At 62.5% G+C, this 56,578-nt stretch carries 51 protein-coding genes and 1 tRNA gene (2 of these 52 cut by a window edge); 25 read left to right on the forward strand and 27 right to left on the reverse strand.

The window, feature by feature from the left end; genetic code table 11:
• Positions 1–245, forward strand: partial view of a glutathione binding-like protein gene (locus AC1ECK_RS17650; protein WP_480321247.1) — the 3' portion only. Its footprint begins 460 nt before the window's first position; 245 of the gene's 705 nt are visible here — the last part of the coding sequence; the start codon falls outside the window, past its left edge; it ends in the stop codon at positions 243–245.
• A 123-nt stretch (positions 246–368) separates the two neighbouring features.
• On the opposite strand, the gene AC1ECK_RS17655 is transcribed toward AC1ECK_RS17650, so the two are convergent.
• Positions 369–2,108 (reverse strand): tetratricopeptide repeat protein, encoded by a 1,740-nt coding sequence (locus AC1ECK_RS17655; RefSeq protein WP_480321248.1) that lies wholly within the window; start codon positions 2,106–2,108, stop codon positions 369–371.
• Between the two features lie 258 nt (positions 2,109–2,366).
• Between AC1ECK_RS17655 and AC1ECK_RS17660 the strand changes: the two genes are divergently transcribed.
• A complete protein-coding gene (locus AC1ECK_RS17660; RefSeq protein ID WP_480321249.1) occupies positions 2,367–2,702 on the forward strand; it encodes a hypothetical protein in 336 nt (111 codons plus the stop codon).
• Positions 2,703–2,926: 224 nt separating this feature from the next.
• Here the strand turns inward: AC1ECK_RS17660 and AC1ECK_RS17665 are convergent, their stop codons facing one another.
• Positions 2,927–3,178 carry a hypothetical protein gene (locus AC1ECK_RS17665; RefSeq protein ID WP_480321250.1) on the reverse strand — a complete coding sequence of 84 codons (252 nt, stop codon included), beginning with the start codon at positions 3,176–3,178 and terminating at the stop codon, positions 2,927–2,929.
• A 408-nt stretch (positions 3,179–3,586) separates the two neighbouring features.
• On the opposite strand from AC1ECK_RS17665, the gene AC1ECK_RS17670 reads away from it, so the two are divergent.
• Both AC1ECK_RS17670 and AC1ECK_RS17675 read left to right on the forward strand, forming a co-directional pair.
• Positions 3,587–3,916, forward strand: a complete 330-nt coding sequence (locus AC1ECK_RS17670) for a DUF4148 domain-containing protein (protein ID WP_480321251.1) — start codon at positions 3,587–3,589, stop codon at positions 3,914–3,916.
• 233 nt (positions 3,917–4,149) lie between these two features.
• A complete protein-coding gene (locus AC1ECK_RS17675; protein ID WP_480321252.1) occupies positions 4,150–5,130 on the forward strand; it encodes an alpha/beta hydrolase in 981 nt (326 codons plus the stop codon).
• Here AC1ECK_RS17675 and AC1ECK_RS17680 read toward each other — a convergent pair.
• The 5 genes from AC1ECK_RS17680 to AC1ECK_RS17700 form a co-directional block, all read right to left on the reverse strand.
• On the reverse strand, positions 5,127–5,348 hold the full coding sequence (locus AC1ECK_RS17680; RefSeq protein ID WP_480321253.1) for a hypothetical protein: 222 nt from the start codon (positions 5,346–5,348) through the stop codon (positions 5,127–5,129). The genes AC1ECK_RS17675 and AC1ECK_RS17680 overlap by 4 nt on opposite strands.
• Positions 5,349–5,549: 201 nt before the next feature.
• Positions 5,550–5,624 (reverse strand) — tRNA-Arg (locus tag AC1ECK_RS17685).
• A 496-nt stretch (positions 5,625–6,120) separates the two neighbouring features.
• Positions 6,121–6,243 (reverse strand): hypothetical protein, encoded by a 123-nt coding sequence (locus AC1ECK_RS17690; RefSeq protein WP_480321254.1) that lies wholly within the window; start codon positions 6,241–6,243, stop codon positions 6,121–6,123.
• Positions 6,244–6,454: 211 nt separating this feature from the next.
• A complete protein-coding gene (locus tag AC1ECK_RS17695; protein ID WP_480321255.1) occupies positions 6,455–7,540 on the reverse strand; it encodes a porin in 1,086 nt (361 codons plus the stop codon).
• A gap of 520 nt (positions 7,541–8,060) precedes the next feature.
• Positions 8,061–9,722, reverse strand: coding sequence for an extracellular solute-binding protein (locus AC1ECK_RS17700; RefSeq protein WP_480321256.1), 1,662 nt, complete (start codon positions 9,720–9,722; stop codon positions 8,061–8,063).
• Between the two features lie 271 nt (positions 9,723–9,993).
• On the opposite strand from AC1ECK_RS17700, the gene AC1ECK_RS17705 reads away from it, so the two are divergent.
• The 3 genes from AC1ECK_RS17705 (at position 9,994) to iolG (ending at position 13,027) form a co-directional block, all read left to right on the forward strand.
• On the forward strand, positions 9,994–11,013 hold the full coding sequence (locus AC1ECK_RS17705) for a sugar ABC transporter substrate-binding protein (protein ID WP_480321257.1): 1,020 nt from the start codon (positions 9,994–9,996) through the stop codon (positions 11,011–11,013).
• A gap of 78 nt (positions 11,014–11,091) precedes the next feature.
• The gene (locus tag AC1ECK_RS17710; protein ID WP_480321258.1) at positions 11,092–11,865 is read left to right on the forward strand and encodes a TIM barrel protein; all 774 of its coding nucleotides are present in this window, start codon (positions 11,092–11,094) and stop codon (positions 11,863–11,865) included.
• Positions 11,866–12,016: 151 nt separating this feature from the next.
• Positions 12,017–13,027 carry an inositol 2-dehydrogenase gene (iolG, locus tag AC1ECK_RS17715; RefSeq protein WP_480321259.1) on the forward strand — a complete coding sequence of 337 codons (1,011 nt, stop codon included), beginning with the start codon at positions 12,017–12,019 and terminating at the stop codon, positions 13,025–13,027.
• 207 nt (positions 13,028–13,234) lie between these two features.
• Here iolG and AC1ECK_RS17720 read toward each other — a convergent pair whose 3' ends face one another.
• The gene (locus AC1ECK_RS17720) at positions 13,235–13,408 is read right to left on the reverse strand and encodes a rubredoxin (RefSeq protein WP_480321317.1); all 174 of its coding nucleotides are present in this window, start codon (positions 13,406–13,408) and stop codon (positions 13,235–13,237) included.
• Positions 13,409–13,725: 317 nt separating this feature from the next.
• Between AC1ECK_RS17720 and AC1ECK_RS17725 the strand changes: the two genes are divergently transcribed.
• From AC1ECK_RS17725 to AC1ECK_RS17750, 6 genes are all read left to right on the forward strand, one after another.
• Positions 13,726–14,127, forward strand: a complete 402-nt coding sequence (locus AC1ECK_RS17725) for a DUF4399 domain-containing protein (RefSeq protein WP_480321260.1) — start codon at positions 13,726–13,728, stop codon at positions 14,125–14,127.
• Between the two features lie 145 nt (positions 14,128–14,272).
• Positions 14,273–16,204 (forward strand): ATP-binding cassette domain-containing protein, encoded by a 1,932-nt coding sequence (locus AC1ECK_RS17730; RefSeq protein WP_480321261.1) that lies wholly within the window; start codon positions 14,273–14,275, stop codon positions 16,202–16,204.
• Between the two features lie 290 nt (positions 16,205–16,494).
• Positions 16,495–18,480, forward strand: a complete 1,986-nt coding sequence (locus AC1ECK_RS17735; RefSeq protein WP_480321262.1) for a DNA topoisomerase IV subunit B — start codon at positions 16,495–16,497, stop codon at positions 18,478–18,480.
• A 62-nt stretch (positions 18,481–18,542) separates the two neighbouring features.
• A complete protein-coding gene (gene parC / locus AC1ECK_RS17740; RefSeq protein WP_480321263.1) occupies positions 18,543–20,861 on the forward strand; it encodes a DNA topoisomerase IV subunit A in 2,319 nt (772 codons plus the stop codon).
• A gap of 286 nt (positions 20,862–21,147) precedes the next feature.
• Positions 21,148–21,606, forward strand: a complete 459-nt coding sequence (locus AC1ECK_RS17745; RefSeq protein WP_480321264.1) for a CopD family protein — start codon at positions 21,148–21,150, stop codon at positions 21,604–21,606.
• A 168-nt stretch (positions 21,607–21,774) separates the two neighbouring features.
• Positions 21,775–22,803, forward strand: a complete 1,029-nt coding sequence (locus AC1ECK_RS17750) for a histone deacetylase family protein (RefSeq protein WP_480321265.1) — start codon at positions 21,775–21,777, stop codon at positions 22,801–22,803.
• A gap of 105 nt (positions 22,804–22,908) precedes the next feature.
• On the opposite strand, the gene AC1ECK_RS17755 is transcribed toward AC1ECK_RS17750, so the two are convergent.
• From AC1ECK_RS17755 to AC1ECK_RS17780, 6 genes are all read right to left on the reverse strand, one after another.
• Entirely contained in the window at positions 22,909–24,129 is a 1,221-nt protein-coding gene (locus AC1ECK_RS17755; protein WP_480321266.1) for a chromate transporter, read from the reverse strand.
• Between the two features lie 154 nt (positions 24,130–24,283).
• Positions 24,284–26,650, reverse strand: a complete 2,367-nt coding sequence (locus AC1ECK_RS17760; RefSeq protein ID WP_480321267.1) for a bifunctional diguanylate cyclase/phosphodiesterase — start codon at positions 26,648–26,650, stop codon at positions 24,284–24,286.
• Between the two features lie 480 nt (positions 26,651–27,130).
• Positions 27,131–28,015, reverse strand: coding sequence for a PhzF family phenazine biosynthesis protein (locus AC1ECK_RS17765; protein WP_480321268.1), 885 nt, complete (start codon positions 28,013–28,015; stop codon positions 27,131–27,133).
• Positions 28,016–28,317: 302 nt separating this feature from the next.
• Positions 28,318–28,782 (reverse strand): RidA family protein, encoded by a 465-nt coding sequence (locus tag AC1ECK_RS17770; RefSeq protein WP_480321269.1) that lies wholly within the window; start codon positions 28,780–28,782, stop codon positions 28,318–28,320.
• 41 nt (positions 28,783–28,823) lie between these two features.
• A complete protein-coding gene (locus AC1ECK_RS17775) occupies positions 28,824–30,020 on the reverse strand; it encodes an aminotransferase-like domain-containing protein (RefSeq protein WP_480321270.1) in 1,197 nt (398 codons plus the stop codon).
• Between the two features lie 131 nt (positions 30,021–30,151).
• A complete protein-coding gene (locus tag AC1ECK_RS17780; protein WP_480321271.1) occupies positions 30,152–30,859 on the reverse strand; it encodes a VOC family protein in 708 nt (235 codons plus the stop codon).
• 243 nt (positions 30,860–31,102) lie between these two features.
• On the opposite strand from AC1ECK_RS17780, the gene AC1ECK_RS17785 reads away from it, so the two are divergent.
• Together AC1ECK_RS17785 and htpG are read left to right on the forward strand one after the other, a co-directional pair.
• Complete coding sequence (locus AC1ECK_RS17785) at positions 31,103–32,557, forward strand: aminotransferase-like domain-containing protein (protein ID WP_480321272.1); 1,455 nt, start codon at positions 31,103–31,105, stop codon at positions 32,555–32,557.
• A 133-nt stretch (positions 32,558–32,690) separates the two neighbouring features.
• Positions 32,691–34,589, forward strand: a complete 1,899-nt coding sequence (gene htpG, locus AC1ECK_RS17790; protein WP_480321273.1) for a molecular chaperone HtpG — start codon at positions 32,691–32,693, stop codon at positions 34,587–34,589.
• A 196-nt stretch (positions 34,590–34,785) separates the two neighbouring features.
• On the opposite strand, the gene AC1ECK_RS17795 is transcribed toward htpG, so the two are convergent.
• Complete coding sequence (locus AC1ECK_RS17795) at positions 34,786–35,049, reverse strand: hypothetical protein (protein ID WP_480321274.1); 264 nt, start codon at positions 35,047–35,049, stop codon at positions 34,786–34,788.
• 253 nt (positions 35,050–35,302) lie between these two features.
• Here AC1ECK_RS17795 and AC1ECK_RS17800 point away from each other — a divergent pair, with 253 nt between their 5' ends.
• From AC1ECK_RS17800 to AC1ECK_RS17810, 3 genes are all read left to right on the forward strand, one after another.
• Positions 35,303–37,105, forward strand: a complete 1,803-nt coding sequence (locus tag AC1ECK_RS17800; protein ID WP_480321275.1) for a glycosyltransferase family 9 protein — start codon at positions 35,303–35,305, stop codon at positions 37,103–37,105.
• A gap of 132 nt (positions 37,106–37,237) precedes the next feature.
• Positions 37,238–37,924 carry a chorismate--pyruvate lyase family protein gene (locus tag AC1ECK_RS17805; protein WP_480321276.1) on the forward strand — a complete coding sequence of 229 codons (687 nt, stop codon included), beginning with the start codon at positions 37,238–37,240 and terminating at the stop codon, positions 37,922–37,924.
• Positions 37,921–38,421, forward strand: a complete 501-nt coding sequence (locus AC1ECK_RS17810; RefSeq protein WP_480321277.1) for a DNA-deoxyinosine glycosylase — start codon at positions 37,921–37,923, stop codon at positions 38,419–38,421. The genes AC1ECK_RS17805 and AC1ECK_RS17810 overlap by 4 nt, the downstream gene beginning before the upstream one ends.
• 219 nt (positions 38,422–38,640) lie before the next feature.
• On the opposite strand, the gene AC1ECK_RS17815 is transcribed toward AC1ECK_RS17810, so the two are convergent.
• The 4 genes from AC1ECK_RS17815 to AC1ECK_RS17830 form a co-directional block, all read right to left on the reverse strand.
• Positions 38,641–39,699, reverse strand: coding sequence for a hypothetical protein (locus AC1ECK_RS17815; protein ID WP_480321278.1), 1,059 nt, complete (start codon positions 39,697–39,699; stop codon positions 38,641–38,643).
• Positions 39,700–39,802: 103 nt separating this feature from the next.
• Positions 39,803–40,744, reverse strand: a complete 942-nt coding sequence (locus AC1ECK_RS17820) for a hypothetical protein (protein WP_480321279.1) — start codon at positions 40,742–40,744, stop codon at positions 39,803–39,805.
• A 559-nt stretch (positions 40,745–41,303) separates the two neighbouring features.
• Complete coding sequence (locus tag AC1ECK_RS17825; RefSeq protein ID WP_480321280.1) at positions 41,304–41,639, reverse strand: hypothetical protein; 336 nt, start codon at positions 41,637–41,639, stop codon at positions 41,304–41,306.
• 302 nt (positions 41,640–41,941) lie between these two features.
• A complete protein-coding gene (locus AC1ECK_RS17830) occupies positions 41,942–42,637 on the reverse strand; it encodes a P-loop NTPase family protein (RefSeq protein ID WP_480321281.1) in 696 nt (231 codons plus the stop codon).
• Between the two features lie 236 nt (positions 42,638–42,873).
• Here AC1ECK_RS17830 and AC1ECK_RS17835 point away from each other — a divergent pair, with 236 nt between their 5' ends.
• The 4 genes from AC1ECK_RS17835 to AC1ECK_RS17850 all read left to right on the forward strand — a co-directional run bounded on the left by AC1ECK_RS17835 (position 42,874) and on the right by AC1ECK_RS17850 (position 47,130).
• Positions 42,874–43,788, forward strand: coding sequence for a class I SAM-dependent methyltransferase (locus AC1ECK_RS17835; protein WP_480321282.1), 915 nt, complete (start codon positions 42,874–42,876; stop codon positions 43,786–43,788).
• A gap of 322 nt (positions 43,789–44,110) precedes the next feature.
• Positions 44,111–44,350, forward strand: coding sequence for a DUF3311 domain-containing protein (locus AC1ECK_RS17840; protein WP_480321283.1), 240 nt, complete (start codon positions 44,111–44,113; stop codon positions 44,348–44,350).
• Complete coding sequence (mctP, locus tag AC1ECK_RS17845; RefSeq protein ID WP_480321284.1) at positions 44,347–45,897, forward strand: monocarboxylate uptake permease MctP; 1,551 nt, start codon at positions 44,347–44,349, stop codon at positions 45,895–45,897. The genes AC1ECK_RS17840 and mctP overlap by 4 nt, the downstream gene beginning before the upstream one ends.
• 105 nt (positions 45,898–46,002) lie before the next feature.
• Positions 46,003–47,130: an FUSC family protein gene (locus AC1ECK_RS17850; protein ID WP_480321285.1), complete on the forward strand. Its 1,128-nt coding sequence runs from the start codon at positions 46,003–46,005 to the stop codon at positions 47,128–47,130.
• Positions 47,131–47,196: 66 nt separating this feature from the next.
• Here AC1ECK_RS17850 and AC1ECK_RS17855 read toward each other — a convergent pair whose 3' ends face one another.
• The 5 genes from AC1ECK_RS17855 to AC1ECK_RS17875 form a co-directional block, all read right to left on the reverse strand.
• Positions 47,197–47,613, reverse strand: coding sequence for a VOC family protein (locus AC1ECK_RS17855; RefSeq protein WP_480321286.1), 417 nt, complete (start codon positions 47,611–47,613; stop codon positions 47,197–47,199).
• A 190-nt stretch (positions 47,614–47,803) separates the two neighbouring features.
• Positions 47,804–48,757, reverse strand: a complete 954-nt coding sequence (gene tal / locus AC1ECK_RS17860; RefSeq protein WP_480321287.1) for a transaldolase — start codon at positions 48,755–48,757, stop codon at positions 47,804–47,806.
• A 240-nt stretch (positions 48,758–48,997) separates the two neighbouring features.
• Positions 48,998–50,218 carry a benzoate/H(+) symporter BenE family transporter gene (locus tag AC1ECK_RS17865; protein WP_480321288.1) on the reverse strand — a complete coding sequence of 407 codons (1,221 nt, stop codon included), beginning with the start codon at positions 50,216–50,218 and terminating at the stop codon, positions 48,998–49,000.
• Between the two features lie 75 nt (positions 50,219–50,293).
• Positions 50,294–51,469 carry a vWA domain-containing protein gene (locus tag AC1ECK_RS17870; protein WP_480321289.1) on the reverse strand — a complete coding sequence of 392 codons (1,176 nt, stop codon included), beginning with the start codon at positions 51,467–51,469 and terminating at the stop codon, positions 50,294–50,296.
• Positions 51,470–51,531: 62 nt separating this feature from the next.
• Entirely contained in the window at positions 51,532–52,374 is an 843-nt protein-coding gene (locus AC1ECK_RS17875; protein ID WP_480321290.1) for an AAA family ATPase, read from the reverse strand.
• 432 nt (positions 52,375–52,806) lie between these two features.
• On the opposite strand from AC1ECK_RS17875, the gene AC1ECK_RS17880 reads away from it, so the two are divergent.
• Positions 52,807–53,175, forward strand: coding sequence for a c-type cytochrome (locus AC1ECK_RS17880; RefSeq protein ID WP_480321291.1), 369 nt, complete (start codon positions 52,807–52,809; stop codon positions 53,173–53,175).
• 59 nt (positions 53,176–53,234) lie between these two features.
• On the forward strand, positions 53,235–53,618 hold the full coding sequence (locus AC1ECK_RS17885; RefSeq protein WP_480321292.1) for a c-type cytochrome: 384 nt from the start codon (positions 53,235–53,237) through the stop codon (positions 53,616–53,618).
• A gap of 73 nt (positions 53,619–53,691) precedes the next feature.
• Here the strand turns inward: AC1ECK_RS17885 and AC1ECK_RS17890 are convergent, their stop codons facing one another.
• From AC1ECK_RS17890 to rsxB, 3 genes are all read right to left on the reverse strand, one after another.
• Complete coding sequence (locus tag AC1ECK_RS17890) at positions 53,692–54,126, reverse strand: DUF1841 family protein (RefSeq protein ID WP_480321293.1); 435 nt, start codon at positions 54,124–54,126, stop codon at positions 53,692–53,694.
• 135 nt (positions 54,127–54,261) lie between these two features.
• On the reverse strand, positions 54,262–54,906 hold the full coding sequence (gene nth, locus AC1ECK_RS17895; protein ID WP_480321294.1) for an endonuclease III: 645 nt from the start codon (positions 54,904–54,906) through the stop codon (positions 54,262–54,264).
• A gap of 15 nt (positions 54,907–54,921) precedes the next feature.
• The gene (gene rsxB / locus AC1ECK_RS17900; protein WP_480321295.1) at positions 54,922–55,890 is read right to left on the reverse strand and encodes an electron transport complex subunit RsxB; all 969 of its coding nucleotides are present in this window, start codon (positions 55,888–55,890) and stop codon (positions 54,922–54,924) included.
• Between the two features lie 269 nt (positions 55,891–56,159).
• On the opposite strand from rsxB, the gene AC1ECK_RS17905 reads away from it, so the two are divergent.
• Positions 56,160–56,578 carry the 5' portion of a TetR/AcrR family transcriptional regulator gene (locus AC1ECK_RS17905; protein WP_480321296.1) on the forward strand. The gene runs 214 nt beyond the window's last position, so 419 of the gene's 633 nt are visible here — the first part of the coding sequence; it begins with the start codon at positions 56,160–56,162; its stop codon lies off the right edge, out of view.

The raw sequence follows: 56,578 nt of genomic DNA on the forward strand, positions 1-56,578 counted from the left end.
TCGCGGAGTCGCGGCGTCTGCTTGGCGTGCTGGAGGGACGCCTCGCCGGCCGCGCGTGGATCATGGGCGACACGTACACGATCGCCGATATTGCGACCTTCCCGTGGGTGCGCAATCTGATCGGCTTTTACGAGGCCGGCGAGCTGGTGGGGATTGCGGATTTTCCGAACGTCAGGCGGGTGCTCGCGGCATTCGTTGCGCGCCCGGCGGTGGCGCGCGGGCTGGAGATTCCGAAGCGGAATTGATGTCGCTCGGCGCACGGGCCGCCGCCCGGCGCCGGCGATGCTAGCGGTGTCGGGCTATGCGGGCGAGCGTGCCGGTCTGCTGATGTGCGGGTCCGATGCTCGGGTCTAATGCGCAGGATCGAATTAATGCGCAGGGTCTAATGCGGCGCGCTCGGCGCGTGTTGCGAGCGCCTCGCGGACCGAGGCGATGGTGCTGTCCCAATCGCCCAGCGCCGGCTGGCGAAACAGCCGCGCGCTCGAGTACCACGGGCTGTCCTGGCGCTCGAGCATCCAGCGCCAGCAGGTGTCGAAGCGATTGAGTATCCACACCGGTTTGCCGAGCGCGCCGGCCAGGTGCGCCACCGCCGTATCGACGGTGATCACCAGGTCGAGGTTCGCCACGAGCGCTGCGGTGTCCGCGAAGTCGGCGAGTTCTTCCGTGTAGTCGACGATCCGTTCGCCGAGTTCCGGCCACTGCGCCAGTTGTTGTGCCGCAGGCCCTTTCTGCAAGCTGTAGAAGCGCACTTGCGGCACCTCGAGGATCGGGCGCAGTGCGTCAAGGGTGATCGAGCGGCGGGCGTCGTTCTTTCTGAGCTCCGCCACGTGCGGCCGGTTTCCGCCGGCCCAGACCAAGCCGGCCTTCAGGCTGCGGTCGTTACCCGTATCGAGTGCGAGACGTTCGGCCCAGCGTTGCGACGCCTGCGCGTCGGCGAACAGATAGGGTACGGCGGCAGGAATGCTGGCTAGCTCTGTCTTGAACGCGAGAGGCAGACTGAGCATGGGCGTATGGCAATCGAACGGCGGCAGCGGCTGGCCTTGTTCGATCACTTCCGCGACGCCGTCCAGATTCGCCAGCAGCCGCATCAGTTCAGGCGGCACTTCGAGCAGCACCCGTGCGCCCAGCGCAGACACCATCGATGCGTAGCGGCAGAACTGCAGCGTATCGCCCAGCCCTTGCTCGGCATGCAGCAGGATGGTCTTGCCGTCGATGGGGAAGTCCCCCAGCCATAGCGGTTGCGCGAAGCCGCGTTGGCTTGCCTTGATCCGGTTGCGTTGCCAGCGCCATTCGTATTTCGGCCAGCCTTCTGCGAGCTTGCCCATCTGCAGCAGGCAGAGCGACTCGTTCCAGTGCGCCTCGGCGAAGCCGGGGGCCAACGTCAGCGCGCGTTGGTAACTTTGCAGCGCTTGCTCGTGCTGACCCAGGTCGACGAGCGTGAGGCCGAGATTGTTCCAGGCATCGGCGAGCGCTGGCGCGAATTCGATCGCGCGCTGGTAGCTCTGTTGTGCGTCCTGTGGCCGGTTCAGATCGCTCAGGGCATTCGCGCGATTGCTCCACGCCTCCGCATAGTTCGCCTGCAACGCGATCGCCTGGTCGCAACTGATGAGCGCGTCTGCGGGGCGGCCGAGATCGCGCAGCACACAGGCGCGATTGCTCCACGCTTGCGCAAATTCCGGGCGCAGCTTCAGCGCACGCTCGAAGCTCGCCAGCGCTTCGGCGGGCAAATCCAGACCGGCCAGCGCGTTGCCGCGATTATTCAGCGCATCGGCGAAATCAGCTTGCAGTGCGAGCGCCCGGTTTGCGCTGGCGAGCCCTTCCTTGAAGCGCCGCAACGCGTTATAGGCGAAGGCGAGATTGGAGTGAATCGGCGCCTGCATGCCGTTGATGGCGACCGCTTTCTTCAGCAGTTCGATCCCTTCGTCGAGGCGGCCCGACTGCAGCGCCAGGGCGCCGAGTAACTGGATTGCATCGAAGTGCCTGGGCCGCAGCGCGAGAATCTCGCGGTACAGGTCCTCGGCTTCGGCGTAGGCCGCGTTTTGCTGCAGGGCAACCGCCTGGCGAAGCAGGTTGTCGATCTGGCGCTGCGGGTTCGCTGTCTTGCTCATAGAGTGCGTAAGGCTGGGTGCGGGTCGGAATGAATGGCTTTGCCTGGCCCGGCCGGATGGTCTTCGATCGCGGTGTTTGGCTAGTCTGCCACGTCCCCGGCGGCGCACGGGCGGCACTGGGGGCGGGCAGGCGGATGGCGGCGATTATCGCCGAAAAGAAGGCGGTTGGCGTGGGCCGCAGCGATCCGGCGAGCTTCCCGCGCCGCTTCGGGGCGGCGGCGTATGATGTTCGCGGTTGCTGCAATCGGAGATAAGACGATGAAATTTTGCGCTTCACTTCTGCTGACTAGCGCGATGGCGGCAGCCGCGTTGCTCACGGGATGCGCCCAGGGCGGTCCGGTGGAGTTTTCGGCGACGGGCGCCGATGCCCCCGATCTGTCGCGTGCGGACGACCTGGATTTCGGACCGATGGACCATTCCATTGCCGTATGCAAGGCTGCTGCGCAAAGCGCAGGGCAGGGACGCTGCGTGAAGGTACGGGCGTATGAGGCCTGCATGAAGACGCGTGGCTATCTGACCGTGCTCGGGCCGGAGAATCCTGCCGGATGCGGACAGCCTACCTGGGAGCAGGATGTGCGTAAGCTGCTTCAGTGATGAGCGGGTTGGTTTGCTTCGGTTTATGAGCGGTGTGCTTCGGATCAGCGAATTTCTTTTGTGTGGTTGGTCATCCTGATTAATTGGATGCGTCGGTTTTAATGTGTCGTGAACCGGGATCCCGTCACGGGCATGAGCGTCGATTTCAATTGGTGTCTTGCCGGCGATGCAAACAACAGACTGGTCGCCGCTCGCCCGGTTCGAGTATCGCAGCCGCCCGGCTGCTACGAGGCAAGTTCAACCTGTGTGTGTCCGGAAGAGGGCAGTTTCGTGCAAAGGTCGAACTCGTCCAGTTCCAGCAGCAGGCTATCGACGGTACGAAGCTGCGCGTTCGTCAGGTGCGCGGTGTCAAGTATGTGGTAAAGGCGCTGGCGCCAGTAGGTGGACGGCAGATACGAGCCGCCGAGATCCCCGTGCAAGGCGGGCCTCATGACGCGAGCGATATGGGCGATGCCTTCGTCGATAAAGGTATTCATGTCTATCCCCGTAAATCTGCCGGCTGGTCTGGCCGTTTGCGTTACGTCTGATGAATGGCGCGCCGGTCGTTGCGCGCTTGACGGCGGTGCGCATGAATCAGGTAGGAATCCGTTCAATTCCACGCGCCCCATGAATTGAAGAATACGCGTGCGTCACGCTGCGCAATCGGACGAATACCGCTGGTTTATCGCTTCAATTCATGTGCTGCGAATCGGCCGTGCGATGGGCTCGCCAAAGAGTCCGTACCGTGCCAGTTCCGAGACTTGGCGATTATGTTGCATGCGACAACAATGAATTCGAAATTTCGGTCTTCACCATAGGTTGGGTGCCTTCTAGACTGTAGTTACCGGCTGCAGACAAGCTTGTTTGTGGCGCTACACAAGACAATCTTTGGAGGTTCCACCATCATGAAATCGCTTATCAAGGCTGTTGCCATTGCTGCCCTTCTCGCCGCTCCGGTGGTGTCGTTTGCTCAGACGAATCAACCCGTGACGCGCGCCCAGGTGCGCAACGAACTGATCCAGTTGGAGAAAGCCGGCTATAACCCGTCGGTCTCGAACGACGATAACTACCCGGCCGATATCCAGGCCGCCGAAGCACGGGTCGCCGCTGAAAAAGGCGCTGCACAATCTGACCAAACCGGTTATGGCACGAATGCAAGCGGTTCGACGCAAACCGGGCAACGGACTGAAACCGTTGTGAGCCCGTACTCGCCGCCGGTTTATAACGTGCGCTGATTGACGGCGTTACCGGCGTGTGAATGCTGGTAGCGTAGTGCGCCCTTGAGCGGCGCTGGTCGATAGGAAACAGGCCCGCATCTCGAACGAGATGCGGGCCTGTTTGCATGGGTCACATGCGTTTCATCGGCTTGAGGCAGCGCCGTGGCAGCGAGTTGGGTTTTGCAGTATTTTTCAGAGGCCTTGTTCGGAGCCGTCGGATTCCCGTGAGCGCAAAGCGGAAGGACCTGTTTATGAAAGAACGTAAGCCGTTTGATGCTGCAGTACGCCGTTTGCTCGATGAGCAAGCCGCCGCCGCGGGTGCGCCGCCTGCCGTCGCCAACAACGAGGAGCGTGTGCGCCTGGCGCGCGGCTTCATGATGCGTGCGCTGGAAAGCCGGGTGTCGATTGCGGGGCTGCCGAACCGGGTCGAGACCCGTGATGTCGAGATAGCAGCGGGTTTGACCGCGCGTCTTTATCTGCCGCCTGCGCAGGCGTCGCCGCGACCGGTGATGGTGTACCTGCATGGCGGCGGCTGGGTGGTGGGCGCGGTGGCGACCGTCGATCCGTTCTGCCGACTGTTGAGCGAGGCGGCGGGGGTGATTATCGTCTCGGTCGAGTATCGGCTCGCGCCGGAGCATCCATATCCTGCCGCGTTGGAGGACACGCTTGCGGCCGTCGAATGGGCTGCACGGCACGCGCATGAGTTTGGCGGCGATCGGTCGCGGCTTGCTTTGGGTGGCGATAGCGCGGGTGCGAACCTGGCCGCGGTGGCCGCGAACCGGATTTGCGGCGAGGCGCAGGCTCATGCGAATGCGCTGCGCGCGCTGCTGTTGCTGTATCCCGTTACGGATCATCCGAGCGTGGGTTACCCGTCCTATGCGGAGAACGCGGTCGGTTACGGACTTGAAGCGAATCTGATGCGCTGGTTCTGGGAGCAATATGCGCCGGGTACTTCACCGGACGATCCGAATGTGGCGCCGCTGCGCTTGCGCGAAGTGCCGGCGTTGCCGCCCACACTAGTGACGACCGCCGAATACGATGTGCTGCGCGATGAAGGCCTCGCTTATGCAGAGAAACTGCAGGCGGCGGGCGTGCCGCTCACGCACCTGCATGCGCCGGATATGGGCCATAACTTCCCGGTGACGCCGGCTCAGGTTGCGCGGTTTCCGCAGTGTGTCGAAACCTTGGGCGAGATTGCCGGGTGGTTGAGGGCGAGCCTGAGTGTCGGCTAGTTGGTGACAAAAATGACCACGGGTTTCGGCTCAGTTAACTCGAAGCTGCGAACCCGGCCGGCGCGCACATCGAGGATGAGCCGCTCGAGCAACTCGATCTGGCGTGACTCCATTTCGACGTTGCCGCTTGGCGCGGCCGCGATGGCGGCGAACCACGCGCGGCGACGCTCCAGCAAGTACATCACGGCGCTCCCGCGCCCCATGAAAAACCGCTCCATTTACTTTTGGCTGTCTGTTGCAACGGCGTCTGCGTGAATGCGGAGGCGCAACTTAACATGGGGATGGCTTGGGGAGGGGGCGGGTGAAGGGAGGGGAAGGTTGGGGATTGGCGCGGGGTGGATGCGGTGGTGTGGGAACGCCGCCGGTGCAACGCTATGCAAGGATTTCCGGCATAGGTTGGGGGATGCTTGGAGTCTGGTTGGTCCCCCCGACAGGAATCGAACCTGTATCTAGCGCTTAGGAGGCACTTGTTCTATCCATTGAACTACGGGGAGAGGATAGTTTTAACGGGGTGGATCGGAGCCTTGCTGCTGTTGGCCTCCGCCTTGTCCCGTGGGCGTTTCCGGCATTTTTTGCTTCGTCCTAAGTGAAGCGCCGTGATACCACCTTGTGAACCCTTATTTATACCCGTCTCTACTACAGTTTTGCTACCAATTGACCCTGTAGCAGCGGAACGTGGCCCGGCGCTGCTACGGTCCCTGAGACGGGAAACCTTGGCTTCAATTCTGCCAGTAGGCAGTCGCTGGCGTGCCTAGGTGCGCCAGCGAGGGCAGAGTATAGCAAAAACGTTCAAAACCAAAGGGACTGCCGAGGCTGGAGCGCGGGCGAAGGAAGTCGAGACCGACAAGGGCCAGAACGCCGTCAATGCTGCGACTGTGACGGTGGGCGATCTCGTCTCACGAAGTACCGCGAGGCGCGGGCCGCATCGGACCGGGCAGTCAAGCTCAAATCGAATGAAGACTACAAGCGGTTGCAGGACGCGTTCGAAAGTCACTTTGCATCGCGCTGACGACGCAACAGATCGTCAAGTTTGCGCAGGATCGCAAGAAAGCCAATGTGGGCGGATACACCGTCGATATGGATATCTCCAAACTCGGCACGGTGTTGCGCCATACCGCGTCGCTGCTGAGTCTGACGCTGTCGGATGCGGTCGGCGCCGCCCGGCCGACGCTTCACCATCTACGCTTGATCGACGCCGGCAACAAACGCGACCGCCGGCCGACAGCGGAAGAAATCGAAAACGTGTCGTACGGTACGCAAGGCTGGGGTGTGTCGGCGTCGATGTCCAACGCGTACGGTGACCCAAGGGGTCCCTATCGCCGCCTCAAAACTTGTGTACCAGACCGACCCCGATGCCGCGCGTGTCGGTGCCGGGAGTGACCGTAAGGCCCGAATAAGCGGTGCCGGAAAGTGTGTATTGAGCCTGATGCCTGTTCTGGATAAAGCCGGCCGCTGTATAGAGCTCGGTCGATTTGGACAGGAAATACTCGAAAAGCAGGCCCAATTGCTGCGCATTGTTGCCCGCTCCCGTGCGATCGTACAGATAACCGTACATCAGGGAAATTAAAGCAAATGGCGAGAGTTGATACGAGTCCGATATCTGGTAGACGTCGTGCTGCATGTATTTCGGCGTATTGGTCAGGTTCTCCGTGTGATAGGCCAGCCAGATGCGGTCGGCGCCGATCGCATACGAGGCCCCCGCGTTGAACACGTTAAATACCGCGCCAGGACCCGCGGCAGCACCACCCGCAATCGTATAGCTGCCTCCCGCTCCGACGCCAGGTTCGTCTCCCCGTTCGTAGCCGGCCGCCACATTCAACGGCCCGTTGATGTACTGGATGACAACGTTGTAGAACCCTATGCCGTTGCCCGACCCGGTCGTCGAATCGCGCAATGCCACCATGAATTTCGCATTCAGCCCATCGACCGTGGGCGTGTAGTAGGAAATGCCATTGTTCGCGCGGATGATCAGGCCGTTGAAATTATTCATGGGCGAGGCGATGCTTTTAACCCAGGACGGGTCCATTGCCGTCTGGAGGACGTCGTATTGCGGCGAGTTCTGCAAGCCGAAGCGGACTTCTCCGAAGCCGCCGGAGAGACCGACATACGCCAGACGATTAAAGGCTTCGGCCGGGTTGGTTGCTGCACCCGTCTGACCGGAGAAGGCTTGCTCCAACTGGAAATTGACGTGCAGGCCGCCGCCGATATCCTCGCTGCCCTTGAAGCCGTAGCGTGTCGCGAAGAGTCCACCGGGTACCGCGCGGATCGCCGAACTGTTGCCGCCCGAACTCTGATAGACGAAGCCATTGTCGAGCACGCCATAGAGTGTGACCGACGACTGCGCGAACGCAGCGGAGGCGAACGCGCAAGACACGACTGCGCCGGATGCAAGTGTGATAAACCTTTTCATGCGAGAACTCCATTTTTATCCGCATCGGAATGTCGATGCTTTTATGAATTTATTTCATTCGCAGAGCTAATATAAATGCCATGCAATGAGCGATCGATCGTGCCGATACGATCGGATACACCACGGTCTTGCAGATGGAGGGTCGGTCTCGGGGCGGCCCGTCGGACTGTTGCCTGTCGGGTCGGAGGCCGTTAACGGCGGGGCAGGCTAACGGCCTGCGGTAGTTTCGCTGCTCAAGTTTATCTCCTTTGGCTGATTGTATTTTTTGCGTGGTCGATGCCGATTCCGGCGAAAAGCGTATCGAACATCATGTGGCAAGGTTAATCGGCCGGAAGGTGATGGGTCCATGTATAAAACTTAGATTGGGTGGCATTTTTCTACTTGCAACCGGGCCGGGTAAACCAGTATCGAACGGGCGAGCCGTGCGCAGACCGCGCAGCCTGGCGGACGGTCCATGCTTGGCAGACGAACTTGCGAAGGACCGGAGCGCCTCACGATGTACGATTGGATCGCGCCCGCTTCATTGCGCTCCTCGCTTGCGCCCCCGATGCGCCCGTGCCAAGGCACTCTGAAGTTTGCCAATCCGCTTGCGGATGTCCTGATCTCCATCGAACAACAAGGATTCGAGATGGTCACTCAGGAGTTGGGTCAGGTCGTGATAGCCGGAGACCACCGGGAACGGAAACGCTCTGACCTGGCGTTTCTTGGCCAGTTGATCGATGACTTCAATGACGCGATTGCGCTGCAGTACGTAGTAGTCTTCGGCGACGGAATGGCGGGCACTGCCAGCGGCGCCGTGAAGCACGAAATACTTCATGAGTTCGGGCGATGTCAAGGTTTCGATCGCCCGCCACGCCCGGCGGGAAGCCGCTTCGCCATTCCTCGAGGGTATCGCCAGCAAGGCGCCGCCAAGCGGCGATAACGGTACCGCGTCGCGCACGAATGTCGGGTGCAATTGAAGCCCAACGCGACCGCCCTTCTGCCACAGCGCATGACTGTCGAGCATGCCGTAGCGATTCGACCAGTGATAGCACATCGCAGCCTTTCCCGAGCCGAAGATCTGCGCGTTACGCGACCAGTGCACGCTGCGAAGCTGGGCAGGCGACCAGGGAACCAGCGCGCGAAGGTACTCGATGACCTGCCTGCCTGTTTCGGTATCGACCTGCAGGACGCCATTGTCGAAATCGACGCCTCCCTGCGCGCCGAGAATCTGCAGGAACGATTCTGCAAGCGGCAAACCTGGCGCGGCACTCCATGTGATACCTGCGCGGTCCTGACTCGGGCGTTGCAGTCGGGCTGCACAGCGAAGCACATCGTCGAAGCTCCGAGGGGGTTCGAGCCCTTCAGCCTCGAACAGGTCTTGCCGGTACCAGAGAAAGTCGACGGTGGGCTGCAGCGGAATGGCGTATAGCTGTCCTTCGGACCAACCCGCCTGCCACACCGCATCATAAAAGTCCGATCCCGAGAAGCTGCTCTCGGCTTGCAAGGTTTGCAGTTCAAGCAAGCGACCGTTTTCGCACCGTTCTGCGAGCCACGGGAACGGAATTGCCGCAAGTAGCGGTCCCGTGGCTTCGACCGATGAAGGGTCCGTGAGCGCCTTGTCGAGCGCGGTACAGTAGGTGTCCTGAGGAAAGGTCATGATACGCATACGATGCCCGAGGAATCGCTCGATGTCGGATCGGTTGCGTTTGAGGATGTCAAACACCGGGTCTTCGTAAGCGACAAGCGTTAACTCGACAGAATCATTGAAGCCGTCAGTGGCAGGGCGCGGCCACGGAATACCTGAGTCCCGGGTAAATCTCCCGGCATCGAAGCGGTCAACTGAGCCATCGCGACTGGCGCTGACAATCATCTTCACCGTCTGTTCGGTGATTCTGTCCAGGCGATCGAGCAGCAACGCAGTCGGGATGACTGCAGCCCGATTGCCGGAACCCAATACGCCGCGAAATTCGAGCCAGCCTCTAGCCTTCAGCGCAAACACGATGCGACGCGCACTGGTACGCGGCAACCCGGACAGATCGGCAAGTGAGGTGATAGTCATTGGCCGGTCGCGCAGATGATTCTGCAAGAGGGCCGCGATGACCGGCCAGATCGCCGGCGCCTCGTCGCCGAGTTCGGTGCGCAGTATGTCCGCCACCTTGTCGATTGCCGCGATGGCCGCGAGCCGGTCGTACGCCAGCATGATGGGTCTCCTCCAGGCAGGTAATTTTCACTATAAGTTAATGATAACAATGAGAATAACCAAAATGGACATTTCTTTCGCAGCCGCCCGGAGAGCATTGTCATAGGATGCAGGCACGGACCCGTTTGCAGACGGGCCGACTACATAATCAGATGGCAACCATCTTGAATGGGACTGCAGCAAGCGCCAAAGCGCCAGCTCTGGTCGACCGCAAAGCATGGGACCGGAGTAAGCGCTGAAGCGCTAACTCCGGTCGACATAGGAGACAAGCATGAAAGGAGTGGCACGCTTCATCGCCGTCGTGGCGACGGTGGCATTCAGCGTAAGCGCGGTCGCACAGGGAGTCAGGTTTGTCGTCGTATCCCACGCGCCCGATGCAGATCCGTTCTGGAACGTCGTGAAGAACGGCATCGTCGATGCCCAAACAGACTTCGCCGTCTCGGTCGACTATCGCAACCCGCCGAATGGCGACCTCGCCGACATGGTTCATCTGCTGGAACAGGCCGCTGCCCGCAACTATGACGGCGTGGCCACCACGATCGCCGACATGGATGTCGTGCGTGCCCCTGTCAAGACCATCGTGGCAAAAGGTATCCCCGTCATCACCTACAATTCTGGAACCGCGCAGCAGAGCAGGGAACTGGGCGCGCTGCTGCATGTCGGCCAGCCGGAGTATGTGGCAGGCAAGGAGGCCGGCGAGCGCGCCAAGGCCGCTGGGGTCAAAAGCTTCCTGTGCGTGAATAACAATGTGACCAACCCCTCCTCGTTTGACCGCTGCCGCGGTTTCGCCGAAGCAATCGGTGCCGACTTCAGGAAGTCCACGCTCGATTCCGGCAATGACCCCATCCAGGTAGAAAACAAGGTCTTTGCAGCACTGCACGCGCACCCAGAAACGCAGGCCGTATTGGCTCTGGGCCCGACGTCGGCCGTCCCTGCGCTGCGGGCAGTCGCCAAGCTCGGCCTGACGGGCAAGATCTTCTTCGCCACCTTCGACCTCACACCGGAAATCGACAAAGGCATCGAGGCAGGCACGGTAGCGTTTGCCATCGATCAGCAGCCCTACTTGCAAGGCTATATCCCGGTTGCACTGCTGACGCTGATGAAACAGGACAAAACGCTTGATATTCACAAGGCCATCGCCGCACTGCAAGGCAATCCTAAGTTTCAGCAGCGTATCAAGACTTATGGCCTCACGCCGCGCTTCGGCCCGAACGGAGCAGACACTGGACCGGGCTTTGTGACGGGAGGCAACGTTGCGCTCGTCGAAAAGTACGCCGGACAGTACCGCTGAAGCCGGCCTCGTCATCGCGCAGGAATTCACGCTGGCTTGCGCTGCACTATCCCGGACATTACCCATCAGAGGTTCATCATGTTTCAACTGGCTGTATGCGCTGAAATGGTTTTTCGCCAGCTCCCCTTCACCGAGCGCGTGAGAAAAATCGCTGAGCTCGGATTCCACGTGGAGATATGGAACTGGACACAACACGATATCGCGGCGCTACAGGAGACAGGCGCATCGTTCTCTTCGATGACTGGATATATCGAAGGCGATCTGATCACGGAAAGCGGAGCTCAGGCGCTGATCCAGACCGCCGAGCAATCCATCGAGGTGGCGAAGCGGCTACGCTGCCCTCGTTTAAACCTGCATGGGACGGGTCTTGACGGCAACGGCATGCCCGTCAAGCCAACACCCTTCGTGACGGGGGCGATGTGGCTTGCCGCGCAGCGTACGCTAAAGCAAGTGGCGGAACTTGGGCGTCGCGCGGGGGTTATTTTCTGCCTCGAGAACCTCAATGCGGCAGTCGATCATCCAGGCGTCCCTTTTGCAAAAGCGGCCGACATGCTCGAACTGGTGAAGGCAGTCGACAGCCCGAATCTGCGCCTCAATCTCGACCTGTATCACGCACAGATTGGCGAGGGCAACCTGATCGAACTGGTCCGCAGCGCGCTGCCTTTTGTTGGAGAAATCCAGGTTGCCGATGTTCCGGGGCGCTGCGAGCCGGGCACGGGAGAGATCAATTACCCGGCAGTTGCAAGGGCGCTGGCAGAAGCCGGATATCGTGGCGTGGTCGCCATGGAGGCGTGGGCAAGCGGCGACGACGAAGTTGCATTGCGCCGCTTCCGGGAGGCCTTCACGGTCTAGGCTGTAAAGGGCGTTGGCCGTCAAGGCGATGAGGCTTGAGCCTGAAACAGATTCAAGCGCTTTTTTCTACATATATCGCAGTCCATAACAATTGCGGGCAATCAAAGATGATTTGATTGTTTGTGAAACTTCGCATGAAAGGCTCTCTAACATGTTAAAAATTGCCCTTTTGGGTGCAGGCCGGATCGGTCAAGTCCACGCCAGGTCGATCTCTGCCAATCCCGACTGCACGCTGGTGGCCGTGGCCGATGTCGCCGCAGATTCAGCACAGAAGCTTGCCGCCCGTTATCAAGCTGCGGTTCGTTCCGTTGACGACATCCTCGCCGACTCTGCGATCGACGCGGTACTGATCGCAACCTCAACGGACACGCATTCCGACCTTATCGAACGCGCAGCGGCGGCAGGAAAGGCGATACTGTGCGAGAAACCTGTGGACCTGGCGCTCGAGCGCGCGCTGGCATGTCAGGCCAAGGTGGCGAGGACAGGCAACCCGGTCATGATTGGCTTCAATCGTCGCTTCGACCCAAATTTTGCCGCGCTGAAGGCGGCCGTCGACAGCGGGGAGATTGGCAAGGCCGAGCTGCTGGCCATCACTTCCTTCGATCCGGCTCCTCCGCCTGTTTCCTACATCAAGGTATCGGGCGGCTTGTTCCGCGACATGATGATTCACGACTTCGACATCGCCTGCTGGATGATGGGCGGGCCGCCATCAAAGGTCACTGCGACAGCCTCGTCCCTTGTCGACCCTGAGATCGGCGCGGCGGGAGACGTGGACACGGCTGTGGTGACCCTCTCGTGGGCCGACGGTCGCATCGCCGTGGTGAAGAATTCCCGCCGGGCGGGGTATGGGTACGATCAGCGTATCGAGCTTCTCGGCTCCGAAGGTCTTCTTGCGGCGAAGAATGAACTTGAGAACACGATCGAAAAGATCACCCGCGAAGGCACAAGATCCGCGAAACCCGTCTATTTCTTCCTCGAGCGATACATGCGCGCGTACGAGGCAGAATGGGCCGCGTTCATCCACGCCATCAAGACAGGCACGCCCGTGCCGGTGACGCTTGCAGACGGGATAGCGGCTCTTGCCTGCGCCGAGGCGGCAACACGCTCCGCGCAGACCGGCGAGACTGTAGCGCTCACGGCTGACATGCTTGGGGGCCTGTGATGCAAGAGGTGGGTCGGCACGCTGCCTTGTCGGCCCTGGTTTTCTGCTGCGCTCTTACTACAGATTGGCTCTGCAGGCTGCGGCGGGACACCGTTTCCATCCCGGAAACAAAACGGCCCAGCGGGCGTCAACCCAGCCAGGCCGTTCAGATCGGCAGGCGCCGCAGCGGCTCTCGGGCCGCGCACAGCCAGCAGTGATGCAGTTGCTTCAGAACTCCACAACCGCGAATTCCGCCTTGCTCACATCGCAAAGCGGGCAGCGCCAGTCTTCCGGAATCTCGGCGAAGCGCGTGCCCGCCGCAATGCCTTCTTCCGGCAGACCTTCTTCTTCGTTGTAGATCCAGCCGCAAATCAGGCAGACCCAGCTTTTGTACTCAACCATCACTTCGCTCACGACACACTCTTTCTTCAGTTCAATGCAAGATCCGCGCACTCTGCCCCTTTTTGGGGCGCGCGGCGACCCGCAATATTACCGGAATTTGTCAACTCGCTGATCTGGACCTTTGTCGCAGTGCATGCATCGGTTAAACGGTGTCACATCCACGGTATATGCTTTGAAGAGCGGGCTGCGGACTCATCGATTACGCGTCGTGCCGCAGGCGGCGCTCCGGCTCCGGCAGCGCTCGAATCCCGCGTGCTGCGTGGCTCTCGGCGTTGCGAGGCATGCCGCGCCTGACCGCTTTCCTCAAGGAGAACACGATGTTTACCAAGCAGTGGTTGGCAGGTGTGATGTGCGCCGGATTGCTCGCCGTCTCGGCTGTCGCTCAGGCGGAAGGGGTGTTTTTCGTCGAGCCGAAGGACGGCGCCACGGTGAGCAATCCGGTGCACGTGGTATTCGGCATCGAGGGCATGACGATTGCGCCGGCCGGCACGATGACCGAGGGCACGGGCCACCATCACCTGCTGATCGACGGCGCGCCGATGCCCAAGGGCCAGGTGATCCCCGTGACGGACAAGTCGCTCCATTTCGGCAAGGGTCAGACGGAGACCACTTTGACCCTGCCGCCCGGCGATCACACGCTGACGCTGCAATTCGGCGATGGCGCGCATCGTTCGTACGGCCCGGAGATGAGCCAGACCATTACGGTTCACGTCCAGTAACGACGCCTGGCGCGCCCGGCGGGGCGCCGTGCCGCCCCGTTCGCAAGCCGGCCATCTGGCCTATCTCTTCCGGCACCCGGGCATCCGCCCGCGCGCCCGGTACAATGGGCGGTTCCTGCTCATTGCTGTCTTCTGCCAATTCTCCATGTCGCTTTACACCATTACCGGGGCGCAACTGGCGTTCGGTCACGTCGCGTTGCTCGATCACGCGGATTTCTCTCTCGAAGCGGGCGAGCGCGTCGGGTTGATCGGCCGCAACGGCGCGGGCAAGTCATCGCTGCTGAAGATCGTCGCCGATCTGAGCAAGCCGGACGACGGCCTCGTCACGCGCCAGCAAAACCTGACCACGATCTATGTGCCGCAAGAGCCGGAGTTCGATACGGACGACACGGTGTTCGAGGCGGTCGCCGCCGGCCTGACCCACGCCCGCGCGCTGCTGGACGAATATGACGTGGTCGCCAACCAGCTTGCCGACGAGCCGGAAGGTCCGCAGCACGATGAGCTGATGTCGCGCATGAACACGCTGCAATCGGCGCTGGACCACGCGGATGCCTGGAACTGGAGCACGCGCGTGGCCACCACGCTGCAGCAGATCGGGCTGAACGGCGAGGCGCGGGTCGGCTCGCTGTCGGGCGGCATGCAAAAGCGCGTCGCGCTGGCGCGGGCGCTGGTGGTGCAACCGGACGTCCTCTTGCTGGACGAGCCGACCAACCACCTCGACTTCGAAGGCATTCGCTGGCTCGAAGAACTGCTGGTCTCGCTGCGCGCCGGCCTGCTGTTCATTACCCACGATCGCGCGTTTCTCGACCGCGTGGCCACGCGCATCGTCGAACTGGATCGCGGCCGTCTGCTGTCGTATCCGGGCAATTTCAGCGCCTACCAGACCCGCAAGGCGCAGCAGCTTGAAATCGAGCAGGTGGAAGCGGCCAAGTTCGACAAGCTGCTTGCGCAGGAAGAAGTGTGGATCCGCAAGGGCGTGGAAGCGCGCCGCACGCGCAGCGTCGGCCGGATCGCGCGGCTCGTGCAGATGCGCGAAGAGCGCGCCGAGCGCCGCAACGTGCAAGGTAACGTCAAGCTGGACGTGGGGCAGGGCGAGAAGTCCGGCAAGATCGTCGCCGAACTGACCGATGTCACCAAGCGCTACGGTTCGCGCACCGTGGTGGACACCTTCACGGCCACGGTCATGCGCGGCGACAAGATCGGCTTCGTCGGCCCGAACGGCGCGGGTAAGACCACGCTGCTGAAGATGATTCTCGGCGAGTTGCCGCCGGACGAAGGCACGGTGCGCATCGGCACCAATCTGCAGGTTGCCTATTTCGACCAGATGCGCGCGCAACTCGATCTGGAGAAGAGTCTCGCGGATACGATCAGCCCGGGCAGCGAGTGGGTCGAGGTCAACGGCCAGAAAAAGCACGTGATGAGCTATCTCGGCGACTTCCTGTTCGCACCGGAGCGTGCGCGTTCGCCGGTCAAGTCGCTGTCGGGCGGCGAGCGCAACCGCCTGCTGCTGGCGCGTCTGTTCGCACGGCCGGCCAACGTGCTGGTGCTCGACGAACCGACCAACGACCTCGATATTCCCACGCTCGAACTGCTCGAAGAACTGCTCACGGAATACGACGGCACGGTGCTGCTGGTCAGCCACGATCGCGCGTTCCTGGATAACGTCGCCACCTCGGTGATCGCTTCGGAAGGGGCGGGCAAGTGGCGCGAGTATGTCGGCGGCTTTACTGACTGGCAGATCCAGCGCGACCGTTCGCAGCAGATGGCGCAGGACGCGCAGAAAGAATCCGCCAGGGACGCGGCCCCGAAGGATAGCGGGGCGGCCGCGGCGGGCCGTAGTACGCAGCGCACCGCCAAGCTGTCGTTCAAGGAGCAGCGCGAACTGGAGGCGCTGCCGGCGCAAATCGCCGCACTGGAAGCGGAGCAAAAGGCGCTTGGCGCGCAACTCGAAGACGGTTCGATCTTCGCGAAGGATGCCGCCCAAGGCACGCGGCTGACGGCTCGCTACGCGGAGATCGACGAAGAGCTGCTGGTGGCGATGGAGCGGTGGGAGGAGCTGGAGAGCCGGCGCAAGTGAAGGGTGGGCGCCGCTCCCGCCAAACGGCCAATCGGACATCCGGCAAATTGCTCCCCGTATCGAAATCAGTACAATACCTCGCGAACAGGCTTCCCCCGAGCGCTCGCGCCGACTGCGCCGCTGTGGCGCGGCGCTGGGAAGAAGCCAGCCAGAAAACAGTTTTGCCCGCCGTGCGGGCACCCCACCCACCCCGTTGTTTCGTTTCGCTTTTTTTGAAAACTCAACGCATTGTCCACGGACCTGTCCACAGGACCTGTGGACAACGATGAACCGACGGACCCGAGTCAACCATGTCTACGAAAAAGCCAAACGCCGCGTATAGCGAAGCGTCGATCAAGGTGTTGAAGGGCCTCGAGCCGGTCAAGCAACGACCCGGCATGTACACCCGCACCGAAAATCCGCTGCACATCATTCAGGAAGTCATCGACAACGCGTCGGACGAAGCCCTCGGCGGCTACGGCCGGCAGATTACGGTCACGCTGCACGCGGACCACTCGGTGTCGGTCGACGACGACGGCCGGGGCATCCCGTTCGGCGTGCACCCGGAAGAAGGCGTGCCGGTCGTCGAAATCGTCTTCACTCGCCTGCACGCAGGCGGCAAGTTCGACAAGGCCGCCGGCGGCGCGTACACGTTTTCGGGCGGTCTGCACGGCGTCGGCGTGTCGGTCACCAACGCTCTGTCTACGCGTCTGGACGTCACCGTGTGGCGCGACGGCAAGGTGGCCGAGCTGGGCTTTGCCGACGGCGATGTGGCGAGGCCGCTCGAAGTGCGCGCCGCCGCCAAAGGCGAGAAGAAGTCTGGCACGCGCGTCACCGCATGGGCCAACCCCAAGTACTTCGACTCACCGAACCTGCCGCTCGGCGAACTGCAGCGTCTGCTGCGTTCGAAAGCGGTGCTGTTGCCGGGCGTCGAAGTCACGCTGGTCAACGAGAAAACCGGCGAGCGTCAAAGCTGGAAGTACGAAGACGGTCTGCGCGGCTATCTGCTCGAAGGCATGAACGGCAGCGACCTGCTGATTCCGCTGTTCGAAGGCGAGCGCTACGCGGAAAACTCGCGTTCGAGCGAAGACACCTTCGCTGAAGGCGAGGGTGCGGCGTGGGTCGTGGCGTGGAGCGAGGAAGGTCCGCTCACGCGCGAGTCCTACGTCAACCTGATTCCGACACCGGCCGGCGGCACGCACGAATCCGGCCTGCGCGACGGTCTCTTTCAGGCGGTCAAGAGTTTCGTCGAACTGCACAACCTGCAGCCGAAGGGCGTGAAACTGCTTGCCGAAGACGTGTTCGCGCGCGTCTCCTTCGTGCTTTCGGCGAAGGTGCTCGATCCGCAGTTTCAAGGGCAGATCAAGGAGCGTCTGAATAGCCGTGACGCGGTGAAACTGGTGTCGTCGTTTGCGCGTCCAGCGCTCGAACTGTGGCTGAACCAGCACGTCGAGCACGGCAAGAAACTCGCGGATCTCGTCATCAAGCAGGCGCAAGCCCGTACGCGCGCCGGCCAGAAGGTCGAAAAGCGCAAGAGTTCGGGCGTGGCGGTGCTGCCGGGCAAGCTGACCGATTGCGAATCCACCGATATCGCCCGCAACGAACTGTTCCTCGTCGAGGGCGATTCAGCCGGCGGTTCGGCCAAGATGGGCCGCGACAAGGAATACCAGGCCATCCTGCCGCTGCGCGGCAAGGTGCTCAACACGTGGGAGACCGAGCGCGATCGCCTGTTCGCCAACAACGAAGTGCACGACATTTCGGTGGCAATCGGCGTCGATCCGCACAGCCCCGACGATCGCATCGACCTGTCCAACCTGCGCTACGGCAAGATCTGCATTCTCTCGGACGCGGACGTGGACGGTTCGCACATCCAGGTACTGTTGCTCACGCTGTTCTTCAAGCACTTCCCGCAACTGATCGAGCGGGGGCATGTGTGCGTGGCGCGTCCGCCGCTGTTCCGCGTCGATGCGCCGGCCCGCGGCAAGAAGCCTGCACAGAAGCTGTACGCGCTCGACGAAGGCGAACTGGAGGCGATCCTCGACAAGCTGCGCAAGGATGGGGTGCGCGAGACGCAGTGGTCGATCAGCCGCTTCAAGGGCCTCGGCGAAATGAGCGCCGAGCAGTTGTGGGACACCACCATGAACCCGGATACGCGGCGCCTGTCGCCGGTCGCGCTGGGTGAGCTCGATTACGACGCCACCGTCGCCCGCATGACGATGTTGATGGGCAAGGGCGAAGCGGCCTCGCGCCGCAGTTGGCTCGAAGAAAAGGGTAACGAAGTCGAAGCGGATATCTGAGCGGCGGTCGTTGGCCTGCTCGCGTAGCGATACTTCACGCCACATACGGATACGGAATCTAGATGGACGACAACACGCCTGATCTCTTTACCGAGGCGCCGCCGCCCGGCGACTCCCTGACGCTCGGCAACTACGCCGAACGCGCCTATCTCGACTACGCCGTGAGCGTCGTCAAGGGCCGCGCGCTGCCCGATGTCTGCGACGGCCAGAAGCCGGTGCAGCGGCGCATCCTGTTTGCCATGAACGACATGGGTCTCTCCGATAACGCGAAGCCGGTCAAGTCGGCGCGCGTGGTCGGCGACGTGCTGGGCAAGTATCACCCGCACGGCGACCAGTCGGCGTACGACGCGCTGGTGCGGCTCGCGCAAGACTTTTCGATGCGCTATCCGCTGATCGACGGCCAGGGCAATTTCGGTTCGCGCGACGGCGACGGCGCAGCGGCGATGCGCTACACGGAAGCGCGCCTGACGCCTATCGCCAAACTGCTGCTCGATGAGATCGACCAGGGTACGGTCGATTTCATGAAGAACTATGACGGCGAGTTCGACGAGCCGCGTCTGCTGCCCGCGCGTTTGCCGTTTGTGCTGCTGAACGGCGCATCCGGGATCGCCGTGGGTCTCGCGACCGAAATCCCGTCGCATAACCTGCGCGAAGTCGCAGCGGCTGCGGTCGCGATGATCCGCAACCCGAAACTGTCGCCCGCCGAATTGATGCAGCTCGTCCCGGGACCGGACTTCCCCGGCGGCGGCCAGATCATTTCGAGCGAAGCGGAAATCGCCGCGGCGTACGAGAGCGGTCGCGGCAGCCTGAAGGTGCGCGCGCGCTGGAAGATCGAAGACCTCGCCCGCGGCCAATGGCAACTGGTGATTACCGAGCTGCCGCCGAACACGGCCGCGCAGAAGGTGCTCGAGGAAATCGAAGAGCAGACCAATCCGAAGATCAAACTCGGCAAGAAGGCGCTCACGCCCGAGCAACTGCAGACCAAGCAGACGATGCTCGCGCTGCTCGATGCCGTGCGCGACGAATCGGGCAAGGACGCGCCGGTGCGTCTGGTGTTCGAGCCGAAGTCGAGCCGCATCGACCAGACCGAGTTCGTCAACACCTTGCTCGCGCATACGAGCCTCGAATCGAACGCCTCGTTGAATCTGGTGATGGTGGGCGCCGACGGCCGGCCGCGTCAGAAGGGCGTCTCCGAAATCCTGCAGGAGTGGATAGGCTTCCGCTTCGCCACCGTCACGCGCCGCACGCGCTACCGCCTCTCGAAGGTCGACGACCGGATTCACATCCTCGAAGGCCGGATGATCGTCTTTTTGAATATCGACGAAGTCATCCGCATCATTCGCGAGTCGGACGAGCCGAAGGCCGCGCTGATCGCCGCGTTCGGCCTGTCGGATCGCCAGGCCGAGGACATCCTTGAAATCCGTCTGCGTCAGTTGGCGCGGCTGGAAAAGATCAAGATCGAGAAGGAACTGGCCGAGTTGCGCGACGAGAAGGCCAAGCTCGAAGAGCTGCTCGGCAGCGAATCGGCGATGAAGCGCCTGCTCATCAAGGAAATCGAAGCCGACGCGAAGCAATACGGCGACGAGCGCCGCACGCTGATCCAGCAGGAAAAGCGCGCAACCTTCGAAGCGCGCGTGGTCGACGAACCGGTGACGGTCGTGATGTCGCAAAAGGGCTGGGTGCGGGCGCTGAAGGGCCACGGGCTCGATCCGGCCGGCTTCACCTTCAAGGCCGGCGACGCGCTCTACGCGGCGTTCCAGTGCCGCACGCCCGATACGCTGATTGCGTGGGGCAGCAACGGGCGCGTCTATTCGGTTGCGGTGGCGCTGCTGCCGGGCGGCCGCGGCGACGGCGTGCCGGTCACCTCGCTGATCGAACTCGAGTCGGGCAGCCATCTGATGCACTACTACGCAGCTCCGGCGGATCAGGCGTTGCTGCTGGCATCGAGCAACGGCTTCGGCTTTATCGCCAAGGTGGGCGATATGGTGAGCCGCGTGAAGGCCGGCAAGTCCTTCATGACGATCGACGAGGGCGCCGCGCCGCTCGTACCGATGCCGATGCTGCCCGATGCGACCCATGTTGCCTGCCTGTCGGGCGGCGGCCGTTTGCTGGTGTTTGGCCTGGACGAGATGAAGACGCTCTCGGGCGGCGGCCGTGGCGTCACGCTGATGGCGCTCGACGAGAAGGAAGCGTTGACCCAGGCGCTGGCGATCGGCAAGGCCGGCGTCGTGCTGATCGGCACTGGCCGTGGCGGCAAAGCGTATGAGGAAACGCTGGGCGGCGCGGCACTCACGCCGCATATCGGCAAGCGTGCCCGCAAGGGCCGCGCGCCGGACACGAAGCTGAAGGTAGCGGGCATGCGGCCGGTATTGTCCGCGTGACGTGACGAAGTAACCAGCAGTAGCGCGTGCGCCGTCCTTCAACCACAGGCGGCGCACGCGGCGAGCAAGCAACATTCGGGGATCGGCGCAGCACACAGCGCGCCGGCACAACAAATAAAACGATGGCGAGCGCGATGAACCGCGGAACTGCGTGCACGGCGCGCGGTCGAATGCGGTCAATAGCCGCGTCCGGCAAGGCGGCGGGCCTGCTCAGCAGGCCTGTTCTTTTACCAGCCCATGCTCCAGGGCAACAAGCGGCACGCCATCATCGAGAGAGGAAAACAACATGACCCAAGCCGTCGAACTCGCGCTCTTTTTGCATCTGCTCGCTGTAGCCGTGTGGGTGGGCGGGATGGTCTTCGCGCATTTTTGCCTGCGCCCGGCGCTGGCCGATTTGTCGCCGCAACTGCGCTTGCCGCTGTGGGAATCGGTGTTCGGGCGTTTCTTCAACTGGGTCGCCGCTTCGGTAATCGTCATTCTGCTGACCGGTGGTTTCCTGCTGACACGCTTCGGCGGCGCGCATGCTTCGTGGCAACTGCATGCGATGGCTGGCCTCGGTATCGTCATGATGCTGATCTTCGGGCATATCCGCTTCGCGGTGTTTCCGCGTATCCGTCGCGCCGTCCAGGCGCAGAACTGGCCGGACGGCGCTCGTGCGGTCGGCACCGTGCGGCGTCTGGTGGTCGTCAATCTGGTGTTGGGTGTGGTGACGATCGGCGTGGCCGTGCTGTCGGGCGGGGTTTAAGTCCGGCTGGCCGGCCCTACGATCCGCTCCGCCAGCGAGTACCGCTGCATGCTTCCGGCGCGCGCAGGGGCGGGCAACCGGGGGCGCAGTGGTTCGCCAAGGCCGGATATGGGCTAACCTATGTCCTGACGATGGTCCAGGCCCAGGCCGCAACCACAAGGATCGACCATGCAAACTTTCTTCCATCCCGAGCAACTGCTGCATCATCCGCACAGCTACCTGTCGCGTGGTCAGATGCGTCCGGCCCAGGAAGTACCGGAACGAGCCGCGCGCCTCGTCGCCGCAGTGAAGTCGCTCGACTTCGACATCCGCGAACCGGCCGATTCCGGCATGGCGGCCATCGCCGCCGTTCACGACATGAACTACCTGCGTTTCCTCGAAGAAGCGTACGCCGAGTGGAAGCAGATGCCCGACGACTGGGGCGACGAGGTCATGTCGAATATCTACGTGCGCGAGCCGAACCCTTTGCGCGGCATTCTCGCCAAGGCCGCCCGGTATCTCGCCGACGGCAGTTGCCCGGTTGGCGAGTCCACCTGGCGTGCGGCCTACTGGTCGGCGCAAAGCGCGTTTGCCGCGGCGGCTGCGGTCAACGGCGGCGCACGCGAGACGTACGCGCTGTGCCGTCCGCCCGGCCACCACGCGCGCGCCGCTGCGGCGGGCGGTTTCTGCTATCTGAACAACGCCGCCATCGCAGCCCAGGCGCTGCGCAAGCAATACGGGCGCGTCGCGATTCTCGATACCGATATGCATCACGGGCAAGGCGTACAGGAAATCTTCTACGGACGCGACGATGTGCTGTACGTGTCGATTCACGGCGATCCGACCAATTTCTACCCGGTCGTGGCCGGCTACGAGGACGAACGTGGCGTTGGGGCCGGGGATGGCTTTAACGTCAACCTGCCGATGCCGCATGGATCGTCCGAGCGCGTGTTCTTCGAGCGGTTGGACGACGCGTTGCGCGTGCTCAAGCGGTTCGAGCCGCACGCGTTGGTGCTGGCGCTCGGTTTCGATATCTACAAGGACGATCCGCAAGCGCGCGTGGCCGTGACGACCGAAGGTTTCGGCCGGTTAGGCGCAGCGATCGGCGCGCTGGACCTGCCTTCGGTGATCGTGCAGGAGGGTGGCTATCATCTCGAGAGCCTCGAGGCGAATGCCCGCTCGTTCTTCGGAGGGTTTACCGCGGCGCGCTCGCGTTGAGCGACGCGACGCAGGCGGTGTAGGGCAGAGACGCAAGGGGGCTGCTCGGCGCGGGCCGCGCCGCTCTCGGTGCTTCAGGAGGCATCGCCTACCTTCAGGCACCGCCTACCCCATCGCCGCATAGGCGAGCCATAGCCCGCATACGCAGGCAACCGTACCGTAGACGACATAGACGGGCACCTTCAGCTTCGCAAAGCACATCCCCGAGAACACAGCGGTCACCAGGTACTGCGGTTGCAGCGGCACACGCTGCGCGATCCGCAGCACGGCGATCGCGAGAAACGCCGTGGTCACCGCCCGCAGAATCCGCATGCCTTGTTCGAAGCGCGGGTTGGCTTTCAACTGATGCAGATTGCGTTGCGCGAGGACGACCAGACACCCCGACGGCACGAACAGCGCGAGCGTGGCGATCAATGCGCCGGGCCAGCCGTCGACGAGGTAGCCGAAGAACGGCACCACGTTCAGCAGCGGCCCAGGCGACAGCGGTGAGAGCGAGAATGCCAGCGTGAAATCGTTATCGGACACGCCGATGCCGGGCGTGACGAACAGCGCTTTCAACACCGGCAGCGCCGAAAAGCCGCCGCCGAACAGCGTCATGCCCGCACCCGCGAGACGCGGCCACAGCAGCGCCAGTTCGTAGCGATGCGGCAACGGTAACGGTAACGGAAGCGCGAACAACGCCAGCAGCACGCACAGGGCCGCTGCCAGTTGCAGGTCGCGGCGCGCCACCGACACCTTGATCCGCACCTTGTGCGCGGGACTATTGAACCAGCCCACCGCAAACGCCACCGCCAGCATCGCAACATAAGCGGCCGGACTGCGCGCATAGGCGAGCGTGGCACAGCCGAGCAGCGCTGCGATCCATTCCAGCTTGCCGCGCACGAGCGCGCGGGTCTGCTTGTACCAGGTGACCGCGATCAGCATGCCTAGCACGACGCTGAAATGATTGAGCAGGGTCTGCGACGCGACGGCCCGCACGAAGGGCGTGCGGTAGAAGATCGCGAACAGTGTCATCAACGTGAAGAACGGCAGCACGCTGGCGATGCCCGCCACCCACGCGCCGGCGCGTCCGCGTAACGCATGGCCCACCTGCACGGCGACGTTGCAGCCCACGGGGCCTGGCACCATCCACGCCAGTGCGATCAGATCGGAGAAGGCGACGCGCGACAAGCGGCCTTCGCGTTCGACGTAATGATTCTCTAGTTGCGCCATCAGCGCGAGTCCACCCCATGACAGCGCCGACAGGCCGCACACGACCCGGAACAGCGTCCACAACGGTTCTCGTTCGCCTCGCCTGATGGCGTCCTGACTGGTGATCATGTACATAACGGTCTGCACGCCGGGCCCACCGGACTTGCTGATTGATTGCGGCCGTATTGTTATGTCGTGCGCCTTGCATGGCCGGAACGGCGCGCGATGTTTCAGTACTCTTGAATATATTCGTTGCGCATGGGCGCACGCTCGGACCGGTGCGCTCAGCTCAGGCGGATTGTCCGCTGGTGCTCGAAGTTGCGCTAGTGCTATCTGCAGAGGGTTCCCGGACGGTGCGCCGTTCAGGCATTCCGCATACGCCGAAGCGCTCGAGCAGCGCAGGAATTGCGTCGACCGGAACCGGGCGCGAAAACAGGAAGCCTTGCGCTTCGATATGACCGAGCGCCGCGAGCCAGGCGATCTGTTCCTCGGTCTCGGTGCCTTCGACCACCACGGTGAGCCCGAGCGAGCGGGCCAGGTTGACGATGGCCGTCACCATCACGCAGACGCTGCGGTCGCCGGGGATCGCTTGCACGAACGAGCGGTCCACCTTCAGCGTATCGACCGAGAAGCGGTTCAGATACGACAGCGACGAGTAGCCCGTGCCGAAGTCGTCCAGCGCGATGCGCACGCCGAGACGCTTCAACGCGAAGATTTTCTCGGAGACGAGTTCGGGGTACTCCATCATCGCGGTCTCGGTAATCTCGAGTTCGAGGCGGCGCGCCGAGATGCCGGTTTCCTCGATGGCATGCGAAATGGTTTCGTACAGGTCGCCGCGCCAGAACTGCACGGCCGAGATGTTCACCGCCAGCGACAACGTGTCGTAGCCCTGCTGTTGCCATTGCGCCAACTGGCGGCAGGCGGTCTCGATCACGAAGTCGCCGATCGGTACGATCAGGCCGGTCGATTCGGCCACCGGGATAAATTCATTGGCCGGAATCAGCCCATGCTGAGGATGGTTCCAGCGCACCAGTGCTTCGAAGCCGGTGATGCAGCGGCGGGTCAGGTCGATCTTCGGCTGGTAGGCGAGGAACAGTTGACCTTCCGCGAGCGCCACGCGCAGTTGCTGCTCCCACTTCATCAGATGGTCCGCACGGTGCGAGAGCTGCGGCGAGTAGAACTGATAGCAGTTCTTGCCGGCGTCTTTCGCGCTGTACATGGCGAGATCGGCTTTTTTCAGCAGGTCGATTTCGCTTTCGTTCGGCACGGAATAGAGCGCGATACCGATGCTCGCATGCAGCACGAATGCGCTGCCGCGCACTTCGAACGGCTTGGCGAAGACCTCGGCCGCGGCTTCCGCGAGATCGACAGCGCGCTTCTCGACCTCGTCGCCCTTGATGACCACCACGAACTCGTCGCCGCCGATGCGGCTCAGATCGCCGCCGTCGCCGATCGCGTCAGCCAGGCGCGAGGCGGTCATCTGCAGCACGATATCGCCGGCATTGTGGCCGAGCGTGTCGTTGACGGTCTTGAAGTTGTCGAGGTCGATAAAGAGGATCGCGAGCCGGCTCAGGTTGGCCGGATTGGCGACGTCGTGGCGCAGGCTCTGGAGTGTCGCATAGCGGTTGCGCAGGCCGGTCAGCAGGTCGTATTCGACCAGATGCGTCATCTCGCGCTCGCGGCCCAGCAACTTGCCGATCAGCCCGGTGGCGACCGCGAAGAAGCTGAGCATGGCCAGCGAGATGAAGCCCGCCATCAGCAGATAGACGTTGCGCGTGTGATTGTAGTCGGCGAACTCCTCGGCTTGCGAGAGGCCAACCAGCACGCCGAGCGGATAGCCGTCGATATGCCGGTAAGAGAAGATGCGCGTGACGTTGTCGATCGAATCGACATAGGTGCCCGAGACGTGCTCGGAGCTCGGGTACGAACCGCTGGCGGAGAATTTACTGGAGGCGTCGGCGTTGCCGGTGCGCCGCGCGAGCACCGTGCCGCTGTCCGAGATCACCGCAATCACGCCGTCGCGGCCGATCGCCGCATTGTTGTAGAAGTCGCTGGTGAAGTAGCTGGGATCTTCCGAGACCACCACGACGCCGGCGAACGAGCCGTCCGCGTGGTTGAGACGGCGCGTCATCTGCAGCGTCCACTGACCCGATACGCGGCCGAGCACCGGCTTGCTGATATACAACTGGTCGTCGTTCTCGTGCTCGTGGACCTTGAAGTGCTCGCGATCGGACAGGTCGATCTGCTTGGGATTTTGCTCGGCGGTGCTCGATACCAGCAGGCCGCGTTCGTCGATGATCGAAACCTGCACCAGGGTGTCGCTCTGCACGACGCCTTTCTCGACCGTGCTGGCGAGATCGAAATGACTGGGGGTCTTCTCGAATTCGTACTTCACGAAACGCGTGATCTGGTCGACCTGATGGATGGCCTTGACCGTATGCTGTTCGAGCGCCGCGGAGAGGATTGCAGCAGAGGCCATCGCCTCGCGCGTGGTCGCGTCTTTCTCGACCGACAGGCGCGCGAAGATCACCGCCCATAGCAGGATCAGCACGAGCACGCCGAGCGCGGGAATCGCAAGCAGCGCACGACGACGCGGCGCAACCGCATCCTGGCGGTGCCGTGCATCGCGCGTCGCAAAGAAGCGGGACTGACTCATCGGGTGGACCACGCCCGTGTGCCGCTCCGCAGCGGCTTCGTGTACATCGACTGCGCTGGTTTCGAGATTGGCTGCATGGTGAGCGAGGTGCCGAGACTGCTGCGCAGGAGGAAAGAGCGTGGCGTCTTGCCAGACCGCCTATGGGTCAACGGATACCGTTCGATATTACTGAATGCCAATGGATTAAGGAAGGGGCCATGCTGCGGGTATACGCTCGCCCTGTCAGGCATGCGGGCCGCATGCTCTGCCGTTGTGCAGCCGCCGTGGCGCAACGCACGCCGGGCGGGCATTTTCGAGGAGTTCGTCGAGCCGTAACCTGTTCCTGTGCCCAAGCGTTGCCGGCCATTCTTACATCGGTGCGACATCGAGTTGTCCTGACAAGGCGTTTTGTGGACAAGCTTGGCCCAGGTGGGCAAGCGCCGCGAGCGTGTTTTTTGCATGCAATCTGCGCGGCGTGGTGCGATGCCCGACGCGGCCCGACTAGGGCAGCGTGAAGGTCCCGTCGACGACGGTGACCGCGGGACCGCCGATCCACGTCTTGCCCGCCGGGTCGTCGTAGCGCACGAACACCTGGCCCGCGCGGCCGAGCACAGTGCCTTGGCGTGCGGTGTAAGAGAGGCCAGGGCGCCGCTGCTGCGCGCTCAACAATCCCGCGATTGCCGCGTTCGCGCTGCCGGTCACGGGGTCTTCGCCGAAGCCGAGGCTGCCACCCATCATCAGGCAGCGTACTTCAAAAGTGGCCGGGCCGTCGGCGTCGTGCGGACCGTAGAGTGCGATGCCATCCATGCCGGCCGCTTTGACGACGCGCGTGAGTGCTGCTGCATCCGGCTCGATGGCGAGGCAGGCGGCGGCCGAATTCAGGCGCACCACCAGCCAGGGCACCCCGTTGTCGGTTGCGCAGGGCGGGGCGCTGAAATCGACGGCGTCGCTGCGCAACGCTTGCGCAAGTGTTGCGTACAAATCTGCCGGCAAGGGGGTGACGCGCGCGGGCGGCGCGGCGAAGGCCCATGCGCCGCCTTCTTGTGCGTTCAGTTCAACGAGGCCGGCGCCGCATTGCTGGAGCAGTTTGCCCGGCACTTTCGGCTGATAGCCGCTGTCGAGCAATGCATGCGCCGTGCCCAGCGTGGGATGACCGGCGAACGGCAGTTCCCGTTGGATAGTGAAGATGCGCACGCGATAGTCCGCGGCCGGCTCGGTCGGTCTGAGGAGGAAGGTGGTCTCCGACAGATTGGTCCAGTGGGCGATGGCCTGCATCTGGGCGTCGTCGAGATCGTCGGCGTCGAACACGACTGCCAGCGGATTGCCTTTGAATGGCACCGCAGTGAAGACGTCGACTTGTTTGAAGCGGACAGTGCGAGCGGGCATGGGAATCATTAGCAATTGAGTGGCGCGACGCGCCGATTCTACTGTGGGATTGGGGTTCCGGCCACCGGCATGCAGTAATTTTTTGTGTGGTTTTTGAGTATTTTTATTGGACTGATTGACTAAAAGCGCAATAACAATATTCGAAAAAGGCCTATTGCCGAAAAGTAGTGGTGGCCGTGGGCCGGTGAGGCGTGAGTACCAAACAAAACGCGCCGTGGGTGGCTGAGCACCGCACGACGCGTGGCAGGTAGCGAGGCCGCCGACACCGCCTGTGAAACGGGCGGCGCCGGCAAGCGGCAGGCTTATTCGACTTCGGCAATCATCTCGATCTCGACGCAGGCGCCCAGCGGAATCTGCGCCACACCGAAGGCCGAGCGCGCGTGCTTGCCGCGCTCGCCGAACACGTCGGCGATCAGTTCCGACGCGCCGTTGGTGACCAGATGCTGCTCGGTGAAATCGAGCGTCGAATTGACGAGGCTCATCACTTTGACGATCCGCTTGACGCGGTTCAGGTCGCCCACATGCGCGTGCAGCGTGGCCAGCAGGTCGATGGCGATCGAGCGTGCGGCGGCCTTGCCTTCCTCGGTGGAGAGCGTGGCGCCGAGCTTGCCGGCCCACACCTTGCCGTCCTTCTTGGCGATGTGGCCTGACAGGTAAACCGTGTTGCCGCTCTGGGCGCTCATCACATAGGCCGCTGCGGGTGCGCCGGCGGTGGGCAGTTCGATGCCCAGTTCCTTCAGCTTGTCGTACACATTTGCTTGAGACATGGCGTGTCCTGGTAAGTAAGGGAGAGTAAGGGCAGGCGGACTCAGACGCGTGCGCGGATCAGCGCCGCGAGGCGGGCCACACCTTCGTCGATCTTGGCAGGCGGCACCGTGACGAACGACAGGCGCAGCGTGTTGGCCTGCGCCTTATCAGCATAGAACGGACCACCCGGCACGAAGGCGACATTCTGCGCGACCGCTTCTTCGAGCAGCTTCATGCTGTCGATCTGTCCGGGCAGATTCACCCATATGAACATGCCGCCTTCCGGGCGGTTCCAGCTTACGCCTTCCGGCATGTAGCGTTCGAGTGCGGCCAGCATGGCTGCGCACTGGTCGCGGTAGAGCGCGCGGATGGTCGGCACGTGCGTGTCGAGGAAGCCGTCTTTCACGACTTCGTGGACGATGCGCTGCGTGAAGCTCGGCGTGTGCAGGTCGGTGGCCTGCTTGGCCTGGACCAGTTTGAAGTGCAGTTCTTCGGGGGCGATGATGTAGCCGATGCGCAGGCCCGGGGCGAGCACCTTCGAGAACGAGCCGAGGTGCACGATATGGTCGCGCGCCATCGACAGCATGGTCGGCAGCGGTTCGCCCGCGTAGTCGAGTGCGCCGTACGGATCGTCTTCGATGATCGGGAACGGCGCGCTCTTCGCCATCTCGGCGAGTGCGCGGCGGCGCTCGAGCAGCAAGCGGCGGCCGGTCGGATTCTGGAAGTTCGGTTGGGCGTACAGCAGGCGCGCGCCGGCCGTCAGTTCGGGGGTGAGCGCCGCGGGGATCAGCCCGTTGTCGTCCGTGGCCACCTGGACGTAGCGCGGCTCGTACATTGAAAACGATTGCAGCGCGCCCAGGTAGGTGGGGGTTTCGACCAGCACGGGGCTGTCCGGGCAGATCAGCACTTTGCCGAGCAGATCGAGCGCCTGCTGCGAGCCCGTGGTGACGAGCACCTGCGAGGCGCGGATCTGCGCGCCGTTCACCGAATAGCGCGCGGCAATCCATTCGCGCAGCGGCAGATAGCCTTCGGTCGCGCTGTATTGCAGCGCCGCGGCGGGCGAATCGCGCAGGATCCGGTCGGATGCTTCGCGCATGCGCTCGGCGGGGAAGGTGGCCGGGGACGGCAGGCCGCCCGCAAACGAAATGACTTCCGGCCGCTCGGTGACCTTCAGGATTTCGCGAATCGCCGAGCTGGTGAGCTTGCGTGCGCGTTCGGAAAGTTGCCACGTGGGGGCTTGAAGGTCGCTTTGGTCCATGGATTCCTCGTCAGGTGTTGCTGGATCGGATTCGTCAAAAACTTCAATTATCGCGCGAGTCGCCTGGCTACGCGCGCTTCTTAAGGCGAGATGCGCCCCGGTTGGCTGCGCCGGGTGGGGCGCTCGTGCAACTATTTCAGGATGCGTAGGCCCGCCGGGGTCTCGATTTCGGCGACCAGTGCGGGTTCAGCGGCAGCATTTTCAGCCTCCTGCTGCGCGGACACGGCGATCAGGTGCGCTGCGCCGAGCCAGCCCAGGTGGGCTTCGACGGCTTCGGCCTGGGGGTGCACCGCCTTGAGCGACTTCAGCGCCATGCCGGTTTCCGGCAGCACCGCCGACGGGTGCTGCGCCGTGTCCCACTGGATCAGCGTCGGCACAATGCCGTCGCCGGCGCTCTGCCAGCTCGGGAAGGCGCCGTCGTCCGGCACCGCAAGACCCCAGCGGAACGCGCCGCGGCTCATCGGCACGACCGGCGGAATGCGCTGCGGATACTGGGTTTGCCAGCGGACCAGATTCCGCGGCCGCTCCACTCGTACCACCCAATGCGACAGGTACGGGCCATTTGCCAGCCGCGCGTGGGTCGCTGGCGCGTCGAGCGCGAACAGGCGCGGGCGTGCCGCGGTGTCGCTGGCCGGCGTCTCGGCCTGCGGATCGATGGCAATCACCTCCAGATACACGCCGCCCCACAGGTTCAGCAGGCGGTTGTGGGTGCGCATCAGCGCATGCGCACCGCCGCCGGCCGGCGCCACGCCGAGCGTATCGGCGACGTACTGGGTGCCCTCGTCGAGCGTGCGGGCGGAGATCACAAGGTGGTCGAGTTGAAGCGTGTGAGCAGTCATGGCGGTGAACAAGGACGAATTCTGCGGTGCGGCCGGCAGACCTGCGGCAGGGCCGACGGCTGTGCCGGGGCCGTAAGCATAACCGTTTGCCGGCGAGGTCTGGTGTTTGGCGTCGTGCTGCGGCCGGGCGCGACGCGCACCAGCCGGTTTCCCTGCCACCGCTTCAATACGAATGTAGCGCCCTCGACCTGCACAGTAACGGTACAATCGGCGAGATAGTGTTCGGTACAGTTGGAGCCCATCATGTCCGCCGCGCTCGACCAGATTCCCGCCCCGCATGACGCCTCGTCGCTGACGCTCGTCGACCAGCTTGTCCAGTGGGCGCGCCGTCGCATCGAGGAACGCGTGTTCCGCGCCGGCATGCGCATGCCGTCCATCCGCAAGCTGGCGCTCGACAAGGGCGTGTCGCGCTTCACGGTGGTGGAGGCCTACGAGCGGCTCGTCGCACAAGGCTATCTGGATTCGCGGCGCGGCTCCGGTTTCTACGTGCGCGAGCGGCTGGCCGCGCCGATGCCCGGCGAGCGCCGTCAGAATGCCGAGGCCGCGCCGGTCTCGAGCACGATCGACGTGGTCTGGCTGCTGCGCAACATGCTGCAGACCTCGACCCGCCCGGAACGCGGTCCCGGCCTCGGCTACCTGCCGAGCCGCTGGCTCGACGGCGAACTGATTGCCGGCGCGCTGCGCACCCTGGGCCGGCAAAGCGGGGCGCAGATGCTCGGGTTCGGCACGCCGCAAGGCTTCCTGCCGCTGCGCCAGCAGTTGCAGACCCGGCTCGAGGAACTGGAAATCGGCGCGTCGCCGGATCAGATCGTGCTGGCCTCGGGCATCACCCAGGCGATCGACCTGATCTCGCGCATCTTCGTGCAGGCCGGCGACACCGTGATCGTCGGCGACCCGGCCTGGTTCCAGATGTTCGGCCGCTTCGCTTCGCAGGGTGCGCGCCTCGTCGGCGTGCCGTACACGCCCGATGGCCCGGATCTGGACGCGCTCGAAACGCTGGTGCAGACGTGGCGGCCGAAAATGCTGGTGATCAACTCGGTGCTGCAGAACCCGACCGGCACCTCGCTGACCGCGGCGCAGGCGTTTCGCATCCTGCGGCTCGCCGAAGCATACGATTTCATCGTCGTCGAAGACGATATCTACGGCGATCTCTGCCCGCCCGGCTATCCGGCCACCCGCCTCGCGAGCCTCGACCAGTTGAAGCGCGTGATCTACCTCGGCAGCTTTTCGAAGACGCTGGCGGCCAACCTGCGGGTCGGTTTCATCGCCTGTGCGCCGGAAGTGGCGAAGGCCGTCACGGACCAGAAGATGCTGGTCGGCATGACGAGCCCCGAGCTGAACGAGCGCGTGCTGTACAAGATCCTCACCGAAGGCCACTACCGGCGCCACGTCGAGCTGCTGCGCGCGCGTCTGGACGGGGTGCGCGACAAGGCCGCGCGGATGCTGGAGAAGACCGGCCTGAAGCTGTTCCAGCCCCCCGGCGCGGGTATGTTCCTGTGGGCCGATACGGGCGTCGATTCGGACGTGCTTGCCGCCGCCGGTCACGAAGCGGGCTTTCTGCTGACGCCGGGCAGCCTGTTTTCGCCGCAGCAGTCGCCTTCGAGCTGGACCCGCTTTAACGTCGCCAATTGCGGCGACCCGGCGCTGCCGGCGTTCCTGTCACGCTATCTCGACGGAGTCGCGCGGCGCGCCTCTTGAAATCGCGCCGATAGTACCCAATTAGGCCCCCGATCCGCTTCGTAAGCCGCGCCGCCTGTGACTGACTGGTTCAGCGCGCCGCCGCTCACGCCCGACCCGAATCAACCGCAACATACAGAGAGGAAGTCTGACCATGGCACAAGAAACCATGAGCTTTCAGGCAGAAGTGAAACAGCTTCTGCAACTGATGATCCATTCGCTGTACAGCAACAAGGAAATTTTCCTGCGTGAGCTGATCTCGAACGCCTCGGATGCCGCCGACAAGCTGCGCTTCGAAGCGATCGAAAACAACGCGCTCTACGAAAACGACCCGAACCTGCGGATTCGCGTGTCGTACGACAAGGCCGCCCGCACCGTCACGATCGAGGACAACGGTATCGGCATGAGCCGCGACGAGGTGATTTCGCACCTCGGCACGATCGCGCGCTCGGGCACCAAGGAATTCTTCGGCAAGCTCTCCGGCGACCAGCAGAAGGACGCCGCGCTGATCGGCCAGTTCGGCGTGGGCTTCTATTCGGGCTTTATCGTTGCCGACAAGATCACGGTCGAATCGCGCCGTGCCGGTCTCACCGCGGCCGAGGGCGTGCGCTGGGAAAGCGCCGGCGAGGGCGATTTCGCGGTGGAGACGATCGAGCGTGCGCAACGCGGCACGACCATCACGCTGCATCTGCGCGCCGACGAGGACGAACTGCTGTCGTCGCACCGCCTGAAGTCGATCATCCAGAAGTACTCGGACCACGTCGCGCTGCCCATCCTGATGAAGAAGGAAGAATGGGACGCGGAAAAGAGCGAGATGGTCACGCGGGACGAGGACGAGACCGTCAACCAGGCGAGCGCGCTGTGGACCCGCTCGAAGAACGACATCAGCGACGAGCAATACAAGCAGTTTTACCAGCACCTGTCGCACGACCATCAGGATCCGCTGACCTGGACGCATAACCGCGTCGAAGGCCGCAGCGAATACACGCAACTGCTGTACGTGCCGAGCGCGGCGCCGTTCGACATGTGGAACCGCGATCATCGCGGCGGGCTGAAGCTCTATGTGAAGCGTGTCTTCATCATGGACGACGCCGAGCAACTGCTGCCTGCGTATCTGCGTTTCGTGAAGGGCGTGGTCGATTCGAGCGATTTGCCGCTGAACGTATCGCGCGAAATCCTCCAGGAAAGCCGCGACGTGAAGGCGATACGCGAAGGCGTGACCAAGCGTTCGCTCTCGATGCTCGAAGACCTGGCGAATGCCGAGAACGATGCCGACAAGGAAAAGTACGCGACCTTCTGGAAGGAATTCGGCCAGGCGCTGAAAGAGGGCGTCGGCGAAGACTTCGCCAACAAGGAGCGGATCGCCAAGCTGATCCGTTTTGCCTCGACGCACAACGAGTCGCCGGAACAGAATGTTTCGCTGGCGGATTACGTCGCGCGCATGAAGCCCGAGCAGACCAAGATCTACTACGTCACGGCCGACACCTTCCAGGCAGCGACCCATAGCCCGCACCTCGAAGTGTTCCGCAAGAAGGGCGTGGAAGTGCTGCTGCTGACGGATCGCGTCGACGAATGGATGCTGTCGTTCCTGAACGAATTCGACGGCAAGCCGCTGCAAAGCGTCGCGCGTGGCGATCTCGATCTGGGCGCCTTGAACGATGAGGAAAAGCAGGCGCAGGAAAAGGTCAGTGAAGAGCTGAAGCCGCTCGTCGAGAAGATGAAGGAAGCGCTGAAGGACAAGGCGAAGGACGTGCGCCTGACGTTCCGTCTGACCGATTCGCCGTCCTGCCTCGTGGCCGATGACGGCGAGATGAGCGGCTACCTGCAGCGCATGCTGAAGGCAGCAGGCCAGCAGGCGCCGTCGTTCCATCCGATTCTCGAAGTGAATCCGGAGCACGCGCTGGTGAAGGGGCTGCATGCGGAGACCGCGAATTTCGACGATTGGTGCCATCTGCTGTTCGACCAGGCACTGCTCGCGGAAGGTGGTGCGCTGGAAGATCCGGCGAGCTTCGTCAAGCGGACTAATGCGTTGCTGCTGGCTCGCGCGGGTTGAGCTGGAGACGCTGGAGCATCAGGCGTCACTTGAGTTATTGGTTTGAATAGCATTGAAGAATGCGCTGCTTCGGCAGCGCATTTTTTTTGCCCGCTGCGGCGGTGCTTTGGGCTGCGCTGTGCGGTCCGAAGCACCTCGGTTCGCCCGTGCCGTGAAGCGCGGCACGGGGCACAACCGTCGCTTACGCGCGACCTGGTTAGCGGGACGGCGCCGGTTGGTGCTGACGAACTTGCGTGAGCACAGACCCCGCCAGTTCTTTCGCTTCCTCACACGCACCGCGGTGGGCTAGCACTTTGCCCGCCAGACTGCCTATTGCAGCGCTGGTGTGCTTCGATGTGTGGTGCTGCGCCAGCGCAGAACCTGCCAGTTCCTTTTCGAGATGGTGGGCGTCGGGTCGTTTCAGCACCAGTGCGGCCAGATGCGCGATGCGATCAGAGGTTTCTTTTCCGTTCCTGTTCAATTTCGTTTCCTTTGCGATTTTTCTGAATGAAGCTTAAAGAGGTGGGTCGCGTTCGGCCGAACGGAAAATAATTTTGGTTTGCTAACTAAAAATTATCAACACGTTTATTTCGAGATTTGAATAAGAGATAAGGTTGCGCCATTTCGTCGTATTCTGCGGCGCTCCGGCTGCGGATGCCCGATCGATCTTGCAGTGGATTCGATTCCTGAGGGCGGCGAGCGGCGGTCTCATCGTCACTTCCCGATTTATTTTCATGTCCGAAACAAATGCTGCCACGCCGGCCGATCCGGTGCATTTCGTGTGGTCCACGCTGTGCGAGCACGGCGTCGACGCCGCACAGGAGCGCGCGGTCGCGCTGGTGCAAGACGGCATGCCGGCGCAGATTCACGCCGACCTGTGCGCGAGCGCCGGGCACTTCGAGCAGGCGTATCACAGTGCCTCGCTCGGGGCCGGCGAAAGCATGAGCGGTGGCCGCTATGCGCGCCTCGCGCTGTTTGCGGACGCGCTGGGCCGGCAGGAGGTCGCGAAGCACCACAGCGAGCTGGCCGTGGCGGCTCAACCTGTCGAGGCATCGATCGAATGGATTCTCTGGCTGATCGACCGTTTCCAGGCGCATTCCGCTGCCGCGCATATGCTGCGTGCCTACAGCCGCGTAGCGCCTGACGATGCGCGCGCACCCTGGTGGCTGGCGCTCGCACTCTCGTCGTTGCCCGGGCCTGCAGCGAACGCCGAGCGGCGCGAAGCGCTCGCGCGAGCCTATGCTCTCGATCCGGCGCTTCATCCCGCGTTGCCTCTGCATCTCGTGTTGGCGTACCGGGAGATACGCGATTGGGACACGGTCGAGCGCATCTGCCGCGAGGTTCTCGCCAGGAATCCGGCCGATACCGAAATAGCCTGGCAACTGAGCCACGCGCAATGGCAACGCAACGACGCGGCGGGCGCCGAGGCGACGATGCGCGCGGTCGATGCGGCCGCGCCCGGCAATGCTGCGGTGCTTGCCGCCGTTGCCCAGTACCTCGCCGAGCAGGCACGGTACGGCGAGAGTGAGGCGATGCTGCATGCTTCGCTTGCGCTCGATCCGAATGCCGCGCTCCCGGCGCTCGACCTTGCCGATCTGGAATTGCGCCGTGGCGACTGGTCGGCGGGATGGCCGCGTTGCGAAGCGCGGCTCAAGCGCGACGACCGCGAAGCGAACAACGTGGTTGCCGTGCTGGCGAAGTTGTGTCCGCGCTGGCGTGGCGAGCCGCTGGCCGGTAAGACGCTGGTCGTGCACAGCGAGCAGGGCAACGGCGACGATATTCAGATGGTGCGGTTCGTGCCGGAACTGGCCGCGCGTGTCCACGACGAGGGCGGTCGGCTGGTGCTCGCGGTGCGTAGTGCGCTGCAGCCGCTGTTCGCGCGCTTTTACGCCGATTGCGTGTCGATAGAGGACGGGCTGCTCGGCAAGCCCGACTTCGGCTTGCCGATGATGAGCTTGCCGCTTACGCTCGGCTTGCAGCCTCAGCAGGTGCGTGGGGCGGTTTATCTGCAGGCGGATCCGCGGCGTGTCGCGCAATGGCAAACCAGGCTGAAAGCGGTCGACGCGCGGCCGGGCTTGCTGCACGCCGGCCTGGTCTGGTGCGGCAGCCCGACGCACCGGCGCGATGCCAAACGCTCGATCCCGCTTGCAGAGCTGGCGCCGCTCGTTGCGCTGCCTGGCGTGGTGTTTCATTCGTTGACGCCGGGCCGGAGCGCCGATGTCGCGGCCATGTCGGCGCAGGGGTATCGCGTGCATGACCTGACCGGGTGCTATGAGGCCGGTTTCGACGATGTGGCCGCGTATGTCGCCGCACTGGATGCCGTCGTGACCATCGATAGTGCGCCGCTCCATCTCGGTGGCGCGTTGGGCGCTCCGGTGCTGGCGATGCTCGATCACGTCTCGCACTGGTGCTGGGGCAACGAGGAAATGCAGACTTGGTATGACTCCGTCGAGCTTTACCGGCAACCGGAGCCGGGTGCATGGGCGCCGCTGGTCGAGCGGGTGGCGGCACGCCTGTATGCGATGGCACGGCGGTGAGCGGGGAATCAGACTTGTCTGAACGCAGCGATTGGGTGGATGCGCGTTAGCCTGGAAGCGAGGTGCTGGGGAACCTTGTAAGCTGTTCGCCGCGACGCGTATCCCTACACTGCGCCGTTATAATCCGACACCATGGCTATCTGTTTCAATGCCGCTGACGCCCACTGGCGCGTCGCGCCCTTACCCGGTTTCAGCCGGGACCAGAAAGACTGGCTCACCCGCGGTGGCTCGCTCACCGCGCATCTGCGCACGCTTGGCGCGGTTGCGGTACGCGTCACGCGCGAAACCGTCGCGGTGCCGTGGGCCGACGAGCATGCGGCGCTCGGCGTCGAGCGCCGTGCGCCGGTGTGGGTGCGGGAGGTGGTGTTGTCGGTGAACGGCACGCCGTTCGTTGCGGCACATAGCATCGCGCCGCTGGCGGCGAGCATGGGCGTCTGGCAGGCGATGCGACGGCTGCGCACGCGGCCGCTGGCCGAATTGCTCTACAGCGATAGCAGCGTGGCGCGCTCGGCGCTAGTGAGCCGCCGGCTTACGGCGCGTCATCCTCTGTATCGGCTGGCCGCGCGGGAAATTGGCGAGGCGCATCCGCAAGCGCTGGTGGCCCGGCGTTCGGTGTTCGAGCGTCATGGTGCGCCGTTGATGGTTACGGAGTGCATGTTGCCTGCGCTGTGGGCGCATCTTGTATCTGGTGCGCCTCAGTTGTCCGGTGGGCAGGGGTTGCCGCGTATTCATGTGCGTGAGCATGGCCGGTCGCTCGAGCATACGGCGTCGCGTGCGCATCCTGCGCCGCGTGAGATGCGTAAAGAGAGCTCGACGTGACGCAGAAGCGCTGCTTTCCTCCGGTGGTCGACGCCAATACGAGGGTTCTGGTGCTGGGCAGCTTGCCGGGTGAAGTTTCGCTCGCTCAATCGCAGTACTACGCGCATAAGCAGAACAAGTTTTGGGCCCTTGTTGGGGATGTGATTGGGCGGGATCTGGTGGCGATGGATTATTCGTCTCGACTCGATACGCTGCTCGAACATCGCATTGGGTTGTGGGATGTCGTGGCGGAAGCGCAGCGCATAGGCAGTCTAGACAGTGGCATCCGCAATCACACCAGTAACGATCTGGTCGCACTTGTCGAAACCCTGCCGAATTTAGTCGCCGTAGCATTCAATGGCGGAACTGCGGCGAAGATCGGAATGCGAGCACTGAGCGAGCAGGCGAATCGATACCGGTTTATCCAATTGCCGTCGAGCAGTCCGGCGTATGCGGCAGTTTCCTATCAAGAGAAACTGGTCGAATGGTGTCGATTGCGAGAGTATTTGGCAGTGTGATTCAACGTTCTGCTATCGCTGGTCGCATACCCGAAAGAGGGTGGGCGGTTTCCCGTCGTTGTCGGCTGTAAGCGGCCCTATGCGAACCTTCGCATTTATTGGAATGCGACGGCAGCTTCCGAGGTGCAACGGACAATGCTTTTCGCTCCCGGTCAAGCTTGTCACCTGTGAGCGTTGGCCAGTTGCCGTTATGCGGCAAGCGGATATATGAGTGCGCTGTTAAAACGTATCAGAGATGTTGATAAGATCGATCACCAGTAATTCCAAGAAGGGGACTAACCAGTGTATTTCCGTCTCATCCGTTGAACCCGGAAGATAGGAGAATCCGTGGTCGGCCCGCTCTGCGTGAGCTATCTTGTTTCGCACGAAGTACATGTATTTGATGCACAGTGTTGATAACACGTCGGAAACACGAATAGTCGACGCTTGGATATGTGTGGTGAGATGAGACTGTATACTTGCCAACGCTCCAATAGCTGCCAAATGCGCCTGACGTACGGGCAACGAATCACGATACATCTGAAGGACGCGGTGATCTTCGACTCTAATGATGCTGTCTTTCAGTGCGACAGCCTTGTTTGCCGTCGCGTGGTTGTTCAAAATCATCTGGTTCCACCTCACATGTGGCCGGATGGTGGCAGCCGTAAGCGTGGAGACTCGTTGCAGTGAGAGTGGGAAGAACGTGGGATTTTGACGGATGTGCTCCCGCAGCGCTACGTGGCATGCGTGATCGGTACCCTGTTTGGCGAAACCTCGATAAAGTGCGTTGAACGCACGCCAGAGCCGCTCAAAACGGTCGAAGATACTTGCTGAGTCTAATGACTTGATGAGGTGTGTAATGGCGTGCAGCACTGTGCGCCCTCTCGGCGTCTCTTCTAGCAGTAGCGCAGCCTTAGTAGTGTTTATCGCACTTAGAGGGCCGAGATCAGTGGATTTCGAGACCACTTGCTTCACGTCGTGCCGTGACAGAGTTTGCAGGTGCTGACTGACGCTTCCCACGTGCTGGGTAATCGTAATTTCTCGAATTTGCCTAGGTTGCCGTTCTAAGACGTAGTACAAACAGAGTGCCTTAATTGTTTGCTTGTAAAACGTGCTGTTGTGCTGCTCGAGCTGGTCCAGTCGCGTTGACGAACGACTCGACTCGATGATGAGATTTCTGTTGTAGACACGGACCCGGTCGGAGGCTGCGTTTCCGGAACGATAAGCGGCGCTCCCGGCGAACAATTTTTTTTTGTTTGCGCCACAAACAAACCTTATTTCTATACTGCTGTCGGCCATGTTAACCTAAATCGGAATTGGAGCGGCGTTACAGGCGCCGCCTTAGTGTGGGATACGCTCGTGCGCTAAGCTAACATCCGTCATTGCTGCCGGCAGCGCAACGTTACCAGACAGGGGCAATCTGTCCGCAAGTCGACACTGAGCCGGTAATGATTGTTTGAAAGCAGTTTGAGAAGTCGGGAGTTTTTAGCCATTCTATCGCTATCTCTCGAAGTGCAGATTTCGTGGTCACTCCGCTAGATTCAATCACTCCAACCACGCTCTTTATTCCCTCATAGATGAACTTGCATGCCTTGACTGGATCGCAGGTGAGCTCGTAAAAGTCACGGCCACCGTGTACCAACGGGTTACGCACGTTCGAATAAAAGTAGTCGTAACGCTCGAGCAACTCCGCAAATCGGTGAACGTTACCCTCAGACATGAGGGCAGTGACATATGTACGCTGCTTCCAACCTTTCCACTGCGTGTGTACGCCTGTCAGACCGTCCAACGCGAACACCAAATTTAGAAATCGGGATTCATCTCCAAGGCTATAGAACGATTGCCGACACGCGCGCAACGCCGTCTTTACGGAGTTGGTCATTTCATCACTCCGCGTTTCCAACATTGTGTAGAGCATCATCGTCTCTAACTGAGGTGGTCCAGAGATCTCCGGTCCTAGGAAATTATTTGAGGTAGACAGCGGCGCAACTATTCCAGAGAGAGATAGCGGTTTTAGATGCGTAGGTTGTGCCGGTATGATCTCAACAGCATAGAATCCATCTTCGAGCAGTCCAGCCGGATTGGGCGTGAACTCTGGCCGCTCGAACGAACTGTACTCGAATCTCATCATGTCCATAGCATGTTCTGCAATGGACAAGCACTTGCGAATGAGCGCGTCATTGTACTTAATCGAACACATCGACCGAAGCAAATCGCTGTACTCCAGTTCTGTTTCGAACTGGAGATACGCTCCTTCAAAATCGGCAAAACGCTGACTTGTATCGACCTCAAATCCGAGGGGGCAGACAAAGCGAAATCGACCGAGATCGAACGAATTCTCCAAATGGACTTTCGTTAGCGGGACCATTACTAAGCACGGGTGCCTTACAGCGTTCTCTAGATCGGCTGCCTCCCAATTGGCATTATTCGACGCCGACTGGGTTATCTCGAGCCATGCGAAGCACTCGCGAACATCTTTCAATAGCTGGTCGTCATCAGGTGCCGGCGCTGCGTTCGGGTAGTTAAATACGACGCCATCGCTCTCTGGAAACGGGCTTGCCCAGTACCCACGTAGTCCGAATTCGACAAGCGATTCATTGAGCTCTCGCTCTCTTCCGGGCAGATCCGACCTCTTCCAGATCAAATTTCCCAAGTAGTTACCGCGCGGAGGTAATAGTCTAGCTTTCATCGAGTTGGTTAGCGTGTCGCTTGTGCATAATTAACGACCGTAAGACATCGGGCAGCATCATACCGCGCGAGATAGTTCACGCGACGATACAACTCCATTAATGGAAGACCGCTCTTTGGTGTAGAACTGACGTTTGAACGTCAGTCCGAGCGCCCTGGCGAACGGCTCGGCGTGGCCGAACTGAGCCCGATGACTACGGGCCTCATCCTGCGACTTAGCAAAGCTTTGCAACGCAGTCGCGGATAGCTTCTGCAAATTGCGGTTGGGAAAGGTCCACACCGACCCGCGCAAGCGATAGCAGGAGTTGCTCGACGCCTTCGACAACCCCGATGACCCGTCCGATCTCCACCGGTTCGCTCATACGAGGAAGTACTCCGGGTAGATCCGATTCAATGTTCGCTATTCCGTCCTCGATGGTTATATCGATTCCAAAAGGTAGAAGAAATTGCCGATCCACTCTCATATTTGTCACGTCCCCTGATGGACTCTGGATGAGCGAATTGTCAACCATCTTGACCAGTGCGTCGAACCGACGGTTGTGGTCGATCACAGACCCATGCAAACGACATACCCACCCCGAACCTCGCTGTGCAGCGATCGGCAACACGCGACCCTGAGCCGCCACTGGCACCTTTCGGCACCAAACTGCCCGAGAACCACGCCGGTTGCATCGATCGCCGCGCCCCGTGATGCCCGACATCGGCTAGTAAGCGCAAGAACCTCGTCAATCCCTCGCAACCATCACCTCTAAAATTCGCTGGTCGAGGTGCGCTTGACGTGTGCGCGAGTGGATTCTAGTCAAACCGGCGGGGCGTCGCCTTTTAACCAAATCCTGCCGCAGCGACAACCAACCTAGACACCGACTCTCGACAATTCCCCATACACGCGCTGCAGCCAAACTTTCACCCGCTGCCGCTCCAGCAACCCAAGCCCGGTCGCAGCCCGGTCCGGATGATGGACAGCAGCCCAGAAGCTCGCACTTTGCTGATCAATCTTCTGCATCGTCGCATCGGGCAGATGGCGCAGCGTCATCACGCTCGCACCCAACGCTTCGGCCCGCGCGCGTTCACCGGACGCTTCGAGAATCTCGAAACGATCGCCGCGGACCTCATTGAGCACCACCACCAGCTTGAGCCGCCCGCCGAACTGATCCAGCCATTGCCGCAGCAGATCCACCGAATCGCGACCGCTGTCCATGACGTGCCACCACGTCGGCGTCAAACCATGTTCTTCCGCAACCCCCAGCACATCCGAATCGTCGAACCACTTGGCGAGCGGCTGCTGTGTCTGTGCCGCGAGGTCCACCAGAATGCGCCGTTGCGGGTCTTCGAGGGCCGCTTCGATGACAGGATCGAGGCTGTCATGTCCGTTCAGCACGGCAGGCGCCGCATAGTCGGCGTAGAAACGCAGCAGCGCGCCATGCGAGCGGTCGGTGTCGAAGCCCAGAAACGGCACTCCTGTGTCGATAAAATACTGCGCCAGTACGCGCGCGACGAGCGACTTGCCCACGCCGCCTTTTTCTCCGCCGATGAAGTGGATGGTGCTCATGCTTGAGAATCCTTTGTGGTGGTCTGGGTCTGACGGGACGACCGTATCAGGCTTCGATGACGGCACGGCGAAACAAGGTTCAAGCAAGGTAAGAACCGGCCCGAAACAGGCTGAAGACTGGCGACTGGCCAGCTACCGACCTGCAACCAGCAGGGTACATGGAAAAGAAATTCGGGTGCGGCGAATGCTATGCTCTCGTTCGACCAAAAATTGCGTCCCTGACGCGACATCCTCACATGACGACATTGATCAAGCGCGCTTCCGCTGAAGCGCGCGCATTCCGTAACAAAAAGGCCGAGTCCGCTGGTGCAAAACAGAAAATGACGCGCACTGCCAAACGTGCGCCGCGCGACGAAGACCTTGACGACGCACCGCAAATCGAAGCGCCGCGCAAGCCGCGCTTCGCACCGGTGACGTTCTCGGAAGAGGGCGGCGTGCGCTATCTGCACTTCGGCACGGAATGGGTGCAGGGCGCGATGCGTCTGCGCAAGCCTGATCACATCGAACTCGAATACGCACAGCAGATGATGGCCTGGCTGCTGTTTCTCGAAGCGCCGAAGCGTATCGTCCAGCTCGGCCTCGGCGCGGCGGCGCTGACCAAGTTCGCGCATCGCTTCCTGAAACGCTCGAAGGTGGAAGCCGTCGAACTGAATCCGGCGGTGGTGGTGGCTGCGCGCACGATGTTCCAGTTGCCTTCGGACGACGCGCGCCTGACCGTGCACGAAACCGACGCATGGGACTTCGTCAACGAACGGGCCAACCACGGCACGATCGGTGCGTTGCAGATCGACGTCTACGACGCGACGGCACGCGGTCCGGTGCTCGATAGCGTGGCTTTCTACCGCGCCGTGCGCGCGTGTCTGACGGACGCGGGCGTGGTGACGGTGAACCTGTTCGGCGATCATCCGAGCTTCGTGCGCAACATGAAGCGCCTGAACGAAGCCTTCGACGGCCGTGTGGTGGCGCTGCCCGAAGTGCACGACGGCAACCGCGTGGCGATTGCGTTTTCGGGCCCGGCGCTCGACGTGTCGTTCGCGACGCTGCAAGCACGCGCCAAACTGATCGAAGCCGAACTGGCCTTGCCTGCGCGCAAGTGGATCAAGGGGCTGCAGGAATCCACCGGTCAGAAGGCCGGTTCGTTCACGATCTAAGGCGCATTACACATAGGGCCGGCCGCGTCGTCCTGATCCGCTTTGCCGGCCCCGATCCGCAGCGCCGGCCCCAGACCATTCCCAGGCACGCCCGCGCATTCGCGCGGCGGCGCCCAGGCCGCGGCCCTGCGCTGCCCGCGGCACCTCGCTTGCCCCTTGCGGGCCCACGGCTGCGGCCTCGGGTCGTCCCTGCTTGACCGTACCTTCGCGACTCCTATACTCTTTCAAGGCTTTCGGGGCGCCCGTGGCTTACCGGCGGCGCGGCCTCCCGCACCCGGGTCAACCACGGGACACAAGTCAATAAAAGGAAACAGGAGACGTCATGGCTCACGACGCCGACGCGAACAAGACCAGCAAACACTGGCTCTGGTTGCTGTTGCTTCCCTGGATCGCCATGATCTGGGTGCCGTCATACAACAAGGTCGAACCTCAACTGTTCGATTTCCCGTTCTTCTACTGGTATCAACTGCTGTGGGTGCTGATCAGCGCGGCCGTTACGGCACTCGTCTACTTCAAGACCAAAAAACGTTCGCCGGATAGCTCACAAGGGGGCGCTCAATGAATCCCGTCGCCACCTTTGTCTTCGTCCTGTTCTTTATCGGCGTCACGATTCTTGGCTTTATCGCGGCTCACTGGCGCCGTGGCGATCTAGCCCATCTCGAAGAGTGGGGCCTCGGCGGCCGCCGCTTCGGCACCATCGTCACGTGGTTCCTGCTGGGCGGCGACCTGTACACCGCCTACACCTTCATCGCCGTACCGGCGCTCGTGTTCGGCGCAGGCGCGACCGGCTTCTTCGCGCTGCCTTATACGATCCTGATCTATCCGTTCGCCTTCGTGGTGTTCCCGAAGCTCTGGAGCATTGCGAAACGTCAGGGCTACGTGACGTCTGCCGACTTCGTCAACGCCCGCTATGGCAGCCGGATGCTCGCGCTGGCAGTCGCCTTGACCGGTATCGTCGCCACCATGCCGTATATCGCGCTGCAACTGGTCGGGATCGAAGTGGTGATCGGTGCGCTCGGTTTCGATACCACGGGCTTTGTCGGCGATCTGCCGCTCATCATCGCCTTCGCGATTCTGGCCGCCTACACGTACACCTCCGGCCTGCGCGCGCCGGCCATGATCGCGATCGTCAAGGACCTGCTGATCTATATCACGATCTTCGCGGCGATCATCGTGATTCCGCCGCAACTGGGCGGCTTTGGCCATATCTTCGGCGCGGTGCCGCCGGCCAAGCTGCTGCTCAAGGCGCCGGACGTGTCGAGCCTGAACGGCTATAGCGCATACGCCACCCTGGCGGTCGGTTCGGCGCTGGCGCTGTTCCTCTATCCGCACTCGATTACCGCGGTGCTTTCGTCGAAGTCGGGCAACACGATCCGCCGCAATATGGCGATGCTGCCGGCGTACTCGCTGGTGCTCGGCCTGCTCGCGCTGCTGGGCTTCATGGCGCTGGCCTCGGGCGTGAAGGACATGCCGGAATTCGCGCCTTACTTCAAGGCGTTCGGCCCGAACTTCGCGGTGCCCGCGCTGTTCCTGCATTTCTTCCCGTCGTGGTTCGTCGGGGTGGCGTTTGCCGCTATCGGCATCGGCGCGCTGGTGCCGGCAGCGATCATGTCGATTGCGGCGGCCAATCTGTACACGCGCAATATCCACAAGGAGTTCATCAACCGCAACATGACGAGCGAGCAGGAGACCAACATCGCCAAACTGGTCTCGCTGATCGTCAAGGTGGGGGCGGTGGCTTTCATTCTCGGCTTGCCGCTCACCTACGCCATCCAGTTGCAGTTGCTGGGCGGCATCTGGATCATCCAGACGTTGCCGGCGATCGTGCTGGGTCTCTACACGCGCATGCTCGACTACCGCGGCCTGCTGCTCGGCTGGGCGGTCGGCATTGCGACCGGCACATGGATGGCCATTTCGCTGAAGCTCGCCGGTTCGATCTTCACGATCCACCTGTTTGGCCTGGCGATTCCCGGCTATGCGGCGGTGTGGTCGCTGGTGGTGAATCTGGTGGTGGCGGTGGTGGTCAGCCTGCTGGTGCGTGCGGTCGGCATGAAGCACGCCGAGGATCGGACCCGGCCCGAAGACTATCTGGACGTGGTGGAAAGCTAAGCCTGGTTTCCTGAGGTCGCGCAAAACGCCCGCAACGAAAAATTGCGGGCGTTTTGCATTTTTGGTGCAGGATAGCCATATCGCATCTCCAGTTTCCGGGCGCCCATGTCATCTGCCGATTCCGACCCTGTGATGCCGCGCCGCACCAGCGCCAACCGCATCGTCAGGGCGATCACCTCGCCGTATTACCGCTACCGGCACGCCAAACTGCTCCATAGCGTGCGGGTCGGCCTCGCGATGATGGTGTCGATTCTTGCGACCACCGGCATCCATATTCCGCATGGCATCTGGTCGTCGGTGACGCTGCTGGTGGTGATCGGCGGTCTGCAACACCACGGCAACATCCGCAAGAAGGCGACGGACCGGGCCGCCGGCACGCTGCTCGGGGCGTCGATCGGGCTCGTGTTGATCCTGCAGCAAAACCTGATCGGCTCGCTGTGGCTGACCTATGTGCTGATGTCCGTGGTGGCGGCCGTCTGCGCGTGGTACGCGATCGGCAAGGGCGGCTATGTCGGGCTGCTGACGGCGATCACCATGTGCGTCGTTGCGGGCCACGGCGACAACCTGATCGATACGGGCCTCTGGCGCACGCTGAACGTGCTGATCGGCATCGTGATTGCGCTGGCGTTCTCGTTTGCCTTGCCGTTGCATGCGACCTATTCATGGCGTTACCTGCTCGCAGACAATCTGCGCGGCTGTGCGCGGATTTACACGCATCTCGTGAACGGCGTACCACTGCATCCGGACGAACAGATCAAGGCGTTCCTGGAGTTGAACGCGCGGCTGGTGCAATTGCGTGCGTTGATGCCGTCGGTAGCGAAAGAGATCGAGGCGCCGCCCGGAAAACTGGAAGAGATTCAGCGCGTTCACCGCTCGGTGTTGAGCGCGCTGGAAATCATGGCGACCGGCACGCTGTCCCAGGCGGATGCCGTGGCGCGCGCGGCCTTCGCCCAGCAATGCGGCGCCGAGGCGGGCGCGGTGCGGGCCATGCTGCTGGCGATGGCGCGCGGCTTGCGCTTCGGCGGCGCGGCGCGCTTCCTTGCGCCTCAGGTCGTATTGGCTCGCGTGGCCGGTGGCGCGCTGGCGTTGCAACTGGCCCCGGAACTGCAGGGGCCGTACTGGCTGGGCGAGCGCATGATCGAGCAGGTCGACCACTTGCGGGCGCTACTGCTGGAGACCGAGCCGAACTGGAATATCGAGCGGCACGGGGCGCCCGCCGCTTCCGCAGCCTGATCGCGCTGAGGCGGGCGCCCCGTTTTCTTCCTTTTCCGAATGGCAGCGGAAATGGGCTGCGCTCAGTTAGTTGGCCTGGGGAATCGTCACCATCCAGCCGATTCCAAACTTGTCCGTCACCATGCCGAAGCCCTGGCTCCAGAAAGTGGCCTGCCACGGCATATCGACCGTGCCGCCCTCGGCGAGCGCGTTATAAAGCTTTTCGCCGTGAGCGAGGTCATCGGCGGTCAGCGACAGCTTGAAACCGTTGTGGGTCACGCTTTCGCTCATGCAGTCGTCGGAAACCATCAGGATGGTCGAGCCGAATTTGACCGAGGCATGCATGACCATGTTTTCGGACTTTGGATCGACCGAGTGTTTGGCGTCGGGCGGCGCATCCTTGTACTGCATCTTGAATACCACCTCTGCGCCGAGCTTCTCGGTGTAGAAGTTCAGCGCTTCGTCGCAGCGGCCGTCGAAAAATACATAAGGCTGGATTTCCATCGTCGTCTCCTGTGTCGACCAGAGTTAGCGCTTCAGCGCTTACTCTGGTCCCATGCAATGGGTTACCCGAGTGTTCACACGTGCGGCGCGGCAACTGCCCAAGCGGACAGAACAACGCCACAGCAAACAATTGTAGTCGTCTGCTGTGGCGTCAATTGTGAAAACCGGTAAAACCCTAGAAACGAACCGCTTAACGCAGTCCTTCGATCAGCTTTTCGAGCTTGACGGCGTCGGCGGCGAACGCGCGGATCCCTTCGGCGAGCTTTTCGGTGGCCATTGCTTCGTCGTTGACGAGGAAGCGGAACGACGATTCGTCGACCGGCACGCGTTCAATCGCCGCGCTCTGGCCAAGCTCCGGCGACAGCTTGCGCTCGACCTTCTCGGTGCTGTCCTGCAGCTTTTGCAGCAGATCGGGGCTGATCGTCAACAGGTCGCAACCGGCCAGTTCGAGGATCTGGCCCGGCGTGCGGAAGCTCGCGCCCATCACTTCGGTCTTGTAGCCGAACTTCTTGTAGTACGCGTAGATGCGGCGCACCGACTGCACGCCCGGATCGTTCGCGCCGCCGTCTTTCGCTTCGTCCCATGCGCTGCCGGCGTTCTTCTTGTACCAGTCGTAGATACGGCCGACGAACGGCGAAATCAGTTGTGCGCCCGCTTCGGCGCAGGCAGCGGCCTGAGCGAGCGAGAACAGCAGCGTCATGTTGCAGCGGATGCCGTCTTTCTGCAGTTGCTCTGCCGCGCGGATGCCTTCCCACGTGGAGGCGAGCTTGATCAGAATGCGCTCGCGGCCGATGCCGGCGGCTTCGTACAGCTTGATCAGTTCATGACCCTTGTCGATCGAGCCCTTGACGTCGAACGACAGGCGCGCGTCGACTTCGGTCGAGACGCGGCCCGGGATGATCTTGAGGATTTCGGTGCCGAAAGCGATCAGCAGATGATCGATGATGGCGCCGACCGGCTTCGACGCGTGGTCGCGCACGGTTTTTTCGAGCAGCGGACGGTAGTCGTCCTTTTGTACGGCCTTGAGGATCAGCGACGGGTTGGTGGTCGCATCCTGCGGCTTGTACTGCGCGAGTTGCTGGAAGTCGCCGGTATCGGCGACGACGGTCGTGAATTGCTTGAGTTGATCGAGTGCGGTAGTCATGTCGAGCCTTCGAGGCGCACAGGCGCAATGGTCCAAAAGTGGAGGTTGCCGCAAAGGTGGGCGGGGCGGTTGCTCCGCTCACCTCGACTGCAGCATTTCACGCTGCGGCATCTTCCATGATGTTGCCGGAAAATGCCGCCCGATACTTCTATTCTATGGCGGATCGGATGATGCGGTTTTGACAACTTTTTTTGACGCCTGGTTTTGACACCCGCATCCGCCGGTCCGTTCGGCCTGCGCTCAGGCGCGCCGCGCGTTCAGCACCAGCTGCGTGAGCACGCCGGCCACGAGCCCCCAGAACGCCGAGCCGATCGACAGCAGCGTGAGGCCGGAGGCGGTCACCATGAAGGTGACCAGCGCCGCTTCGCGCTGCTTGAGGTCCTGCATGGCGTTGGCGAGGCCGCTCATGATCGAGCCGAACAGCGCCAAAGCCGCCACCGATACCACCAGCGCCTTCGGCAGCGAGGCGAACAGGGCGGCGATCGTCGCGCCGAAAATCCCGGCGATCAGATAAAACACGCCACCCCAGACGGCGGCGGTGTAGCGCTTGTTGCGATCTTCGTGGGCTTCGGGGCCGGTACAGATGGCCGCGGTAATGGCCGCAAGATTGATGCCGTGCGAGCCGAAAGGCGCGAGCAGCAGTGAAGCGATGCCGGTCGTGGCGATCAGCGGGGCGGACGGCGTGGTATAGCCGTCGGCCCGCAGCACGGCGATGCCCGGCACGTTCTGCGAGGCCATTGCGACCACAAACAGCGGAATGCCGATGCTGACGCTCGCCGCGACCGAGAAGGCCGGCATGGTCAGCACGGGCCGCGCGAGCGCCACGTGAAAGCGGCTGAAGTCGAGCAGGCCGAGGCCGCCGGCGACCGCGGTGCCGACAATCAGCGTCGTCACGATCGCATAGCGCGGCGCGAGGCGCTTGACGACGAGGTACGTGAAGAACATCGCCAGCACCAGCGCGGTCTGGAATTGCGCGGCGCGGAAGATTTCGATGCCGATTTCGAACAGGATGCCCGCCAGCAGCGCCGAGGCGATTCCCGCGGGAACCTTCTTCATCAGCGTATCGAACCAGCCGGTCAGGCCGACCACGGTGAGCAGCAGCGCGCAGACAATAAACGCGCCGATCGCTTCCGGATAGCTCACGTGCGGCAACGACGACACCAGCAGCGCGGCGCCCGGCGTCGACCACGCAATCACGATGGGCGCGCGAAAGCGCAGCGACAGGCCGATCGTGCACAGCGCCATGCCGATCGAGAGCGCCCAGATCCACGAAGAAATCTGCGCGTCGGACAGATGCGCGGCCTGACTGGCCTGGAACATCAGCACGAGCGAACTGGTGTAGCCGGTCATCATCGCGACGAAGCCGGCCACCAGCGCGGACAGCGAGGTATCCGAGAACGGCCGCAACCGCGCGGGCGGCGTAGCGGAAGGGGACAGCTCGGGGGACGAAGGCGAACTCATGCAGAGGGTCTCGAATTTCTTATGGTGACGGCGATGCAACTCATCATTTACTCAGCTTGCTGACTCAAATGCAAATTACTTGCTCAACATCCGCATCGCGGTCTCCAGACCGGCGAGCGTCAGAGGATACATCCGATGCCCGAGCACCTCGCGGATCACCGACACCGATTGCCGATAATCCCACAGCCCTTCCGGCTCGGGGTTGAGCCACGCGTAATGCGGGAAATGATCGGCAAGGCGGCGCAGCCACACCGCGCCGGCCTCGGGGTTGTTGTATTCCACCGAGCCGCCCGGCTGCAGCACTTCGTACGGGCTCATGGTCGCGTCGCCGACGAAGATCAGCTTGTAGTCCGGCGTGAACTTGTGCAGCACGTCCCACGTGGGCATACGCTCGGCATGACGGCGCCGGTTGTTCTTCCACAGGAAGTCGTACACGCAGTTGTGGAAGTAATAGAACTCGAGATGCTTGAATTCGGCCTTGGCGGCGGAAAACAGCTCTTCGGTGCGCTTGATGTGGTCGTCCATCGAGCCGCCCACGTCGAGCAGCATCAGCACCTTCACGTTGTTATGCCGCTCGGGCACCATCTTCAGATCGAGCCAGCCGGCGTTGGCAGCGGTGCTGCGGATCGTGTCGGGCAGATCGAGTTCTTCGGCAGCGCCTTCGCGTGCAAAACGCCGCAGCCGCCGCAGCGCGACCTTGATGTTGCGCGTGCCGATCTCCACCTGGTCGTCGTAGTCGCGATAGGCGCGCGCTTCCCATACCTTGACGGCGCTGCGGTTGCCCGCCGAGTCGCCGCCGATGCGGATGCCTTCCGGGTTATAGCCGCCGTTGCCGAACGGCGAGGTGCCGCCCGTGCCGATCCACTTGCTGCCGCCTTCGTGGCGTTCCTTCTGCTCGTCGAACAGTTCCTTGAGGCGCTCCATCAGCTTGTCGAGTCCGCCCATCGCTTCGATCTGCGCCTTTTCTTCCGGCGACAGGTCGCGCTGCAGCTTCTTCTTCAGCCAGTCGAGCGGCACGTCGAGCGCCAGTTCGGACTTGCTTGCCACACCGTTGAAATACGCGCCGAAGGCCTGGTCGAACTTGTCGAAATACTGTTCGTCTTTCACCAGTGTGAGACGGGCGAGGTAGTAGAACTCGTCGAGCGACGGTGCGATCACGCTGGCCTTGAGCGCTTCGAGCAGCGTCAGGTACTCCTTCACGGAGACCGGCAGCTTGGCCGCGCGCAACGAATAAAAGAAGTCGATCAGCATGCGGTTTCCTCCGCGCAAGCGTCAGGCGGCTCACGCACCGGCGTAAGGCGTACGCGCCCGGTTCAACGGTTGTTGCGGTTCATGAAAATGAGCCGTTCGAACAGGCTCACGTCCTGCTCGTTCTTGAGCAACGCGCCATGCAACGGCGGAATGATCTGCTTGTGGTCCGCCGAGCGCAGCGCTTCCGGCGGAATGTCTTCGGCGAGCAGCAGCTTCAGCCAGTCGAGCAGTTCCGAGGTGGACGGCTTCTTCTTCAGGCCCGACACATTGCGCAGCTCGAAAAAGCTCGCCATTGCCGCGCTCAGCAAGTCTTTCTTGATGCCGGGGTAGTGCACTTCGACGATCTGCTGCATCGTCACCGGATCCGGGAACTTGATGTAGTGGAAGAAGCAGCGGCGCAGGAACGCATCGGGCAACTCCTTCTCGTTGTTCGAGGTGATGATGACGAGCGGGCGGTGCTTCGCGCGCACCAGTTCGTGCGTCTCGTAGACGTAGAACTCCATGCGGTCGAGTTCGCGCAGCAGGTCGTTGGGAAATTCGATGTCGGCCTTGTCGATCTCGTCGATCAGCAGCACGGTCTGCTGGTCCGCTTCGAACGCCTGCCAGAGCACGCCTTTGACGATGTAGTTGCGGATGTCCTTGACGCGCTCGTCGCCGAGCTGCGAATCGCGCAGGCGCGACACCGCGTCGTATTCGTAGAGGCCCTGCTGCGCTTTCGTGGTGGACTTGATGTGCCATTGCAGCAACGGCATGCCGAGGGCTGCCGCGACTTCCTCGGCCAGCATGGTTTTGCCGGTGCCGGGCTCGCCTTTGATGAGCAGCGGCCGCTGCAGTGTCATCGCGGCGTTGACCGCAAGTTTGAGGTCGTCGGTGGCGACGTACTGCGAGGAGCCTTCGAAACGCATGGCGAGACGCTCGTTCGGGGAAAAATTCCAGTATAAGTCAGAAGCCCTGTTGGGCCGAAACGCGCTGGCGTATGGTGTCATCCGCACCGGTTGCCGGCGCGTGGCCCGGTGGGCGGGTTGTGCGTGGCGCCGGGCAGCGTGCGGGTTTGCCCGCAGGCCGGCGCGGGGCGAGCCGGGCAAGCGTGGCTGCCCCGCGCAAGGTCTGCCGAAGGCGCTGGAAGGCCCGCGTGGCAGGGCTTCCGGCCGCGCGGAAGAGCGCCGCGGCGGGAGCGAAAGCCCGCCGGGCGGCCCGGCCCGCTCGGTGGACGCCCGCCGCAGCAGCGCGGTACAATTAGGCCGATTTTTTTGGCCTGCGTGGCAACCCTAGAAGAATAATGGTGCAGGCTGTTGCCTTTTCGGGCGCCCGTTTCCCCTCAAGCCAGGTTACATGCTATGAATAAATTCGTCGGCAAACACGTCGTAATCGCTGCGCTGTCGGTGTTGGCGGGCTACGCGGCCAGTGCGCAGGCAGCGGATGTCGTCGGCAACGCCAAGGCGGGCCAGGGTAAGGTTGCGATGTGTATTGGCTGCCACGGCATTCCTGATTACCGCACGGCGTACCCGGAGGTCTACCGGGTGCCTGTTCTCGGTGGCCAGAATCAGGCGTACCTCGAGAATGCGCTGCACGCATACAAGAAAGGCGACCGCCACTTCGAAACGATGCGCGCCATCGCCACCTCGCTGTCGGACCAGGACATTGCCGACATCGCTGCGTATTACGCGGCGCAGACTCCCTCTTCGAAGAACAATCCCGACAAGTGATCGGCTGCGCTGATCCATCCAGTCACTCAGCTAATCAATTTCGCGGGATAGGAGAATTCATGAAGAAGCCTCAACTGGCACTCCACACGATGCTCAAGGCTGCCTGTGCGGCGGCGGCAGTGTTCGGTCTGGCCGCGGCCAACGTGGCGCACGCCGCCGACGCCGACAACGGCAAGGTGCTGGCCGACGCCCACAACTGCGCGGCTTGTCACGGCGCCAACCTGAACAAGCCCGTGAGCCCGGAATACCCGCGGCTCGCCGGTCAGCATGCCGACTACATCTACTGGGCGCTGCGCCAGTATCAAATGGGCAACGGCAATCCGCACTTCGGTCGCAACAACGCGATCATGCAGGCGCAGGTGCAAAGCCTGTCGCAAGGCGACATGAAGGACCTCGCGGCTTATATCGAATCGCTGAACGGCGATCTGGTCGAAAAGAAGTAAGCACGCTGCAAGGCGCTGCCGATATGCAAAACACCCCGCTTCGTGCGGGGTGTTTTGCTTTGTGCCGTGCTGCTCAGTCGCGCGAGGCGCGCTGCTCGATGCGCTGCAGGTAGGCGTCGGTATCGGGTGGCGTGCCGGTGCGCTGGGCTTCCCACAGGGTTTCGCCGAGGCACTCCATGATGGCGTGCTGAGCCTCGTGGCCCGAGCCCAGGCGCGCGGCGAGCCGGTCATGGGTGGCGCGGATGCCGGGTGGCTGATCGATCGACAGTTGCTCGCTGATGGCGAGGTGCATCGACAGATGCAGGAACGGGTTGGTCCGGCCGCGCTCGGGCGAGTAGTCCTGGGCGGACGCGGCCTCGCCGTCCTTCAGTTCGGCATGGTATTCGGGGTGTTCGACGATCCAGTCGGCGGCGATCGCCTCGAGCGGCGTCAGGATCGCGCCTTCGCGCTGCTTGCGCCAGGTCTCGGTGAAAAAGCTTCGGACTTCGTCGCGGCTGGGATTGAACATCGTGGACTGAAAGCGGTAGTGAGGGGGCGCACAGGGCGGGCAAACGCGTTGCGCGATGGAGCAACTCGGTATTTTACGCCGCGAGCCGGCGCGGCGCCGGCAGGACGCCCACGCTCGCCTCGCTCGCCGCATGCCTCACAGATCGGGCGGCGGCGTCTTCGGCCTGAACTCGCAGAGCGGCTCGATCACGCAATGCCAGCATTCCGGCCGGCGGGCCTTGCACACGTAACGGCCGTGCAGGATCAGCCAGTGATGCGCGTCCTGCCTGAACTCGGCTGGCGTGAATTTCTCCAGCGCCGCTTCGACTGCGCGCACGTCTTTGCCCGGCGCCAGTCCGGTTCGATTCGCAACCCGAAAGATGTGCGTGTCGACGGCGATGGTCGGGTGACCGAAGGCCGTGTTCAGGACCACATTGGCGGTTTTGCGGCCAACCCCGGGGAGGCTTTCGAGCGCCTCGCGATCGGCCGGAACCTCGCCGCCATACTGCTCGAGCAGGATCCGGCAGGTCGCGACAACGTTCTTCGCCTTGGTGCGATACAGGCCGATGGTCTTGATGTACCCGGTCACGCCGTCCTCACCGAGTTCGACGATCTGCTGCGGCGTGTTCGCGACCGGGAACATCTTGCGCATCGCCTTGTTGACCGATACGTCGGTGGCCTGGGCCGACAGCATCACCGCGATCAGCAGTTCGAACGGCGTGGTGAATTCGAGTTCGGTGGTCGGGTGCGGGTTGAGGCTCTGGAGCGTCTCGTAGATGGCGCGGCGTTTGTTCGCGTTCATACCTGGGGTGGGCGGTCAGGGTTTAGGCGTGGGAGTGGCTGCAGGGTCGCCGGCTTGCGTCGGCGCGTGGGTCTCGATGCGGGTATTGGCTTCGGTAGCGGTACGGCTATCGTTGCTGGTGCTGGTGCTGGTGCTGGTGCTGGTGTCGGTGCGGCTTTCGCTGCCAGTTTCGATACCCAGGCGCCGGCGGCGCGCTTCAGCCGCGTCGATCTGGGCCTGCACGTCGGCGCTCACGCGCTCGGTGTTCTGCGGTCCCGCGCCTTTTGTGGCCAGTTCTTCTTTCTTTTTGCGCGCGCGTTCCAGCGCGGCCTGAATGATCGCGCGCTTCTTCGCTTCGGCGTCGTCGACGGGCGTGGCGGCCGCAGTCGCGCCGCCCGGGGCGGTGGTCTGTGCTGCGGGCGCCTCGACGCTGGCGGTGGCTTGACCCGCCGCCGTGCGGCGGGCCGCAGCGCGTGCTTCGGCGGCATCGCGTTCGCGTCCAAGCCGCGCTTCGCGCCGGTCGTGGCGCTCGCGGGCAGCCTGGGCCTGGTCCGCGGTCCATGCGTCCCAGCCGGTCGCAATGCCGGTGACGGGCAGCATGGTGATGCAGTCGACCGGGCAGGGGGCAACGCACAGGTCGCAGCCGGTGCACAGCGCCTCGATCACGGTGTGCATCTGCTTCGGTCCGCCAACAATCGCATCTACCGGACAGGCCTGCAGGCACAGCGTGCAGCCGATGCACAGGTTCTCGTCGATCACCGCCAACGGCCGGGGCCGTTCGACGCCGTTGGCGGAGTTGAGCGCAATCACCGGCTTGCCGAGCAGGGCGGCGAGCCGCGCCACGCCTTCGGCGCCGCCCGGCGGGCACTGGTTGTAGTTCGCTGTGCCAACGGCCACAGCTTCGGCGTACGGCCGGCATGCTGCGTAGCCGCACTTCGTACATTGTGTCTGGGGAAGCAGATCTTCGATGCGCTCTGCGAGGGTTCTGGAATCGGTCACGGTCACGACGGTGAGGCTTGCCGGCGGGCCACTGCGGGCCCTTCGCGGCAGGCGGGAACGAGGCGGATTGGCTCGCTCCATCAGGCGTAGGGGAAATGACGCATTATCGCCGATTTCCCCGATTGCGATTGTCAAACCATGTGCCATAATCAAAGCGCTTTTCCGAAAGACCGCAGAAGGGTGTCCCCCAACCAGCCCGTTCAATGCTGTCGGTGCAAGGCCCGAGGAGAGGCCGGCGGCACGATCCGGATAACGCGGCTCACGATGATGCCACCATGAATCAGCCGAAAATCAAAAGAGATCCTGAAGGCACCCGGCGCCGTATTCTGCTCGCGGCCGCTGAGGAGTTTGCAAATGGTGGGTTGTTCGGCGCACGCGTCGACCAGATCGCCCGCCGCGCAGAAACCAATGAACGCATGCTCTATTACTATTTCGGTAGCAAGGAGCAACTTTTCACGGCTGTACTCGAACACGCCTTCGGCGCGCTTACCGAGGCCGAACGCACGCTGGACCTGAACGGCATCGCGCCGGTCGAGGCCATGACAAGGCTCGCCCATTTCGTGTGGGACTATTACCGTGACCACCCCGAGTTGCTGCGTCTCGTGAATAACGAGAATCTGCACGAGGCGCGGTATATGCAGAAGTCCACGCGAATCCGCGAAATGATCTCGCCCATTGTTGCGACGCTCGGCAG

The sequence above is a fragment of the Paraburkholderia sp. SSBN10T genome (genome assembly GCF_056619545.1).

What these genes read in the sequence shown, in the direction of transcription:
- AC1ECK_RS17805 (WP_480321276.1), top strand. Translation starts at nt 37,238, where the DNA reads ATGGCTATCTGTTTCAATGCCGCTGACGCCCACTGGCGCGTCGCGCCC.
- AC1ECK_RS17725 (WP_480321260.1), top strand. Translation starts at nt 13,726, where the DNA reads ATGTTTACCAAGCAGTGGTTGGCAGGTGTGATGTGCGCCGGATTGCTC.
- AC1ECK_RS17855 (WP_480321286.1), bottom strand. Translation starts at nt 47,613, where the DNA reads ATGGAAATCCAGCCTTATGTATTTTTCGACGGCCGCTGCGACGAAGCG.
- AC1ECK_RS17780 (WP_480321271.1), bottom strand. Translation starts at nt 30,859, where the DNA reads ATGACTGCTCACACGCTTCAACTCGACCACCTTGTGATCTCCGCCCGC.
- AC1ECK_RS17695 (WP_480321255.1), bottom strand. Translation starts at nt 7,540, where the DNA reads ATGAAAAGGTTTATCACACTTGCATCCGGCGCAGTCGTGTCTTGCGCG.
- AC1ECK_RS17850 (WP_480321285.1), top strand. Translation starts at nt 46,003, where the DNA reads ATGTCATCTGCCGATTCCGACCCTGTGATGCCGCGCCGCACCAGCGCC.
- parC (WP_480321263.1), top strand. Translation starts at nt 18,543, where the DNA reads ATGGACGACAACACGCCTGATCTCTTTACCGAGGCGCCGCCGCCCGGC.
- AC1ECK_RS17885 (WP_480321292.1), top strand. Translation starts at nt 53,235, where the DNA reads ATGAAGAAGCCTCAACTGGCACTCCACACGATGCTCAAGGCTGCCTGT.
- AC1ECK_RS17745 (WP_480321264.1), top strand. Translation starts at nt 21,148, where the DNA reads ATGACCCAAGCCGTCGAACTCGCGCTCTTTTTGCATCTGCTCGCTGTA.
- AC1ECK_RS17710 (WP_480321258.1), top strand. Translation starts at nt 11,092, where the DNA reads ATGTTTCAACTGGCTGTATGCGCTGAAATGGTTTTTCGCCAGCTCCCC.
- AC1ECK_RS17775 (WP_480321270.1), bottom strand. Translation starts at nt 30,020, where the DNA reads ATGGACCAAAGCGACCTTCAAGCCCCCACGTGGCAACTTTCCGAACGC.
- tal (WP_480321287.1), bottom strand. Translation starts at nt 48,757, where the DNA reads ATGACTACCGCACTCGATCAACTCAAGCAATTCACGACCGTCGTCGCC.
- AC1ECK_RS17690 (WP_480321254.1), bottom strand. Translation starts at nt 6,243, where the DNA reads ATGGCGCAACACCGTGCCGAGTTTGGAGATATCCATATCGACGGTGTA.
- AC1ECK_RS17800 (WP_480321275.1), top strand. Translation starts at nt 35,303, where the DNA reads ATGTCCGAAACAAATGCTGCCACGCCGGCCGATCCGGTGCATTTCGTG.
- AC1ECK_RS17830 (WP_480321281.1), bottom strand. Translation starts at nt 42,637, where the DNA reads ATGAGCACCATCCACTTCATCGGCGGAGAAAAAGGCGGCGTGGGCAAG.
- AC1ECK_RS17660 (WP_480321249.1), top strand. Translation starts at nt 2,367, where the DNA reads ATGAAATTTTGCGCTTCACTTCTGCTGACTAGCGCGATGGCGGCAGCC.
- AC1ECK_RS17720 (WP_480321317.1), bottom strand. Translation starts at nt 13,408, where the DNA reads ATGGTTGAGTACAAAAGCTGGGTCTGCCTGATTTGCGGCTGGATCTAC.
- AC1ECK_RS17865 (WP_480321288.1), bottom strand. Translation starts at nt 50,218, where the DNA reads ATGAGTTCGCCTTCGTCCCCCGAGCTGTCCCCTTCCGCTACGCCGCCC.
- AC1ECK_RS17875 (WP_480321290.1), bottom strand. Translation starts at nt 52,374, where the DNA reads ATGCGTTTCGAAGGCTCCTCGCAGTACGTCGCCACCGACGACCTCAAA.
- AC1ECK_RS17815 (WP_480321278.1), bottom strand. Translation starts at nt 39,699, where the DNA reads ATGGCCGACAGCAGTATAGAAATAAGGTTTGTTTGTGGCGCAAACAAA.
- AC1ECK_RS17770 (WP_480321269.1), bottom strand. Translation starts at nt 28,782, where the DNA reads ATGTCTCAAGCAAATGTGTACGACAAGCTGAAGGAACTGGGCATCGAA.
- AC1ECK_RS17700 (WP_480321256.1), bottom strand. Translation starts at nt 9,722, where the DNA reads ATGCTGGCGTACGACCGGCTCGCGGCCATCGCGGCAATCGACAAGGTG.
- AC1ECK_RS17880 (WP_480321291.1), top strand. Translation starts at nt 52,807, where the DNA reads ATGAATAAATTCGTCGGCAAACACGTCGTAATCGCTGCGCTGTCGGTG.
- AC1ECK_RS17765 (WP_480321268.1), bottom strand. Translation starts at nt 28,015, where the DNA reads ATGCCCGCTCGCACTGTCCGCTTCAAACAAGTCGACGTCTTCACTGCG.
- AC1ECK_RS17835 (WP_480321282.1), top strand. Translation starts at nt 42,874, where the DNA reads ATGACGACATTGATCAAGCGCGCTTCCGCTGAAGCGCGCGCATTCCGT.
- AC1ECK_RS17675 (WP_480321252.1), top strand. Translation starts at nt 4,150, where the DNA reads ATGAAAGAACGTAAGCCGTTTGATGCTGCAGTACGCCGTTTGCTCGAT.
- AC1ECK_RS17705 (WP_480321257.1), top strand. Translation starts at nt 9,994, where the DNA reads ATGAAAGGAGTGGCACGCTTCATCGCCGTCGTGGCGACGGTGGCATTC.
- AC1ECK_RS17785 (WP_480321272.1), top strand. Translation starts at nt 31,103, where the DNA reads ATGTCCGCCGCGCTCGACCAGATTCCCGCCCCGCATGACGCCTCGTCG.
- AC1ECK_RS17760 (WP_480321267.1), bottom strand. Translation starts at nt 26,650, where the DNA reads ATGAGTCAGTCCCGCTTCTTTGCGACGCGCGATGCACGGCACCGCCAG.
- iolG (WP_480321259.1), top strand. Translation starts at nt 12,017, where the DNA reads ATGTTAAAAATTGCCCTTTTGGGTGCAGGCCGGATCGGTCAAGTCCAC.
- AC1ECK_RS17680 (WP_480321253.1), bottom strand. Translation starts at nt 5,348, where the DNA reads ATGGAGCGGTTTTTCATGGGGCGCGGGAGCGCCGTGATGTACTTGCTG.
- AC1ECK_RS17750 (WP_480321265.1), top strand. Translation starts at nt 21,775, where the DNA reads ATGCAAACTTTCTTCCATCCCGAGCAACTGCTGCATCATCCGCACAGC.
- mctP (WP_480321284.1), top strand. Translation starts at nt 44,347, where the DNA reads ATGAATCCCGTCGCCACCTTTGTCTTCGTCCTGTTCTTTATCGGCGTC.
- AC1ECK_RS17890 (WP_480321293.1), bottom strand. Translation starts at nt 54,126, where the DNA reads ATGTTCAATCCCAGCCGCGACGAAGTCCGAAGCTTTTTCACCGAGACC.
- AC1ECK_RS17665 (WP_480321250.1), bottom strand. Translation starts at nt 3,178, where the DNA reads ATGAATACCTTTATCGACGAAGGCATCGCCCATATCGCTCGCGTCATG.
- AC1ECK_RS17735 (WP_480321262.1), top strand. Translation starts at nt 16,495, where the DNA reads ATGTCTACGAAAAAGCCAAACGCCGCGTATAGCGAAGCGTCGATCAAG.
- AC1ECK_RS17655 (WP_480321248.1), bottom strand. Translation starts at nt 2,108, where the DNA reads ATGAGCAAGACAGCGAACCCGCAGCGCCAGATCGACAACCTGCTTCGC.
- AC1ECK_RS17840 (WP_480321283.1), top strand. Translation starts at nt 44,111, where the DNA reads ATGGCTCACGACGCCGACGCGAACAAGACCAGCAAACACTGGCTCTGG.
- AC1ECK_RS17870 (WP_480321289.1), bottom strand. Translation starts at nt 51,469, where the DNA reads ATGCTGATCGACTTCTTTTATTCGTTGCGCGCGGCCAAGCTGCCGGTC.
- AC1ECK_RS17755 (WP_480321266.1), bottom strand. Translation starts at nt 24,129, where the DNA reads ATGTACATGATCACCAGTCAGGACGCCATCAGGCGAGGCGAACGAGAA.
- AC1ECK_RS17670 (WP_480321251.1), top strand. Translation starts at nt 3,587, where the DNA reads ATGAAATCGCTTATCAAGGCTGTTGCCATTGCTGCCCTTCTCGCCGCT.
- htpG (WP_480321273.1), top strand. Translation starts at nt 32,691, where the DNA reads ATGGCACAAGAAACCATGAGCTTTCAGGCAGAAGTGAAACAGCTTCTG.
- AC1ECK_RS17730 (WP_480321261.1), top strand. Translation starts at nt 14,273, where the DNA reads ATGTCGCTTTACACCATTACCGGGGCGCAACTGGCGTTCGGTCACGTC.
- nth (WP_480321294.1), bottom strand. Translation starts at nt 54,906, where the DNA reads ATGAACGCGAACAAACGCCGCGCCATCTACGAGACGCTCCAGAGCCTC.